We start from the raw sequence: 56,864 nt of genomic DNA, 5'->3' as shown, positions 1-56,864 counted from the left end.
CGCCGGGCGGCTCAGCCCTGCCCAGACCCAGCGGCACTGGCGCACCGTGGTGGAGGCGGGCGTGGACCTGCTGGTCATCCGCGGCTCGGTGGTCTCGGCGGAGCACGTCTCCGGGGCGGCGGAGCCGCTCAACCTCAAGCGCTTCATCTACGAGCTCGACGTCCCCGTGGTCGTGGGCGGGGTGACCACCTACACCGCTGCCCTCCACCTCATGCGCACCGGTGCCGCTGGGGTGCTTGTGGGCCAGGGTGGCGGAGCCTCCTCCTCGGTGCGCCAGGTCCTGGGTCTGCACATGCCTATGGCCACCGCCGTGGCCGACGTTGCCGGTGCCCGGCGTGACTACCTGGACGAGTCCGGGGGCCGCTACGTCCACGTCATCGCTGACGGGTCGGTGGGTGACTCCGGTGACGTCGTCAAGGCCATCGCCTGCGGGGCGGACGCGGTCATGCTCGGTGCGGCCCTGGCTCGTGCCCAGGAGGCCCCGGGTGGGGGCTACCACTGGGGCGCTGAGGCGCGTCACCAGCGCCTGCCACGCGGTTTCCGCAGCTACGTGGGTACCGTGGGCACCATGGCGGAGATCCTCAACGGCCCCTCTGACCGGGCCGACGGGACCCTCAACATCATGGGCGCCCTGCGCCGGACCCTGGCCACCACCGGCTACTCCGACGTCAAGGAGCTCCAGCGAGTCGAGGTGGTCCTGGCTCCTTACGAGGCCTCCTGAGCGGCGACCCACCGGGCCACGGCTGAGCGCAGGTTCTGCGACCCCTCGGCGAGCGCCCGCTCTATGGCGGTGCCCTCCGGGGTGATCTGTACCAGGTCATGCACGCCCTGCCCCAGGAGCGTAGCCGCGTCAGCCTGTACCCGCCCGGCGAAGACCGCTACCGGCACCCCGGCGGCCGCAGCCACCCTGATCACACCCGCTGCTGTCTTGCCGCTCAGTGTCTGGCTGTCCACCGAGCCCTCGCCGGTAAGGACGGCAGCGGCTCCCTCCACGGCCTCAGCCAGCCCGCTAGCCTCCATGACCAGGTCCACGCCCGGGCGCGTCTGAGCAGACAGGAAGGTCATGAGCGCCCAGCCCAGCCCGCCTGCGGCGCCGGCTCCGGGCCGTTGCGCCACCTCCGTCCCGCTGACACCCTCAGGTGTGGTGGCCAGGCTCGCCAGCCGGGACAACAGGCTGTCCAGGACCAGCACCTGGCTGTCCGTGGCTCCTTTCTGGGGGCCGAACACCGCGCTGGCGCCCTGGGGGCCGAGCAGAGGTGAGGTGACGTCGCAGGCAGCCTGGACCCGCACATCTGCCAGCCTCGGGTCCAGTCCGCTGGTGTCGACTGCGGCGACCTTGACCAGCTCGGCAGGTACAGGGGCCAGTGCTGCTGACTGCTCGTCAAGGAAGCGCACGCCCAGCGCCGCCAGCATGCCCGCCCCGGCGTCGTTCGTGGCCGAGCCACCCAGGCCGATAATGACCTCCCGGGCTCCCTGGTCCAGGGCCGCCAGGACCAGCTCGCCTACACCGAGGGAGCTGGAGCCCATGACGTCGCGGTGGCACGGGGGAATCTGCTCCAGGCCCACGGCTGTGGCTACGTCGAGCAGGGCCGTCGTGCCAGCAAGGTAGACAAAGCCCTGCACGGGTGCGCCGAGGGCGTCGTGCACGGGCACCTCCACCCTGCGCGCTCCCAGGGCAGCGGACAGCGTCCGCGCGAACCCCTCCCCGCCGTCAGCCATGGGACGCAGGAGACAGGTGGCCTGCGGGTCAGCCTGACGCACTCCCTCCGCCATCGCCTCGGCGGCCTGGAGCGCGGTCATGGACTCCTTGAAGGAGTCGGGGGCAAGGACGTAGGTGACCATGCCCCAGGATCTCATACTGGCCCTGGTCGGGGGGCGCCCCGGTGGCCGGGCACGCTCCGCCACAGGCGGGCGAGACGCACGACGGGGGTGTCCCCCGGGCTAGGAGGGCACCCCCGTCAGGTAGTGACAGTGACGTCGTGTCGCCTGTTCAGGTCTCAGGCGTCGAGGTCGGTCTCCAGAAGAGCCTTGAGCTCGTCGAGCGCGGCCTGCGCGCCGTCGGCGTCGGAGGAGAGGGTGACGACATCCCCGAAGCCGGCACCCAGGGTCATGACACCGAGAATAGAGGAGGCGTCTACGGCGGCCCCGCCCTCCTTGGCGATAGAGACAGGAACGCCCTTCTCGGCGACAGCCTTGACGAAGGTGGCGGCGGGACGGGCGTGAAGACCGACCTTGGAAGCGATAGTGGCGGTGACCTGGGCCATGTGGATCTCCTTTGAGATGACGGTGTCTGTACGGCAGGTGCGCCAGAGGCTCACCTTTGCGCCGCGCTATGCAACGAGCTTGCAGCACGATGACTGCCGCAAGCCCTGACCCTACCGGACAGTGGCGGTGACGCGCACGCGTTTAGGCTGTTGTGGTGAGCCGCTGCGACGTATACCCGGCCACCAGGGCTAAGAACGCGTGCCGAGGGTCTAGGCCGGGGAGCCGGGCCTGCTGTCCGGTCCTGGGCTTTCTAGCTCTTTGTGCCCTGGTCCCGGGGCGACGGCGCCTGGACCGGCCTGAGAAACCACCACAGACCCATTCCTGCGGCAATAGCCAGTAGCGCCAGGCCCGACCACAGGTTCGCGTTGACGCCTCCGCTGCGGGCGAGGTCGGCGGGGTCGTGGGCAAGCCCGGCGCACAGCAGCAGGAAGATGCTGATGAGGCCCAGGGCCGCGGCGACGACTGCGCGGATATCTGACAATGAGCGCTTGTTCATAAGGTTACTCCGATGTCGGTGTCGGGAGGTTGAGTAGGAGGAGCGGGCTCAGCAGGACCGGCGCGGCGCGTGCGGGGCTGAGGCCCCAGCCCGCCTGCGGGTCGTGCAGTAGTCGCACAGCAACGGCGGGTGTCAGTGGAACACGCTGTTGAGCAGGATGACCATGGCGCCGGCCAGAACGCCCAGCGGGAGCGGCCTGCGGTACCACGGCAGCTCGTGCAGGTGGGGGTCGGTGCGTTCGCTGCGTGGCGTCAGCGCGTAGACGAAGCCCTTGAGCTCAGCGTCGGGCTTGGGCTGAGTCACCAGGGAGACCCCGACCGTGACGGCAACATCGACGACGAAGGCGATACCTGCCGCCAGGAAGGCCCCGCCCTGGCCCGGCATGGACAGGACGTCGGTCCACAGCATGACGTTGACGGCCAGGGCCGCCAGCGTCCCGGCTACGAGCCCGCTCCAGCCTGCTGCAGGTGTGGCGCGCTTCCAGAACATACCAATGATGAAGGTGGCGAAGAGAGGGGCGTTGAACATGGAGAACAACGTCTGGAGGTAGTCCATGAGGTTGGAGTAGTTCGACGCGATGAGCGCGGTGAAGATTGCGATGACAGCGGCAGCCAGCGTCGAGCGCCTGCCCATTGCCAGGTAGTGGGCGTCGTCCCCGTCCTTCTTGATGTAGCGCTGGTAGAGGTCGACACCCCACACGGTATTGAAGGCCGAGATGTTGGCGGCCATCCCCGCCATGAAGGATGCGAGCAGGCCGGTGATCGCCAGACCGAGCAGCCCGTTGGGCAGGACGTCACGCATGAGGTACAGGATCGAGTCGTTGTAGTCGTAGGCCTGACTGGCTCCTGCCTTGAGGTCGCGGACCTCGGAGACCAGGACGCCGGCGACCATCCCTGGCACAATCACCAGGAAGGGGATGAGCATCTTCACGAAGGTCCCGATGATCGGGGTGGACTGGGCCGCCGAGATCGAGTCGGAGGCCATGGCGCGCTGGACCTCCACGAAGTTTGTCGTCCAGTAGCCGAAGGACAGGACGAAACCGAGTCCGAAGACCAGCCCGACCACGGACAGGATGTCGGAGTCAAAGCCTGAGATGGCGTTTCCAGGCCAGGAGTGCAGCTGCAGGGCGGGGTCGGTTCCTGCTGCCGTGGCGTCGGCGGTGATCCGCTCAGTCAGTCCCTGCCAGCCGCCGACACGGCGCAGGCCGATGACGGTCAGCGGAAGCAGGGCCGCGACGATGACAAAGAACTGGAGCACCTCGTTGTAGATCGCGGCTGACAGGCCACCCATCGTGATGTAGGCGTAGACGATGACTGCGGCGATGACCAGGGCCGACCACAGGGGCCAGCCCAGCAGCCAGTTGACGATGTTGCCCAGCAGGTAGAGGTTGATCCCGGCAATGAGCAGCTGGGCCAGGGCGAAGCTCAGCGAGTTGACCAGGTGTGCCTCGACACCGAAGCGCTTGAGCATGAACTCCGGGACCGAGCGGACCTTGGACCCGTAGTAGAAGGGCATCATCACCAGGCCCAGGAAGATCATAGCCGGGATGGCGCCGATCCAGAAGTAGTGGAAGGTCGGCATTCCGTACTGGGCGCCGTTGGCAGACATCCCCATGATCTCCACCGCGCCGAGGTTGGCTGACACGAAGGCGATCCCGGTGACCCAGGCGGGCAGGGACCGGCCCGAGGTCAGGAAGCCGTCTGCCGTGGAGGCCTGGGCGCGGACCATGAGGCCCACACCGATGACGAAGGCAAAGTAGATGACAATAGGGACGTAGTCATACCAGGCTGCGTCGATAAGTGTGGTGGAGGCGGGCAGCGTTGCGGGAACTGCTGCGAGGGGTGGAGCGGAGGACATCGGTGTACCTCGGGTAAGGGGGTAGGGTCAAGGAACGAGCAGGTGCTCACCGCACAGGGTAGCGCTCCACGCCCGGACAGGTGCCCGCTTGGTGCCGCGTCGCGATAGCCTGGTGCAGGCGGGCAGGGACCGGGGTGCCGGTAGGGTGGCCCGTATGATGATCACTGCTGCGGCGGACGGCTCCGCCCTGGGTAACCCCGGTCCGGCAGGCTGGGCGTGGTACGTGGACGAGGACTGCTGGGCGGCGGGCGGCTGGCAGACCGCGACCAACAACCGTGGGGAGCTGACTGCCGTCCTAGAGCTCCTGCATGCGACGCGGGAGGCGGGTCTGGCGGGCGAGGACCTCCTGGTCCTGTGTGACTCCCAGTACGTCATCAACTCGGTGACGAAATGGCGGCACGGCTGGAAGAAGCGGGGGTGGCGCAAGGCGGACGGAAAGCCGGTCCTCAACGCGGACCTCATGCGTGAGCTGGACCAGGCCCTGGCAGGACGCTCCGTACGTTTTGAGTGGGTGCGTGGGCACGTGGGCCACACGATGAACGAGGCGGCGGACACGAGGGCGCGGGCCGCAGCCACCGCCTACCAGCAGGGCGTGGTGGTGCCCACGGGTCCTGGCTGGACGCGCGGTAGTGAGGTCGTCCATGCTGCTGAGAAGGAGGCCTCCACCGGTGGCGGCGTGGACGTCCACGGTGACCTGTCCGCAGGGCCAGGTGGATCCTCCCAGGAGGCTGCGACACTGTTCTGAGCGTCCTGCCTGCCCCTGTGCGCCCTGTCCCGGGCTGCGCTCCTTCCCCGGGGGGTGTGTCGGGTGGTCGGGGCCAGGCGCAGGGGCCGCGTTCTGGTCGTGCGGGGCGAGCCAGGGCTCAGAGGAGGGTCAGGGCCTGGCGGGCGATGGCCAGCTCCTCGTTGGTGGGAACTACCAGCACTGTCACGGGCGACTGCGGTGCGGAGACGACGCGGGCCTGTGGGGAAGGGGCCTCGTTGAGGGCGTCCTCAAGCCTGATGCCCAGGAAGCCCAGGCGCTCGCACAGCTCGCGGCGCAGGCGGGCGTCGTTCTCCCCGATCCCGGCGGTGAAGGTCAGGGCGTCCAGGCCGCCCATGACGGCGGTGTAGGCTCCTACGTACTTGGTCAGCCGGTGGAGGTAGATGTCCATGGCGTCACGGGCCTCGCGCTCCCCGTCGCCCACACGCCTCCACACCTCACGCATGTCGTTGTCTCCGGTCAACCCCTTCATACCGGAGCCGCGGTTGAACAGGTTGTCGATCTCCTCGACCGTCATACCGGCCACTCGGGCCAGGTGGAACACGGCTGCAGGGTCGATGTCGCCTGTGCGCCCACCCATGACCAGGCCCTCCAGGGGGGTCAGCCCCATGGAGGTCTCCACGGCGCGACCTGCCACCACCGCCGAGGCCGAGGCCCCGTTGCCCAGGTGCAGAACCACCTGGCGCAGGTCCTCGCGTCCCAGGAGCCGGGAGACCTGCTCGGAGACGTACTGGTGGCTGGTGCCGTGGGCGCCGTAGCGGCGGATCGAGTAGCGGTCGGCGACCTCCCGGTCCAGGGCGTAGCGGGCGGCCTCCTCAGGCAGGTCCTGGAAGAACGCGGTGTCGAAGACCGCCACGTGGGGGACGTCCGCCAGCAGCCTGCGAGCGACCTCAATACCCTTGAGGTGGGCGGGGTTGTGCAGAGGCCCCAGCGGCACCAGCTCCTCAATGAGGGCGACGACCTCGTCGTCGATGAGGGTCGGGCCGCTGAAGTGGCGCCCCCCTTGGACCACCCGGTGGCCCACGGCGACGACGTGCGCCTCAGCCAGGCTGGGACCCTTGTCCTCGAAGAGGTGCAGGACCTCGGCCAGGCCGGTGCCGTGGTCGGGAACAGGCTGGTCGAGCTCGGTGCGCTGGCCAGCCACCCTGTGGACGATGGCGCCAGCCTCCTCCCCGATGCGCTCCACCAGACCGGAGGCCAGGGAGCTGCCCGAGTCGGGGTCCACCAGCTGGTACTTGATAGAGGAGGAGCCGGAGTTGATGACGAGGACGGTCCGCTGGGTCACGAGGAGCCTTTCGGTGTGCGTGGCGGGCAGGGGCAGGTCTCGGTGGCTGTCGTGACGGGGCAGCGTCGCAGCGACTGGTCGGCGGAGACCGGACTGTCCTGGACTGTCACTGGACTGCTCCGCCCCGCCCTCTGGACGCTAGCCCTGGGCCTGGACAGCGGTGATGGCCACAGTATTGATGATGTCCTCCACCAGGGCGCCGCGCGACAGGTCGTTGACCGGCTTGTTGAGGCCCTGGAGGACGGGGCCGATGGCGATGGCGCCGCTGGAGCGCTGCACGGCTTTGTAGCCGATGTTGCCGCTGGAGAGGTCGGGGAAGATGAAGACGTTGGCGTGGCCTGCCACCTGGGAGTCCGGTGCCTTCTTGGCGGCGACAGTAGGGTCGATAGCGGCGTCGTACTGGATGGGGCCGTCCACGGCAAGGTCGGGGGCCTTGGACCGGACCAGCTCGGTGGCCTCGCGCACCTTGTCTACGTCCGCTCCCTGTCCGGAGGTGCCGGTGGAGAAGGACAGCATCGCGACCCGAGGGTCTACCCCGAAGCGGCGTGCCGTGGCGGCGGAGGAGACGGCGATGTCAGCCAGCTGCTCGGCGGTGGGGTCCGGGTTGACCGCACAGTCGCCGTAGACGAGGACCCGGTCCTGAAGCAGCATGAGGAAGACCGAGGAGACGATGGAGGTCCCGGGCATGGTCTTGATGATCTGGAAGGAGGGGACGATGGTGTGGGCGGTGGTGTGGGCCGCTCCGGAGACCATGCCGTCGGCGTCGCCCAGGTGGACCATCATCGTCCCGAAGTAGGACACGTCCTGGATCTTCTCGTGAGCCTGCTCCAGGGTGACCCCCTTCTTGGCGCGCAGGCGGGCGAACTCCCTGGCGTAGGTGTCGAGCCGCTCAGGATCACTGGTGGAGACCACGCGTGCCGCCGTGATGTCCAGGCCCAGTTCGGCGGCACGGGAGCGGACCGTGGTCTCCTCGCCCAGGAGGGTCAGGTCAGCGATGCCACGACGCAGGATCGCGTCCGCGGCGCGCAGCACCCGGTCGTCGTCGGGCTCGGGCAGGACGATCATCCTGCGGTCGGCCCGGCTGCGTTCCACCAGCTCGGCTTGGAACATGACGGGGGTGACGACATTGGAGGGCTCCACCTCCAGGGCGGACATGAGAGCCTCGACGTCAGCCTCCTGCTCAAAGATGGTCACGGCCACGTCCAGCTTGCGGTCTGAGCCGTGGGCCAGCAGGCCGGTCAGGGAACTGGTGACCGAGGCGGCGGCAAAGGTGTCCAGCGGGGAGGTCATGACCGGGATAGGCAGGCCCAGACCCTCCAGGAGACGCAGAGCGTGGGGGTTGACGTCGAAACCCCCGTTGAAGACCAGACCGGAGAGCTTGGGAAAGCTGGAGGAGGCCTGGGCGGCCAGCAGGGAGATGACCAGCGCCGAGCGGTCTGCGGGTACGATGGCCAGTTGCCCCTCGCGCAGACGCTCTAGGACGTGGGAGACGTCCATGGCGCACACAAGGAAGGACTCGGCCTCACGGGCCAGCAGCGTCGCGTCCCCGGAGATGAGGGTGCCGTCCACCGCCTCCATGACCTCCCGGACCGAGGGGGCCGCCAGCAGCGGTACCTCCGGGAGGGTGGTGGAGACCAGCCCGGAGTGCTCCCTGAGGGCGGTGGCCACGGCCTGACGCGTGTCCGGGCGGCACTTGTTGGCCACGACGGCCACAGTGCGGGCGTGGTTGTCGGCGATCTCGGCAACGGAGACCTCCACGTTGCCCATGACATCCTCGGGGCCGTTGTGGCCGGAGACCACCAGCAGGACGGGCACCCCGAGGTTGGCAGCCACGCGGGCGTTGAGGGACAGCTCGGGATTACCTGCCAGGTCGGTGAAGTCGGAGCCGTCGATGATGACGACGTCGTGGCTGCGGGCGATGCCGCGGTAGGCGGCCACGATCTGGGACAGGGACTCCTCAGGGGCGGCGTGGAACTCCTCCCACGTGGTGCCCACGCACTGGGCGGCAGGTACGGTCGAGCCGGCGCGGGCCAGGAGCAGGTCGAGGAAGGCGTCACTGTCTCTGCTCTCGACGAAGGGGCGGAAGACCCCGACCCTGGCGACGACCTTGGTCAGGGAGGCGACCAGGCCGAGCGCCACTGTGGACTTCCCGGTCCCGGCGTTAGGTGAGGCGATGTAGATGCTGCGCGCCACGTTGAGTCCTTCGTGTCTCGTTGTGCGGGGCCGGGCCGTTCCGGCTGCACCAGTGTCCATCGAGTGCTCCGACCAGTACCTTCAGCGTCCTAGCGTGTCCCGGGATCCGGGGTGCTTGTGGGTGACCTGCCTGCACGGTCCCGGCTGCTGCCGTGCCTGCCTGCCTCCGGTGGGTCGTCGAGCCGCTCGCTCTTGCGGGCGAGCTCGACGATCGCGCCGATGCTTGCCAGCGCGGAGTCGCTCAGGCCGTGGACGCGCAGCGCGATCGTGCGCTCCGCAGGAGTCAGCTCGGTGGCGGAGGAGGGCTCCGTGTCGCCCTCGCTGAGGAAGTAGGACACGGGTACGTCAAAGGCGTCAGCCAGAGCACGCAGGTGCTGCAGGCGAGGGTTGCGCGCCTGGCCTGTGCGCAGCTGCTGGAGGTAGCTGACGGACATCGTGGAGATCCCCCGCCGGTCCATCCTGTGCACGACCTCCTGAAGCGTGACAGGACGACCGTGAGGACCTGCGGTCTGTGCGAACAAGCGCTCCAGCCGTTGCGCGATGGTCACGAGCCTGGCTCTCCTTAGTGGTCAGGTGGTGGTCAGGGCGGCCGAGCGGAGATCCGTCGGTTCCTCGGCGGCAGGGTGATGCCATCCTAACGGATGATCTCTTTCCAGGACGAGGTAGTGGCGTGTCTGTCTGCGCGGTCGTCTCCCCGATTGTCTCTGCGGCCTGGGTCGGCGTCTGCTCGGAGGGCTCTCGGAGCTGTACGGCTGGGACCGGGCGGTTCCGGACTAGGCGGCGGAGGGCAGGAGCAGGTGGGCGTTCAGCATGACGGCGACAGCCAGTGCCGTGCCCAGGGCGATCTCGCCAGGCGTGTGGTGGCGCAGCCGCAGGCAGGCGAAGGCGACCGCTGGCAGCAGGGGCAGGAGCGCGAGCAGCCACCAGGGGAAGAGGACCACCGTCGCGGCAAGGACGAGACCCGTGAGGTAGAACGCGTGCATCGACACCTTGGTGCCCAGGAGCGTCATGGCCCCGGTCAGTGCGAGTCCTGCCGCCATAGCGAGAAGGATCCAGATGGGGAGAGGCGGTGCGCCAGCGCCCCGCGCCACAGCGGTGCCGCACAGCACGGAGCCCGCGCACACGAGGAGCACCCGCCAGTAGTGCTCCCGCCGGGTGACGTGGCGGTCGGTGAGATGGTTGCGGCGTACGGCGACGTGGATGGTGGACACGGGCACCGCGGCGCAGAAGCCGCTGAGGAGGACCGCCCACCCCAAGCCGGCCAGGGGCTGAGGGGGCCCGAGACACCGCACAGGATGCAGATCAGGGACACGGACACGGCCGGGGAGAGCACGTCGCTGAGTACTCGGGCAACCCGCGTGGCCCGGTCCTCAGACCTAGGAGTCTCCTGTGGCGTCTCACGGGGAGACTCCGGCCTCCCGGCCTCGGCCCCGGTTCCGGCCTTCCGGCCGGGGCTCCTGCGGCAGCCGTCACTACGGGCCGACTCCGTGGCGCCTGGTGGCATCGACGGCGATACGTATCTCGTAGAGGCTGGCCAGGGAGCCTGACGCCGGGGTGGAGGGTCGTTGTCGTCGTCCACAGGGGTCGGACGACGGCGCTGGTCAGGCGTAGCGAGAGGTTCTTGCGTGCTCGTGAGACGAGGCGGTGGACAACACCCGAGGTCAGCCCGACCAGGAAGAGGACGACCACGGCGACCAGGAGGTAGCTCCTGGCCTCGGATCCTCCGAGGACGGGGCGGGCGAGCACGTCCGCGATCGAGGAGCAGATGAAGAGGATCGAGCCGAGGGCGCCGGAGGCGGAGAGGAAGGTGATGACCTCGCAGGGACGTGGTCGGCCACGGGTCTCCTGCCGACGGTGGAGCTCCCTGAGCAGCAGCATCCCTGTCGTCTCGGCCCGTCTCTCCGCGAGGTCGTCGAACATGCTGCGCAGGTGGGTGCCGCTGGTGTCGGTCCTGACATCGTCGTGGAGGATGTGGGCGTACTCGTGGAGAAGCGTCCGCTCCCGGTTCAGGGGCGACAGGTCGACGTCGTGGAAGACGTGGGCAGTCGTGCCGACCACGACTGTCATGCCGCTGATCTCGTGGTGTCGTATCCCCTCAGGAATGGGGGGCGATGGTGATCTCCAGGCCGCGGGCAGCAGCGATGGCGCCGCCGAGGGCCTCGACAGTAGGCTCAGGTGGCACGTGAAGCCGTCAGGCACGTGATCAGTCGGCACAGGGGGCTCCTGCAGGTGGTGGGACCGGGCGGAGAGGGCGGTAGCGACCGTAGCGGCGAAGGGCCGACCCGTGACTAACAGTGACGGAGAAATTATCGTGACGGATAGGGGGGCGGGTAGGGGTGTGCCCCGATGTGCGTCCTGTCACCAGGCTTGTCGGCGGGGTCCTCACAGCAGCAGCGGCAGGGCGGACACGACGGTCAGGATGATGACCAGGGGCTCGAAGACGTGCTGGTCCATGCGCTCGGCAAGCCTGCGTCCCGCGAGGGCCACGGCCACGACGACGGGGGCGGTGACTGCGGCCAGGGACACGGTTGTGGCGTTGACCAGGCCGATGGACACGGAGAACGGCAGCTTGACCAGGTTGACCACGAAGAAGAACCACGCCGTCGTTCCCAGGAAGGCTTTGACCGGGTAGCGGCAGGCCAGGAAGTACATGGAGGTGACTGGTCCGCCCGCGTTGGCGACCATGGTGGTGAACCCAGCCAGGCTGCCGTAGACCAGGCGGGCGGTGGCTGAGTCAGCGGCGCCACGGGTGCTCAGAGACGCCGCAGCACGCTGGCGGTAGCGCTGCACCAGGGTCACGGCGATGAGGAGCAGCAGGACGGCACCGATGACGCGGCGGGTGGAGCTGTCAGTGGCCAGGCGCAGGAAGACCGCTCCGGCAGTCACGCCCGCCAGGACAGCGGGTACTAGGCGCAGAAGCATGCGCACGTCCGCGTCCCTGCGATAGCTCCACACCGCGACAAGGTCGCCGGTCATGAGCATGAGCAGCATCGCCCCGGTGGACTCCCTGGCGGGCAGGAGCGCGGCGCACAGGGCGACAGCAATGGCGGCCGTACCGGGCAGTACGGTCTTGGCGACTCCGGCCAGCGCGGCTGCCAGGACGAGCGCGGCCCAGGACAGGGGGCTGAGGTCGGGCAGAGGTAGCGCTGGCAGCGGCACGGCGGAGAGGGCAAGGGCTGGCACGGACACGATGCTAAAGGTGCATGGTCCCGGTCGTCCCTGGCGTCAAGAACGTCATAGGACAACAAGGCATCGTGTTGTCCTATGACGTTCTTGGTGTCCGGGCCGGGTGTCCGGGCGTGGGCTCGCGGCGGATTTGTCCCACGCCAGACACCTCACAGCCGGGAGGCGGCCTCCAGGAGGTTCCTTGCCGAGATCTGGAGGCCCTCGACGTTGCCGTACTCGGCGTCCTCGTGCTCGATGTTGACGTTCATCTGCGGGTCCACCTCGGCGATGGCTGCCAGGAACTGCGCCCAGTAGTCGGCGTCGTGTCCCAGTCCGAAGGCGACGAAGCGCCAGGCTGGGTCGCTGGGCCAGGCGTTGCACCAGTAGCCGTAGGCGGTGGGTACCTTGCCCTCGGCGTCAGCAGGCACGTGACCGAAGTCCGTGTCCAGCACACCACGGTAGGCGGCCCCGGGGAACACCTTGGTGTCCTTGGCGTGGACGTGGCCTACGAGGCTGCCTAGCCTCTTGGTGGCGACGATGGGGTCCATCTGCTGCCAGAACAGGTGGGAGGGGTCCATGTTGACCTTGATGTTGGTGGCCCCGGTCTCCTCGACCAGCCGCTCGAAGGCGGGGACGTTGAAGACCAGGTTGCGTGGGTGGAGCTCCAGGCAGACCTGGACGTCGTTGTCGCGGGCCAGGGCGTCGACCTCCTTGAAGAAGGGGACTACCACGCTCCACTGGTAGTCGAGAATCTCCATGTCGACGCCGTTCCACGGGTTGACCACCCAGGTGGGGTACTTGGCCGTGGGGTCGGTGCCGGGCGTGCCCGACATGGTGACGATCTCCTTGACCCCGAGCAGTCCCGCCAGCTCGATGGTCTGGCGCACGTCGTGGGCGTGCTTGAGGCCCTCGTGAGGAAGCGGTGAGGTCGGGTTGCCGGAGGTGTTGAGGCCCGAGAGCCTCATGCCCCGCTCCTCGAAGATCCCCAGGTACTCCTCACGGGCGGCCTGGGAGGCCAGGAGCGCGTCGACAGGGCAGTGTGGGGAGGGGATGAACCCTCCGGCGTTGACCTCCGCTCCGGTCAGGCCGGCCTCCTTGAGGGTGTCGAGGGCGGCGCCCAGCGGGCGGTCGTGCAGGCAGGCGGTGTAGGCGCCGTAGTTGAGTGCCATGTGGCTGTTCTCCTTGTTGGTGCTTGCTTTGCTGGCTGTCTTGCCGGTGCTGTCTTGCCGGTGGTCGGTGCTGTCGGCCCGACGACCGACAGCGGGGGCGTGATGGCTGCCGACGTGCACGGAGGTGGCACGTAGAGCCCGTCAGCCGACTGGTCGTGGCGGTGAGTCGTGGCGGCTAGTCGTAGTCTCAGCCCACGTCGGAGACGTCGATCGCGGCACCGCCCTGCTCGGCCGAGCGGGCCACGGCGTCGGCGATGAGCATCTCCCGGTAGCCGTCGGCGAAGGTGGCGCACGGCGGCAGGGCGCCCTTGTCAGGGTCGGTGACTCCGGCGACCTGCTGGAGGAAGGCGTGGGCCTGGTAGGTGAACTGCTCGATCTGGGTCAACCCCACACCCCCGACGGCCATGGAGGAGCCGCGGGCGAAGTAGGGGAAGTCGGGGTTGACCAGCACGCGTCGGGCGCCGCCCAGGCCGGCGGGGGAGTTGACGTCGTCGACCTTGATCTCGCCGGTGCGCGACAGGTCCCAGGAGGCCCGTCCCTTGGTGCCCAGCACGTCCACCATAAGGGAGTTGGGCAGCCCCCAGGCCACGCGGGAGCAGGAGAAGGTGCCCACGGCCCCGCTGGCGAAGTGGGCGGTGAAAGTGGTGACGTCGTCGTTCTCCACCGGCTCATAGATGATGCTCTCGGAGTCCTCGGTGTCCAGGGCGGTGCCGCGGGTGACGTGCCCCTTGGCGACAGGGCGCTCCTTGATGGAGGTCATCATGGCAGCCCCAGAGACGGAGACCAGAGGTCCGCAGATCAGCTCGGCGGTGTCGATGAGGTGGCTGCCGACGTCGCCCAGGGCGCCGGTGCCCATGGCGCCCTTGTAGCGCCAGGCCATGGGGGTGGCCGGGTCCGCGCCGTAGTCGCACCAGTAGCGTCCGTCGAAGTGGTTGACCTCGCCCAGATGGCCCTGGGCGACGAGCTTGGCCAGCTCGGCGACGGCGGCGTTGCGGCGGAAGGTGAAGCCGACGGCGGTGACCACCCCGGCCTCTTTCTCCGCCTGTGCCATGGCCTTGGCGGAGTCGAGGGTGTCGGCCAGGGGCTTCTCACACAGGACGTGCTTGCCCGCCCTGATCATAGCCTCGGCTATCTCGCGGTGCGCGGCGTTGCCCACCACGATGGACACGATGTCGATGTTGGGGTCCTCGGCCACCTGGCGCCAGTCGTCCACGGCACGCTCGTAGCCGTAGCGTTCGGCGGCGTCCTGGGCGAAGGGAAGGTAGGCGTCGGCGATGGTGGCCAGGTGGACCTGGGGCAGGCCCAGGTCGAAGACGGTGCCGACCTGGCGCCAGGCGTTGGCGTGGGTGGTGCCGGCCATGCCGGCACCGATGACGGCGACGGAGAGGGGCGTGGTGCTCATGAGTAGACCTTCTGTCTTCGTTGACTGGTGCGAGCAGGGTGTTCACGCGCGTGAACACGTGTCTCCAGTATGTGGGGGGAGCGGTGGGGTGTCAAGGGTAATGAGCGGGTTAGTCAGGACAAAGAGAGTCGGAGGGGGTGAGGTGTGGCGGCTCCGGGCCTGCTGGGCGCTGGCTCGCTCCTGGCTTGTCGGCGCTGGACAGTTGCCGGTACCTCCGGGCCCGCCGGACGGTGGCTACAGGGGGAGCGCCTAGCTGCACACGACGTTGGGTACCTCCGGGCTTGCCGGACGGTGGCTGTGCGTGGGGCCGGGTCTGGGGCCAGCCTGGAACGGCTCCCGGGGCTGGGTGTGGGGCCTGCCGTAGGCGGACGTCTCCGCGTTGGTGGTGATCCCGGTGGGTCTAGATGCACCCGGGCCCGGATGCACGGACGTCTCCGCGTGGTGGTGATCCCCGGAGCCTGCGTGTGCGGAAAAGGGTGGCGTGGCGCTGCTGCGGTGCCCCAATGCACGCTCAGGTCCTCGGTCCTTCACTCAAAGTGGCGGAACACCAACGTTTCTGCGATCGGGAAGATAACGGCGGACGGCTCCCATGTGCGTCGAGCCCCCGAATGCACATGGGAGGCGCGCGGATGCCGAGGGACCCGCTAACAAGACTTCACACGTTTACTGTCTTACCGTGTCGCTGGAGTAGTGGCGAGTGAGTCAAGAACCGTGGCGAGAGCAGCGTCAGAGGAGCCCTCGTGCACCAGGCAGCACTGCCAGTCAGTCATCGCCGTCCCAGCCTGCGGGGTTCTCCAGGAAGGTGGCGGCCTCGCCCCGAGATACCGGTCGGGCGGCCTCACCCTGCTGCCAGTCCTGTGCGCGCCAGGTACCCGGCAGCGGGTGAAACCCGACGCCTCACCGTAGGCTCCCGCCAGGCCCTGGCAGCGTCTTCCCGACGGCGCACAGGATGTCCTCGTCGGATTCGAGGCTGTCGCGTACCTGGTCCATGACGGGGGCTGCCGCTCCGTCCTCTTGCTGCACTCCTGCCTATGCTCCTGTGACGCAGCTACGCGCGGGTTCCTGCGATCTACCACCTGTCTCAGGCACGCCTGCCCAGTGAGGAGGTGCGTTCCACCAGCGTGGGCGCCAGGACTACGGAGCGTGCGGCGTCGTTCCTGGCGGTGTCAGCACGCTGGCTCACCAGCTCCACGGCCTGAGCGGCCATGCGCTCGTCGGACTGGCTGACGCTGGTCAGGGAGAACTCCTCGCGCTCAGCCAGGTAGGTGTTGTCGTAGGAGACCAGGAGCACGCGGGCACCCCTGTCCCGGGCGGCCTCGCGCAGCACCGGGACCGCGTCGATGGCGAAGCCGTCGTTGTGCATGACCAGGCCCAGTGGCCCTGAGCCGTTCCCCTGGTCGCTCAGGGCGGCGCGCACCGCGGGGCCGGCGTCGCGCCCGCACTCGTAGACACTCATGGTGGCTCCCACCTGGCTTCGGGTGCTGGCGACTGCCTGGGACAGCGCCTGCTCGCGCTCCCTGCGGGAGGCCTCGTCGGTGGTGCTGGGGCCGATGTAGGCGATGGTCCGCGCGCCCCGTCCCACCAGGTGGTCGACGACGAGCCGGGCGGCGGCGGGCTCGTCGATGTGGACGGCGTCGACCTTTCCGCCCGGGCTCCTGCGGCCTACCAGGCAGGTGGGGACCTCCTCGGCGATGGCCAGGAGGTCCTCGTCGGGCAGCCACGGAGAGACCAGGACGATGCCCGCCACCCGGACCCCCAGCAGCGACTCGATGGCCTGGTGCAGCACCGTGGGCTGCTCGGAGCCGACGGTGATGAACAGGGTCATCCCGCGGGCCGACGCCGCCTCCCCCAGGCAGCGGGCCAGGCGCTCGAAGAAGGCGTTGCGCAGGTTGGGCAGCACCACGCCGATGATGCTGGAGCGGCGCCGCGCCAGCGAGGACGCGGCCACGTTGACGCGGTACCCGAGGTCGGCGGCGACCCGGTGGATGCGCTCGCGCGTGTCAGGGGCGACTTTGGGGGAGCCGCTCAGCGCCAGGGAGACCAGACTGCGCGAGACCCCGGCGGCACGGGCGACGTCGCTCTGGGTGACTACCTGTCCGTTAGCGCTCACGGGCGCTCCTCCTGTGCTGGTGCTCCTGCGGTGGTGTCGCTGGCTGGGTGGTGCGTGGCTGCGGCGGCGCCCCAAGGCCCTGGTCAGGTGCAGGTTACAGGTCCGGCCTGCCCTGCCGGGCTGGGATGGTCCGCTCGCAACCAGGCAGGCTGGCCGTACGACCCTCTCCGGGCAACAAAAATTCATAGGAGACACGGGGCCGCGTTGTCCTATGAGTTTTTGGTGCCTGGGTGCCTGCGGTGCCTGTTGCCTCGCTTGGCTGTCAGGGGCCACACTGGGGTGGGCGGGTGCTCGTGCCAGTCTGCGGCGCTCCGGTGCAGGGACGGGCCGCCAGTGACAGGAACCCGGAGGTGCGGAGATGCAAGCACGGACACATGCAGGGACGGCTGCAGGCGCGACCAAGGAGCTGGCAGAGCGGCCTCGGGGAGGACGGATGCGGCTGCGAGCACAGTCATGGGGACGGTCCTCATGAGGGCGATCCGGCAGGCGGGTCCGCACCTGGGGCGCGACGACGTCCTGCGACTGAGCCGGTGGTGGGCCATCCGTGCGACCCCGGGGGCAGGGCCGCACGGCACCCTGCAACTGCACGGTACCCTGCGGCTCGGGCGGCGGACTGGTCTGCGTGCGGTCCTGCTGGCAGCTGGCGTCGCGGTCACGGCCGCTTGTGCCGGCTCCTCCTCGGGGGCTGCCAGTGGTGTGCCCTCTGCTGGCGCGACCGGCTCCAGCGGCCCAGGGCGCTCAGGCTCCACCAGCGTCCCTGCGCCCACAGGCGGTGCAGAGGGTGAGGCTCGGCTCATAGGCTCTCGTGACGACCTGTCCTCCCTTCAGCCTCAGGCCTGGGAGTCGTGGCGTCTGGTGGACCCCACCACGGTCGAGGTGGTCTTTATCGGTGGCAGCACGAACTGCTACGGGGTCCACGTCGACGTCGTGGAGACCGACCAGGACGTCACCATCAACCTGAGCACGGGCAGCCTGCCCGGCGTCGACGCGTGTACGGACGAGGCGGTGCTGCTGGCGACCCACGTGACCCTCAGAGAGGAGCTCGGCGACCGCGAGGTCCGCCAGGACGCTGAGTCGTAGGGATCTGGGCGGCTTGGGGCAGGCGGTCCGTCCGCCCGCTACCCAGGCAACAGAAACGTCATAGGACACCATGGCACCGTGCTGTCCTATGACGTTTCTGTTGCTTGGCGGCGGCGCGGGTGGGCTTGCCCCACCGCTGCCAGGCAGGCTCAGCCCGCCAGGAGCGTGCCCTCGATGTAGGCGCGGGCCTTGCGGGCGTACTCCAGGGGATTGGCCAGGGCCGGGTCCTGCTCGGCCTCCACGAGGATCCAGTCGGAGTAGCCGTGGTCCACCAGGAAGGAGTACGGCTCGGTGAAGTCGATGGTGCCGTCACCGGGGACGGTGAACATGCCAGCCAGGAAGGAGTCCAGGAAGGAGCGCTGTGCGGCGCGCGACTCCTCCATCTTGTCGGGTCGCACATCCTTGAAGTGGACGTGCTTGACGCGGTCGATGGTGGCGCGCAGCAGCCCCATGACGTCACCGTCGCCTACGAAGGCGTGTCCGGTGTCGAACAGGAGGGAGACCTTCGAGGGGTCAGTCAGCTCCATGAGGCGGATGGTCTCGTCCTTGGTCTGGACAACCGTGCCCAGGTGGTGGTGGTAGACCAGCTCCAGGCCGTGGGCGTGAGCCACCTCGCCCAGCCGGTTCAGCCCTGCGGCCAGGATAGGCCACTCCTCCTCGGTCAGCACCGGCTTGTTGGTGAAGATACAGACGTCGCGCTGCCCCTGGACGGAGCCGGTCTGCTCCGAGACCACCACGCGGGTGGCCCCCAGGTACTCCAGGTAGGAGCAGGTCGCCTCAAAGTCGGGCACGATAGCGTCCACGCCGTCACGCAGGATGAAGGAGGAGAACCACTGGGCGGCGATCTTGAGGCCCCTGGCCTCCACGGCAGCCTTGACCTCTTCCTTGGGTGGGAAGAACCCGGCGCACTCGGTGCCCGCGTAGCCGGTGTCGGCCAGGTCCAGCAGCATGTCCTCCAGGGTGTTGAAGGCGCCGACCTCGGGGATGTCGTCGTTGCGCCAGCTGATGGGGTGCATGCCCCAGGTGATGCCGTGCGGGTCCTTGATGGCGGTGTCGGGGTCGAGGCGGAAGGCCATGTGCGTCTCCTTGGGTGGTGGAACAGTTCCGGTTGGTGAGGGGTGGGTTGATGTGGTTTCAGTGTCGGGGCGGGGTGCCGGGATGCGGTGGCCGTGCGTGACGCCGGAGCCCCGCTGAGGGGCTGGGGGCCGTGTGGCAGCGCCAGGGTCCTGCTTGGTGAGACTGGCCGGAGCCCGGTGGTCAGCGGTTGAAGGTGGTGGGGCCGGTGACACGAGGCACGTCGTGCCACTGGCCGTCAGCGGCCGAGGCGACGACCGCCTCGTCAACCTCTGCGGCGCACCAGGCGTCCGCGGCTGAGGGGGCGAGCTGCTCGCCACGCAGGATCGACTCGATGAACTGGGAGGCCTCGATCACCTTCATGTCGTCAAAGCCCATGGAGGTCCCGATAGCGGGCTGGAAGCGCTGCCACTGGCCCCAATTCGGCCCGGCCATCGCCCGGGTGTATCCGTGGGTGGCGCCGCCGTCGGCTACGGGGCAGACCTGGAGCTCGTTGAAGCGCTCAAAGTTCCACCGGGCCGATCCCTGAGTGCCGTAGACCTCGACGACGTACTCGGCTCGCGGGCCGACGCTGACCCGGGAGGACTCCATGGTCCCGACCGCGCCGCCCTCGAAGCGCATCAGCATGGCCACGTAGTCCTCGTTGCTCACGGGTCCGGTCTCCTCCCCGATCTCAAAGCCGGAGTGCCCGACTCCCGCCTTGGTGGGGACGGGGCGTTCGGTGATGAAGGTGTCGGTCAGGGCGGATACAGAGCTGATCCGGCCCACGAGGTACTGGGCCAGGTCGGCCCCGTGGCTCATGAGGTCGGGTACGACCCCGGCGCCGGCCTTCTCGCGGGAGGAGCGCCAGGTCAAGGGGCTGAGCGGGGAGGAGCCGTAGTCGGCGATGAACCATACGCGTACGTTGGTGATACGTCCCAGGTCGCCGTTGCGCACCAGGGTGCGCAGGTACTCGATCGCCGGGGTATGGCGGTAGTTGAAGCCGACGGCGGTGACCAGTCCCGCGTCCTGGACGGCCTGGGCGATCGAGCGCGACTGGGCGGCATTGACGCCCATCGGCTTCTCGATCCAGAAGGGCTTTCCCGCCTCGACGGCGGCCAGCGCCATCTCCTGGTGCAGGTAGTTGGGAGCGCAGATGGAGACCGCCTCGACCTCGGGGTCGGCCAGGAGCTCGCGGTAGTCGGCGTAGGCACGGTGGAACCCGAGGTCGTCTACGGCGGCCTCACGGATCTCCTCCACCGGGTCGGCGGCGGCAACCAGCCGGGGGGCGACCCCCAGCTCAGGGAAGTGCTCGGAGACGGAGCGGTAGCTGCGGGCGTGGAGACGGCCCATCCAGCCCAGTGAGACGACGCCGACGCCCAGGCTCTTCTTGGTGGCCATGCATGATCCTTTCCGACGACCTTGTCGGGACGGTGTGGTACCTCAGCGGTACCGCGAGTGTCGAGACGATGAGACTGCAGCCAGGCGCATCGGCACGGCACCCGGTCAGTGGTACCGCCACGATGCGCCCTGGTGAAGGGGCACGCCAGTGCCGACCCCGTACTGACCTGCGCGGGTGCGTCCCGGCGATGCTGCGTCTCTGACGTTATCAGAGGGTCATTTGTCTTGACAAGCGGGTGTGTCGTACGTTCGAGGAGGTGGTTCTGTCAGGTCACCATCCTGGTCCTGGTGATGTGGGTGTGTCGTGTGCACGAGGAGGTGGTCCGCCTTGAGGACGTGACGCTCTGCCTCGCGCGGAGTGCTCCCAGCCAGCTGTCCCTAGCCAGGTAGCCTGGGAGGCCCCGGTCCTCGCACCAGTCCTTCGCTCCTGCCAGCACGGCAGGCCCGCAGCTCACCGGCCTCCACCCAGGTCGCCAGCCCCTCGCTCCTGTGGGACACGGTCTCGCTGTGGTACCGATCGTGCGAGAAAGCCCTCTTCTCATGCGGTTCGTCAAGTTCTCAGGGGCGAGCTCCTCGTTTGCTTGTGAGTGGTTCTCACTCAGCGGGACTCGTGCGAGGCGGGGAGGTAGTGGTCACGATGGGCTGGAGAGCGTCGGCAAAGGCGTGAGCCTCACCAGCCGACCTGGAACCGGGCGAGTAAGCTAGGCTCACGCCATTCCACGACACCTGCGTGCTCTCCATCGTGATCTCTATCCGGGCGAAATCTGGGCCAGCCAGGCTCGCGCCACTGCACCCCACCTGGAACGGCGACAGCACCTAACTACTCCGTGGGCACACCGGGGCCTCGGCTAGGATGGCAGGAGTCGTCAGCCGCAGGTAGCGGCGGTCAGCGGCAGGCGGCAGCAGGCAATAGCGGGCGGGAGGAGGTGCCCATGCGTCGAGGACGGGACGGTCGGGCCACGATCGCTACCGTGGCTGCACGTGCGGGTCGTTCCATCTCCACGGTCTCAGCGGCCCTCAACGGCGGGCCGGGAGTGGCGGCGGCGACCCGGGCGGAGATCCTCCGGGTGGCCGAGGAGCTTGGCTACGAGGCGGACCCGCGAGCGCGTATGCTGCGGCGCCACCACACGGGTCTTGTCGGTGCCAGCTTTGCCGTGGGACAGGCCTTCCAGGGGCTGGTGGTGGACGGGCTCTACCGGGCCTGCTCCGGCCTGGGGCACTCCCTGGTGCTGGCCGCCTCGACCCCGCACCGCGACGTCGTCAAGGGCCTGCGCGGCCTGCGCTCAGAACGCTGCGAGGGCCTGGTGCTTGTTGACCCCGGCGTGCCCGGCTCCTCACTGGTCCAGGCGGTCGGTCGGACCCCGACGGTCGTCATGTGTACCACCACGGACCTGACCGGTGCCGACGAGGTCGTCTCCCGTGACGACCTCGGTGTGGGCTTCCTGGTGGACCACCTGGTGCGCTCGGGGCGCCGACGCATTGTCTATGTGGACGGGGCGGGAGAGACCGCCGCCAGAGGCCGTTCCCAGGCCTACGCCGCCGCCATGGCTCGCAGCGGCCTGGGTGAGCAGGTCCAGGTCCTGCCCGGCGGCGCCACCGAGGAGGACGGTGCCAGGGCGGCGCACGCCCTCCTAGGCAAGGGGCGGCTTCCCGAGGCTCTTATGTGCTTCAACGACCACTGCGCTGTCGGGGCGCTCATGGAGCTACGCCGTCACGGCGTCAGGGTGCCCCAAGAGGTAGCAGTCACCGGCTACGACGGTATCCCGGTCACAGGTGCCTCCTCCTTCTCCCTGACCACGGTGCGCCAGGACGCGACGCTGCTGGCTGAGGTGGCCATCAGCGCGCTGCTGGCGCGCGTCCACCCCGAGCAGTCGCTCCAGGTGCCGCCCACGGTACTGCGCGAGGAGCGTGCCCGGGGAGGGAGCACCTACCGTGTCACCCCGGACCTGATCGTGCGCGACACGACAGCGCCTACAGACCACAGCCCCCGCCTGCGGGCGTGATCCCGGGGCGGGGGCTGTGGCTGTGGTCTGAGACGGGGCAGGCTAGCCCAGCCGTACCGGCTGCCCGGTCGTGGCTGACTCCGTGGCAGCCTCGGCCAGGCGCAGGGCCTCCACGGCGTCGGCGACGGAGGTCGGAGGGGTCGTGCCTGCCTCGACCGCCTCGATGAAGGCCGACAGCTCCAGGCGGTAGGCGTCGGCGTAGCGCTCCAGGAAGAAGTCCAGGTAGGGCTCCTGGGCGTCAGTCACCTCCGCGTTGGACAGGCGCACGGTAGTGGCGCGGATGTTCTCCGCGAACAGGGTGCCCTCACGTCCGGAGGCCTCCAGGCGCTGGTCGTAGCCGGAGGCGCAGTGGCGGTTGTTGATGATGGTGGCTACGGCTCCGGAGGCGGCCCTGAGGGTCACGACCGCAGCGTCGAAGTCCCCCGCCTGCGCGACCTCCTGGTCCAGGTGCTGGCCCACGGCGTGGACCTCGACGATGTCACCCAGGAAGAACCGGGCGGTGTCAAAGTCGTGGATGGTCATGTCGCGGAAGATCCCCCCGGAGACCTTGATGTAGTCCACCGGCGGGGCGGCCGGGTCACGGCTGATGATCGTCAGCTGCTCCAGGGCTCCGATCCGGCCCTCCTGCACGGCGGCGCGGGCGGCGGCGAAGCTGGGGTCGAAGCGGCGGTTGAACCCGAACATGACCGGGACGGTGACGGCGTCCAGCTCGGTGCGGGCCGCGTCAACGTCCTTCATGTCCAGGGCGATGGGCTTCTCGCACAGCACGGCCTTGCCGGCCTTGGCGGCGGCTAGGAGGTGGGGGATGTGCAGGGGTGTGGGAGAGCCGATGATGACGGCGTCGACCTGGGGGTCGGCAAAGACCTCCTCCACGTCCTGGCAGGATCGGGCTCCGTAGGTCCCGGCCAGCGTGGCAGCGGCGTCCTGCACGGGGTCGCAGACCAGGGCCAGCCTGGCCTGAGGGTGGGAGGCGATGGTCCTGGCGTGGACCTGGCCGATACGGCCGGCGCCGATAACGGCGATACTGAGCATCCTTGCTCCTTGTGTCGTGACTGTGGTGTAAATGTTGTGAGTGTTGCAAGTCGTGGGATGGCGGGCCCGCGACATGCGGGGGCGGCTGCAGCCGCCCCCGGCGCGGGGCTGCTCAGGGCTGAGGCATGATGACGTCGCGGACCAGGGAGTCCAGGTCGGCGTCGGCCTGCAGGAAGCCTCGCAGGGTGCGTACGGTGGCGCCGTAGGTGTCAAACTCCTCCGGTGTCATGCCGTCGGGCTCGTAGGCGCGCACGAAGTCGGGGATGCCCATGAGCGTCCTCATGATCTCCGGGGCCACGGGCACGTCGATGCGGGGCTCGACCTTGTAGCCGGAGTCGTTGATGAGCTGCTGCCAGGCAAAGGGCGGGGAGATCACGATGTCGCCGCCGAGGAGCTCAGACCAGTGCATGACGTTGCGGAAGGCGGCGGACAGGGGGCGGGCGCGCAGGCCGCGCTCGCGGAACTCCTGGTAGGTCCGCTTGAAGGCGGCGATTCCGGCCCACTCCAGGTGCCCGGGGTCAAGGAACAGCTTGTCGCGCTTGGCGACGATCTTGATCCAGTCGTCCAGACGACCCACCATGAGGGTCACGACCGGGCCCATGGTGGAGACGTCCTTGCCCTCGGCCTCGCGGCGCCTGAGACCCCGCTCGATGGCCTCGCCGGTAGCCACGGCCTGAGGGACGGAGAAGGACACGGTGACGTTGACGGAGACCCCGCGGTAGGTTGCCTCCTCGATAGCCTTGATGCCCACTGAGGTGGCCGGGATCTTGACGATGATGTTCTTGGCCAGGTTGGAGAACTCCTCGGCCTGGTCAGCCAGCGCGGTAGCGCTGCGTGCCAGGCGGGGGTCGGTCTGCATGGACAGGCGCCCGTTGCGCCCGTTGTGCTCCTCGAAGGCCGGCTCCAGCAGCTGGGCGGCCTGCAGGCTCAGCTCGCGAACCACCTGCCAGCCGATCTGGGCCTCGGTGGCCTCGGGCATCTCCTCGGCGAGCTCGGCGATGCGGGGCAGCCACACGTCCTTGCGCTGGTTGATGCAGGTGTAGGCGATGGTGGGGTTGCAGGTGGCGCCGACGCCACCGAAGGCGATTGACTGCCGCAGCTCGTCAGGGTCGGCGGAGTCGTTCCACAGCGCTGTGGGTGTGCTGCGTACGGCGTCAAGGAGCGGTCCGGGGGTGTAGTCGATACTCATCTGTGTGTGCTCTCTGGTCGGGGTGGTCTGCGGTCAGCGTCCTTGCGGCCGCGGGCCGATGGCACTATTGAAGAAGATGACGGGGAATCTGTCAACGATTTGTCCGGACATAGGTGGTGTCGGGCTGGTTTCTGCCACCTCCGGACGCCGGGGCTCGGGCGGCTCGGGGCCGTGGCCTCAGGGGGTGGGTCCCGGGGCCAGGGTGCTGTCGTGCGGGGGTGCTCCGGTCTGCCCGGGCCTCACCCCGTGAACAGGGTGGTCTCGAAGGAGTAGCGAGAGGCCCTGTAGATGTGGTCGCCAAACTCGACGACCCGGCCGGTATGGTCGTAGGTGGTCCTGGTCGCGGTCAGCAGCGCTGCCCGCCTGCGCTCGTGGAGGAGGTCGGCCTCCTTCGTGGTGGCGTTGCGGGCACCGATGACCTGTCGGGCCGTGGTGGGGACGATCCCGCTGGTGCGCAGGAGCTCGTAGAGGCCGGCGGTCTCCAGGTCCTCGCGCGCCGGGGCGACTGAGGCCGGCAGGAGGTTGTGCATGATGGCGACGGGCTCGTCGTCGGCGGCCCGGATGCGTGTGAAGGTCACTACGGGCTGGCCCTCCCGGGTCTCCAGCCTGTCCGCCTCCTCGGGGGAGGCAGGGTGCTCGTCGTAGTCGAGGAGCGTGGTGGAGGGGGTGTGCCCGGCTGCCGTCAGGTCTGCCAGGAGGCTGGTCAGCTCCATCGGCCGGTGGACGTGGGGCGGGGCGACGACGGTGCCCACGCCGCGGCGCCGGGTGAGCAGCCCTCGGTCTACCAGGTGCTGGAGAGCCTGGCGGGCGGTCGGCCGGGAGACCTGCAGGCGCCGCGCCATGGACAGCTCGTCCTCCAGCCGAGTCCCGGGGGGCAGGGTGCCCTCGAGGATGAGGGCTGCCAGGGGCTCGGAGATCTGGGCGTGCAGGGGGGTGCGTATTGTGCGGTCGATGGTGACGTCAAGGGCGAAGGTGGCGTCGGCGTGAGGCTCGGCGGGCATCTCGGCGGGCGTGGCGTGTGCGGTAGGCGTGGTAGGCATGGAGCACCTTGTGGCGGTCGGTCGTGTTGGGCGCAGCTCGGTAGCCGACGGTGCCAGCATACGGAATATGAGCGGGGCACGGATGTCTGGTGGTGTCAGCGCCTGCCGCCGCCCTGTGACGTCCCTGGGAGGCTGCCCCCAAAATGTTCTGACAAATGCTTGACCTGAGGGGGTGGGGTGGGGCAGGCTTCGTCATGTGGCCGGGCCGTCCCGGGCACAGGCGATCCGCCCCGATGACGTGGAAGAGGACGTGATGACCGCACAAGCAGCGACGACCGGAGCGGCCGGGCAGGTACCTGGGGTCGAGGTCCTGACCATCGGGCGCTGCGGGATCGACATCTACCCGCTCCAGGTGGGTGTGGGCCTGGAGGAGGTGGAGTCCTTCGGCAAGTTCCTGGGGGGCAGTCCCACCAACGTGGCCGTGGCTGCGGCCCGCTACGGCCACGACTCAGCCGTGGTCACCGGGGTGGGGGCTGACCCCTTCGGCCGCTTTGTCCGTGCTGAGATGCGCCGCCTGGGCGTGTCTGACGACTACGTGGTCACCAAGGCCGACTACAACACCCCCGTCACCTTCTGCGAGATCTTCCCCCCGGACAGCTTCCCCCTCTACTTCTACCGCGAGCCCTCGGCTCCGGACCTAGAGCTGGAGGTGGAGGACGTGCCTCTCCACGCGGTCCGGGAGGCGCCGGTCTTCTGGGTCTCCGCCACGGGGCTGAGCAAGGACCCCTCCCGCCGTGCTCACCACACGGCCCTTGACGCCAGGGGCGACGCCAGGGGGCGCCAGGCCGTGACGGTGATCGACCTGGACTACCGTGCGATGTTCTGGGAGAGCCGCGAGGCCGCCCACCGCGAGGTCTCGGCGGTCCTTCCCAAGGTTACGGTGGCTATCGGGAACCGGGAGGAGTGCGAGGTCGCTGTGGGGGAGCGCGATCCCGAGCGCGCTGCCGACGCCCTCCTGGAGGCAGGCGTCGAGCTCGCGATCGTCAAGCAGGGCCTGGAGGGCACCCTGGCCAGGACCCGTGACGAGCGGGTGGAGATGCCGGTGACGCGGGTAGAGACCAAGAACGGTCTGGGAGCGGGGGACGCCTTCGGCGGTGCCGTCTGCCACGGCCTGCTGGAGGGGTGGTCGCTGGAGAAGACGGTCTTCGCCGCCTCCACAGCCGGGGCGATCGTCTCCTCCCGCCTGGAGTGCTCCACGGCGATGCCTACCGAGCCCGAGCTGCTTGACATGATGCGGCGCAACCGCGGGGTCTGTGCCCCTGATCTGGACCTGTGAGGTGATGGTGATGGAACAGCGCGCATCCGCAGCCAGGGGAGGCGGACCAGGTGATACGGGCGCGACTCTGGGGACGGGAGCACCTGCAGTGGTCCCCGGCTCCACGTCGCGAACCCCCCTCACGGACGCGGTTGTGGAGGTCCGTGCCACCAGACCTGATCTTGTCTCCCAGGTCCTGCGACACCGCCCCCGGCCCAGCCTGGAGCAGGTCCGCTCGCTCATGGTGATCGCCTGTGACCACCCCGCTCGTGGCGCGTTGGGTGCCGGGACCGAGCCCATGGCCATGGCCTCGCGCGAGGACCTCCTGGCACGCTGCGTGGAGGCGCTGTCCCGGCCGGGGGTCAACGGCTTCCTGGGAACGCCTGACGTCGTGGAGGACCTGGCGCTCCTGGGCGCCCTGGACGGCAAGATGGTGTGGGGGTCGATGAACCGGGTGGGTCTGCAGGGAGCCTCCTTCGAGGTGGACGACCGGTTTAGCGGCTACGACGCCGCTGGTATCGAGGCCTCCGGGCTGGACGGGGGGAAGATGCTCACCCGTATCTGCTACACCGACCCCGCCAGCGCCTCGCTCCTGGAGGCCTGCGCCCGTGCGGTCAGCTCCCTGGCCGAGCGCGGCCTGACTGCCATGGTGGAGCCCTTTGTCTCCCACTGGCAGGAGGGCCGCCTGGTCAACGACCTGAGCCCGGAGGCGGTGATCCGCTCCGTCTGCGTCGCCCAGGCCCTGGGGAGGACCTCCGCCTACACCTGGCTCAAGCTGCCCTGCGTCACGGAGATGGAGCGGGTCATGGAGTCCACGACCCTGCCCAGCCTCATCCTGGGAGGGGAGGTGTCCCGGGACCCGGAGGCCGCCATGGCCTCGTGGGCGCGGGCACTGGCCCTGCCCAACGTCAGGGGGCTGGTCATCGGCCGGTCCCTGCTCTACCCGCCTGGCGACGACGTCGCGGCCGCCGTCGACGGCGCTGTCGCGCTCCTGTGAGACTGCGTGCCTGCCGTGCCGCCCACCGCAGGGGCTCTAGCCCCTGCCATCAGTGCAGTGCCCGGCCTCCTGGGCCTGGTGCCGTCCCGCCCGGTTCCCCCGGGGCGGGCCTGGCAGCACCTGCCCCGGCCACCGCGCCCGCACGTCACGTCCATATCGCATCCGATAATTGCATCCGATAGCCGTACCCAGTAGACCGAGCCCAGGCTCTCTTCAAGCTCTCAGCCGGACACGACACGTGAGGACACTCCTAATGACTCAGCAGCCCCAGCACTCCCACCCCGACCAGCCAGAGCGGTCAGGCCAGTCACAGTACGTCATCAGGGCAGGCGGGCTCGCCCACGACGCCTACGAGCTCGACCTGAGCGCCGAGCGTGCCGGGTGGGAGTGGTCCTCCCTGCGGGTCCTGGCCCTGGAGCCGGGGCAGGGCGTGGACGTCCCCGGCGGCGAGCACGAGTTCCTGGTGCTGCCGCTGAGCGGCGGGTGCACCGTGGAGGTTGAGGGGGAGGCTGCAGGCCAGACCCTGGAGGTGACCGGGCGCGACTCGGTGTTCACCGATATCACCGACTACGTCTACGTCCCTCGCCGTACCGACGTGCGCCTGACCAGCGCTCAGGGCGCGCGGATCGCGTTGCCAGGTGCCCGGGCTACCACGGACAAGCCGCTGCGGTACTGTCCCCGTGAGGAGGTCGGTACCGGACTGCGAGGCGCAGGCCCCTCCTCCCGCCAGGTGAGCAACTACGCCCTGGGCAACGAGGTGGAGACCTCCCACCTGCTGGCCTGCGAGGTGCTGACCCCTGGAGGGAACTGGTCCTCCTACCCTCCCCACAAGCACGACGAGCACACCGAGGTGGAGCGGGTCCTGGAGGAGATCTACTACTACCAGGTGCGTGAGGGGGCAGACGGCGCCCAGGGCTTCGCCCTCCAGCGGATCTACCCCTCTCCCGGCCACGACATCGACGTGTGCACCGAGGTGCGTGACGGCGACGTCGTCGTCATGCCCTACGGCTACCACGGCCCGTCGGTGGCCGCCCCCGGCTACGACCTGTACTACCTCAACGTCATGGCCGGCCCGGCGGAGGACTCGGTGTGGCTCATGACCGACGACCCCCACCACACCTGGGTGCGCCAGACCTGGCAGACCCAGGAGGTCGACCCCCGTCTGCCCATGACCCCGATGAACTGACAGCCACTCACTGACCACCAGCAACGAACAGGAAGAAGACACACGTGAGCAACGAGGCCTACGCTGGCACGGTCCGCCTGACCGTGGCCCAGGCGACCATTCGGTTCCTGACTAACCAGTACTCCGAGCGCGACGGCGTGGAGCACCGCCTCATCGAGGGCGCCTTCGGCATCTTCGGCCACGGTAACGTGGCTGGGATCGGCCAGGCACTGCTGCAGAACGAGGTCGACCCCGCCGAGGGCGAGGACGAGATGCCCTACATCATGCCGCGCAACGAGCAGGGCGCCGTGCACGCGGCTGCGGCCTTCGCCAAGACCCGGGACAGGATGTCCACCTACATGGTCACGGCCTCCATCGGCCCGGGCTCCCTCAACATGGTCACCGGTGCCGCCCTGGCCACCACCAACCGCCTGCCGGTCCTCCTCCTCCCCTCCGACCAGTTCGCCACCCGGGTGCCTGACCCCGTGCTCCAGCAGCTGGAGGACCCCACCACCCTGGACCTCACCGTCAACGATGCCTTCCGGCCCGTGTCGCGGTTCTTCGACCGCGTCAACCGGCCCGAGCAGCTCATCCCCTCCCTGTTGAACGCCATGCGGGTCCTCACCGACCCCGCCGAGACCGGCGCCGTGGTCATCGCCATGCCCCAGGACGTCCAGGCCGAGGCCCACGACTGGCCGGTCGAGCTGTTCCGCAAGCGGGTGTGGCACGTGCGTCGCCCCGTCCCCGAGCCGGCCGCCCTGGAGCGCGCCGTGGCCGCTATCAAGGCGGCCAGGCGTCCCATGGTCGTCGCCGGGGGCGGCGTCATCTACTCCCAGGCTAGTGAGGAGCTGCGTGCCTTCGCCTCGGCCACGGGGATCCCCGTGGCCGACACCCAGGCGGGCAAGGGCGCCATCAACTTTGACCACCCCTGCGCCATCGGGGGAGTGGGATCCACCGGGGGTGACTCCGGCAACCACATCGCCGACAAGGCTGACCTGGTTATCGGCATCGGCACGCGGTACTCGGACTTCACCACGGCGTCGAAGACGCAGTTCAAGAACCCGGAGGTGCGCTTCGTCAACATCAACGTGCGCGCCTTTGACGCCGCTAAGCAGAGTGCGGAGATGGTGGTGGCTGACGCCCGGGAGGCGCTGACCGCCCTGACCACCGCCCTGGAGGGCTACCGCGTGTCCGAGGACTACTCTGCCGAGGTCACCGCCGAGCGCGAGGGCTGGCTGGCCCGTACCCAGGAGTGCTACCACCGAGGGCACGGCCCCTTGCCCGCCCAGACCGAGGTCTTCGGCGCCCTCAACGAGCTCATGGGAGAGGAGGACATCGTCATCAACGCCGCCGGCTCCATGCCCGGCGACCTCCAGGCCCTGTGGCAGGCCAGGACCCCGGTCCAGTACCACGTCGAGTACGCCTTCTCCTGCATGGGCTACGAGGTCCCGGCCGCCCTGGGGGTCAAGCTCGCCCGGCCCCAGAGCGAGGTGGTCTCCATCGTCGGTGACGGCACCTACCAGATGCTGCCCATGGAGCTGGCTACCGTGGTCCAGGAGAACATCAAGGTCATCTACGTTCTGCTACAGAACTACGGCTTCGCCTCCATCGGCTCCCTGTCGGAGTCCCGCGGCTCTCAGCGCTTCGGCACCAGGTACCGCCAGCGCGGCCAGGGTGGCCACCTTCAGGACGAGCAGAAGGTCGTCGGGGTGGATATCGCCGCCAACGCCGAGTCCTGGGGGCTCACGGTCTACCGGGTCTCCACGATCAAGGAGTTCAGGCAGGCCTACGCCCAGGCCCGCGCCGAGGACCGTGCCTGCATGATCCACATCGAGACCGACCTCTACGGCCCTAACCCGCCCGGCTCCTCCTGGTGGGACGTCCCGGTGTCGGGGGTCTCCCGCTTGGAGTCCACCCAGAAGGCCTATGAGGACTACGTCCAGGACCGCAGGCCGCAGCGCCACTACCTGTGATATTGTCCGGACAATAGGACACGAAGTGTGAGACGGACCAAGGTCCTCAAAGAGGGCGTAGTGTCATGTCCGTCCGCCCTGGGGTCGGGCGACCTGCCCGGCCCCGGGCACCTCCAGGCCCCGGAGGACCCCGGGGTCACCCAAGACTCAAAGGAGAGATAATGACAGTCAAGCACTGGGTCTCCGGCGGCCCGTGGACCGGATCGGGAACTGAGACGCTGCCGATTGAGAACCCGGCCACCGGCGAGGTCATTGATGAGCTGGTGCTGGCCTCGCAGGAGGACCTCGACCACGTGGTCGAGGTCGCCCGCAAGGCCCAGAAGGAGTGGGCGCGCGCCTCCCTGGCCAAGCGTGTAGACGTCATGTTCCGGATGCGCGAGCTGGTCAACCAGCACGCGGACGAGCTGGCCGAGCTCATCGTGCGTGAGGGCGGCAAGACTCACGGTGACGCCCTGGGGGAGATCGCCCGCGGCCGGGAGACCATTGACTTTGCCTGCGGGATCAACGCTGCCCTCAAGGGAGAGTTCACCGACCAGGCGGCCACCGGGGTCGATGTCCACACCCTGCGCCAGCCGGTGGGGGTCGTCGCGGGGATCTGCCCGTTCAACTTCCCCGTCATGGTGCCCATGTGGATGCACCCCATCGCCCTGGCCACCGGTAACGCCTTCATCCTCAAGGTGGCCTCGCTGGTGCCCTCAGCCTCCCTGAAGATTGCCGAGCTCTACAAGGAGGCGGGCCTGCCTGACGGCCTGTTCAACGTGGTGGCGGGCAACCGCACCATCGTCACCCGGGTGCTGGAGCACCCCGGCATCGACGCCATCTCATTCGTGGGCTCCTCGCCGGTGGCCCACATCGTCCAGGACACGGGCGTGTCCCACGGCAAGCGCGTCCAGGCCCTGGGCGGGGCGAACAACCACGCCATCGTCATGCCTGACGCCAACATGGAGTTCGCCGCCCAGCACGTCTCCGCCGGTGCCTTCGGGGCGGCGGGGCAGCGCTGCATGGCCCTGCCGGTGGTCGTGGCCGTGGGTGACGCCGCTGAGCGCCTGATCCCGCTGGTCAAGGAGCGTGCCCAGGCGATCGTCACCGGGCCGGGCACGGACAAGGCCTCCGAGATGGGGCCGGTCATCACCCGCAAGGACCTGCAGCGTATCGAGGGCTGGATCGCCCGGGCCGAGGAGGGCGGCGCTGACGTGGTGCTCGACGGGCGCGGCTACCGTCCCGAGGGTGAGGACTACCAGGACGGCTTCTGGCTGGGCCCCACGATCGTGGACAGGGTGCCCACCGAGCAGTCCCTCTACTGTGAGGAGACCTTCGGCCCGGTGCTCGTGGTGGTGCGGGCCGAGACCTACGAGGAGGCCATCGAGCTGGTCAACTCCTCGGAGTTCGGCAACGGCGCGGCCATCTTCACCTCTGACGGGGACGCTGCGCGTCAGTTCGTGGTTGACGTGGAGGCTGGCATGGTCGGGGTCAACGTGCCCATCCCAGTGCCGGTGGCCTACTACTCCTTCGGCGGGTGGAAGGAGTCGCTCCTGGGCGACCACCACATCCACGGCCCAGAGGGTGTGCGCTTCTACACCCGGGGCAAGGTGGTCACCTCCCGGTGGGCGCGCCGCGGCGAGAAGGTCGGCTACGTGGGGATGAACTTCCCGACCAACGGCTGACACTGGCACCGCACTGATACTGCGCTGGCCTGCCTGGGGCTCACCGGGACGGGCCGTGTTCTCAGAATGTAGCGAATCCTCACAACGTACCTGCACGTCACTACGTTGTGAGGATTCGCTACGTCTGGCCGCCTGGCGGCCATCGCCGGAAGGCCGGGCTGAAGGTGACGGGGTGTCTGGCGGCCGGGTCGGGCGGTACGCGTTCCGACAGGCATGTCCTGACAAATCTCTGGACTTCTGGGCGTGAGTGAGGTAGCCTCGATCATGCGTCCGAAACGATTCGGTCGACACCGTGACTGAGGAGAGACAAAGATGTCCAAGACGTCCAAGGCCGTCAACACCACCAACCCCAAGTACTCCAAGCTGACCATCGGCGTGTGCCCGGACCAGTGGGGCGTCTGGTTCCCCGACGACCCCAAGCAGATGGACCCCCGCCAGGCCTGGGAGGAGATGGCAGAGGCTGGCTTCGAGGTGATCGAGACCGGCCCCTACGGCTACTTCCCCACCGACCCCAAGGAGCTCCAGAAGTGGTGCGACGACTACGGCATGCGGGTCGTGGCTGGCACCGGCTGGGGCATCCTCCACAAGGAGGAGGCCTGGCAGACCACACTCAGTACCTTCCGGGCCATCGCCGAGACCCATGCCGCCGTGGGTGCGGAGTACATCGTCCACCTGCCCCCGCTCTACCGCGACGACAAGACCTGGGAGTGGACTGACGACCGCGTGCTCTCCGACGACGCCTGGAAGCTCTATGTCGAGCACGCCAACGCCCTGGGGCAGATGCTCCTGGACGAGTACGACCTCAAGATGGTTCTCCACCCCCACGGGGACTCCCACATCGAGACTCCCGAGGAGATCGCCCGCATCTTTGACGCCACCGACCCCAGGTACGTCAACCTCTGCCTGGACTCCGGGCACGTGGTCTACGGTGGCGGCGACCCGGTCGAGCTGTGCCGCAAGTACCCCGAGCGCATCACCTACGTCCACATCAAGGCCTTCGACGAGGCCATCACCAAGGAGGCCCACGAGAAGGACTGGCCCTTCGGTGAGGCGGTCACCAAGGGCGCCTCGGTGTGCCCGCCTGCGGGCCTGCCAGAGATGCACGAGTTCGTCGACGCCCTGGCTGACCTGGACAAGCCCATCTACTGCATCTGCGAGCAGGACTGCTACCCCTGTGACCCGTCCTTCCCCAAGCCCAACGCCATCAACATGCGCACCTACCTGGCCGAGTGCGGCCTGGGGCTGGCCTGAGCGCCCGGCGGGCTGCTGCGCTGGCTCATACTGGCTGTGGGCAGCCCAGTCTCGGTGCTGAGCCGTACCAGCCGTAGCGGGCCAGGTGCCAGCACGGCTGCGTCATAGAAGCCGCTTCATGGAAATACTGACTGACACTACTCAACGAGGAGACACTGATGACTGTCCGTATCGGACTGATCGGCGCCGGCGGCATGGGCCGCGCCCACGTCGAGCGCATTGAGAACGAGCTGGCTGGCGGGCGCGTCGTCGCCGTGGCCGACCTCAACCTGGATGCTGCCAAGGAGGTCGCCGAGCCTCTGGGTGCCACGGCCTACGGCAGCGGTGCCGAGCTCATCGCCGACCCTGACGTCGACGCCGTGCTCGTGGCGACCTTCGGCAAGGTCCACGCCCCTGACGTCATCGCCGCCGTCGAGGCGGGCAAGTACGTCCTGTGCGAGAAGCCGCTGGCCACCACACCGCAGGACTGCATCGCGATCATGGAGGCGGAGCAGAAGGTCGGCAAGAAGCTCGTCACGGTGGGCTTCATGCGCCGCTTCGACCCCGGCTACCAGGAGATGCGCGCCACCCTGGCCAGCGGGGAGCTCGGTTACGCCACCCTGGTGCACTGCCGCCACCGCAACCCCTCGGTGCCCGAGGGCTACGTCACCCGCAACATGATCGACGACACCGCTATCCACGAGATCGACACCTGCCGCTACCTGCTGGACGAGGAGATCGTCTCGGTGCGCGTGGACGCACCGCGCTCCACCAGCCGCCGCTTCGACCACCTGCGGGACCCGCTGGTCCTGGTGGCCAGGACGGAGTCCGGCGTGCTCATCGACGACGAGGTCAACGTCAACATCCAGTTCGGCTACTCCATCGAGTGCGAGCTCGTCATGGAGGCCGGCACCATCCGCCTAGGGGACCAGAACACCACGGTCACCCGTGACTCCCACGGCAACCGCAACCCCATCTGCCGCAGTCACGTCGACCGCTTCCACACGGCCTTCAACCAGGAGGTCCAGCAGTGGATCCGGGCGGTGGAGCGTGACGAGCACACCGGGTCGACCTCCTGGGACGGCTACGCCGCCACCTGCGTGGTGGACGCCGCCCTGGAGTCCCTGGAGAGCGACGGCCGGGAGGTCACGGTCTCCACCATCGACAAGCCCGCTTTCTACGCCTGAGCCGCGCTGACAGACGCCCGTAGCGTGGTGCGACGCTACCGACCGACGCCGTCGCACCGGAGAGGAGACCACCTGTGGTTGATATCGCTCTTGACCCCAACATGTACTACCGCACCATGCCCACCGTCCGCACGCTGTACAAGGCGGCCGAGCTGGGCTTTGAGCACGTGGAGCTGTCGCCCAACGCGGACTTCCACCTGTGGCACCACCGCCCGGCCGCTGACGACGCCTTTGTCGCCGAGCTGAACAGGGCTCAGAAGGAGACGGGGGTACGGGTGCGCACCCTTAACCCGGTCTTCAACTGGTCCTCACCGGTGGAGGAGGAGCGCGCTGCCCAGGTCTCCAACTGGCGCCGCCTGCTGGAGCTGGCGGACCAGCTAGACGTGCGTGAGATCACCTCGGAGTTCTCCGGGGACCGCAACCAGGCCCGCCGCAGCGAGGAGCAGTGGTTCCGCTCCATCGAGGAGCTGGCGCCGCACTTCGAGCGCTACGGCATCCGCCTCAATATGGAGGCCCACCCCTACGACTTCGTTGAGCTGCACGACCCGGCCCTGCGTCTGGTGCGTGCTGTCAACAAGGACTGGATCGGCTACGAGTTCTGCTGCCCGCATGCTTTCCACCTGTCCGACGGTGCCGGTGACGTGGAGCGGATGATCCGCACCGCCCACGAGGCCGGCAAGCTGCGTGAGGTCCACGTCGCCGACGGCTTCAACCACCGTGCCAACGACGGCAACCGCTACATCGTCAACCCGCCCGGCGCCGACGTCACCGTGCACCAGCACAACGAGGTAGGCAACGGCGAGGTCGACTGGGACTCGGTGTTCTCCACCCTGAGGGACATCGCTTTTGACGGGGTGCTCTCCGTGTGCGTCTTCGGCTGGCACGAGCACGCCGACGACATCAACCGGCGCGTCCTGGCCCGCCTCAAGGACGAGCTCGGCGCCTGAGACGCGGCTGGGTGGATCCCTGACCTGTGCTGCGGCCTCACGGGACGCCCGTGAGGCCGCAGCCGTTCATTCTTCCCGGGGCACCGCCTGTCCCCGACAGGGGAGGTGTGTCGAGACCGTATCCTGCCGCTTATGACGTACACGGTGAGCCGGTCATGACCTCGCCCGCGCCGCGCAGCCCCTTGCGGCTGCGCCTGTACACGTGGGTGGCAGGTGCGCTCCTGGGCTCCCTGGAGGGAGCGCTCGCGGTTGCTGTCGCAGGTGCTGGCCGTGCTGCCGCTCGCGCAGGCTGCGGCCCCGGGGCCGGTCTGGGCGGTGCGACGGGGGAGGGGCCGGGCGGGGTCGGTGGAGCAGGGGGGCTGGGTGGTGTGGGCGGGCTGGCAGCAGCTGTGCCCGTTGCCCTGGTCCTGTGCGCCGCTACCGTGGCGGGTGCGCTGTGCGGTCCACTGTTGAGCCGCCTGCTCGGAAGGAGAATGGCTGGTGCGGGGGCTGGCGCCCTGGTCGTGACTGGGGCAGCGCTGGCAGCGGTCCTGCCTTGCGGCGCGGGCGCCGTCGGTGCTGGTTCTGCCGGTGCCACGGCAGCCGGACTGGTCGGACCTGCTCTTGCGGGGACCGGGGCGGGTCTCCTTCTCCTGGTGGTTCCTCAGGTCTGCCACGAGCTGTCTCTTCCCGGTCACAGGCGCCTCATGCCTCAGGCAATGGCACTCGTCCCGGCGGGTGCCGCGCTGGACGTGGTGGGGGCCGTACTGGGGGCGCGGTGGCAGCAGGAACCGGTGCGCGCAGCGTGGCTGGGTGTCCTCGTGCTGAGTTGCGTGCACCTAGGGATGGCTCTGAGCCTGCCCGAGAGCCCGGTCTGGCTGGCGGGCCGGGGCCGGGACGTCCGGGCTTTCGAGGCACTGCGGCGCCTGCACGGCAACCTGGAGGCCGCTGTCGCCGTCGACTGGGCCCGCCACGAGGCAGGCATGGCCCGCGAGCAGCAGCGGCTGACCGCCGCCGACCTCAGGATTCCCCAGATTCGCCAGGCCACCGTGACTAGCGTGGTGCTCGTGGTGGCGCAGGAGGCGCCCCTGGGTGCCGCCGCGCTCGTCCTGGCGCCGACGGTGGCGGGCCACCTGGGGGGAGGCACGATCACGGTCGTGGCCGCCTGCGTGGGCTGGAGCGCGATGAGCGTCCTGGCGCTGCTCCTGGGGCGGGTGGAGACCCTGGAGCAGCGACGCTTCCTGCGGGTGGTGCTGGGCAGCGTGGTCGCGGTGGTGGCTGCCACGGTGCTGGTGACCACCACTAGCGCTGGTGGCGGGGGGCCGTCAGGCGCGGACCTGTCAGGAGGGGCGCTGGCCGGGACCGTCGCCGCCTGCCTCGTCGCTTTGGTGGGCGGCCAGTACGTCCTGGTGCTGCCCGCATGCCAGGGTGCAGTAGATCCGCGGATTCCGCCGTGGCTGGTGGATACCCAGCGTCGGCTGGTGGCGGTGGGACAGTCCCTGGCCCGCGCCGGGGCGATTGTCGCCCCGCTGATGGTCTACCAGCGCTGGGGCCTGGACGTGCTGGGCTGGGTGCTGTTCACCCTGACCGTGGTCGCGCTGGCGGTGGTGCTGGTCCGGATGCCGCGCGCGCTCAGGGCTGCCTGACCTGTGGGACTCCCAGGGTCTCGCGTGCCTGGCGCATCTGCTCCGCCTCCTCCTGGGAGAACTTGAACTCTTTCTCGCTCCAGTCCCACATGGTCTGGACGAGCGGCCGGAAGCTCTCTCCACGACGGGTCAGGCGGTACTCCACCCTGGGTGGGACCTCGCCGTGGTCGATACGCTCAAGAAAGTCGTCCTCGACCAGCTCTTTTAGCTGCTTGAACAGCGTGGAGTCCGATATGCCGTGCAGGCAGCGCCGTAGCTGTCCAAAGTGCCTGACGTCCGCCAGGGCGACGTAGAAGAGGATCTCAATCTTCCACTTCCCGCCGATAACCTTTTGAAGGGACGTGATTGCAGGGCACCACGTGATCTTGGGGGCCTCTGGCATTGACGCTACCTCTCGTCGTGGGTACTGCAGAAAAAGACAGTACTAGGAAGTCGTGGCCGCGCTCGCTACGGTAGTCATGCCGCAGGACATGAGCAAGTCTGAGGCCGGTGGCCGCACGCGCGGTCCCGTGAGGGCCGACGGCACACGACCTGCGCTCGGCTGGCACAGCCCGTACACGCGGCCGAGCGCAGGAACTCCACCGGCAGCAGAGCTACTACGAGGAGGAAGCACATGAAGGTGACCTACTGGTCCGACTACGCCTGCCCGTACTGCTACATTGGCAGGACGCGCCTGGGCAGGGCGATTGACGGCCTCGGGCTGGCCGACGAGGTCGAGTTCGAGATGAAGTCCTTTGAGCTCTACCCTGACGCCCCCTACGAGGTCCAGGGCGCCACGGTGGACAGGTTTGCCCGGAAGTACCACCTCACCACCAAGGCGGCCCGTCAGCGCGTCGAGGCGATCAGCCGCCTGGGGCGCGCCGAGGGAATCGACTTCAACTACGCCACGACGCTTAACACCAACATGCTCGACGCCCACAGGCTGACCAAGCTCGCCCACGACCTGGGCGTCACGGGATTTGAGGAGCTGTGCTTCCACGCGTACTTCGTCGACAACGAGGTCATGGCCGACCACGACGTCCTGCGGCGCCTGGCAGCGGAGGCTGGTCTGCCCTCCCGGGAGGTAGAGCGGGTGCTGGCGGGCAGGGACTACGCCGACGCCGTGCGCGCCGACGAGCGCGAGGCCCACGAGATGGGTGTCAGTGCCGTGCCGTACTTCGTGGTGGACGACACCTACGTCATCACTGGCAGTCGGCCCACCGAGGAGATGGCGCGCGTGCTTTACCAGGCCAGCGCCGAGACCCTGGGCAGGCAGGACGACTCCGTCGGCGGTGCCTGCGGGCCCCAGGGGTGCGCGCTGCCGTGAGCGTGAGCGTCCACCCGCTGCGGGCGCAGGGCGTGTTCGCTACCTACGGGTACTTTGTGGTGGAGGAGGAGACCGGCCGCGCCGTCCTGGTCGACCCTGGCGCGCAGGCGCAGCTGTTCCTGGCAGCCGTGGCTGAGCACGGGTGGACCGTGGAGGTCATCGCGCTCACTCACGGCCACTTTGACCATGTCGGCGCGGTGGAGGAGCTGCGCGACGCGCTGGGCGTGCCCGCTGTGGCCCACGTGGAGTCCCAGAGGTACCTGGCTGACACCTACCTCAACCTCTCTGCCCGGCACGGGCTGGATGTGCGTGTGCGCGACGTCGGGACGTTTGACGACGGGGAGCACGTCGCGCTGGCAGCGGCCCCGGGTGCGGCGCCCGGCGTGGAGCTGGAGGTCCTGCACGTGCCCGGGCACACCGACGACTCCTGCGCCTTCTACTGCGAGCAGGCTGGGGTGGTGCTCGTGGGTGACACGGTCTACGAGGGGGGTCCCGGGCTGACCATCTTCCCCACAGGCGATGCGCGCAGGCTGCGGGAGAGCCTGGAGACCAGGCTCCTGGGGCTGCCTGGCCAGACGGTGCTGCTGTCAGGCCACTCGGCTCCTACCACGGTGGCCCGACTGCGGCGGGCCCTGGGCCTGGGGTGATGCCGGGGCGACGGTGAGCGAGGCTCCAGCCAGGACCGCCTGGGACCTGCGCCCTGGTGTTTGTCAGGACAAACATCGTAGGCTAGGTGATGGCGGGAGCCGGGACGGCTGACGGGTGCGACGCGGCTGCGTGACGGCATACGGCACACAGTTCAAGGCGCTTGCTGCCCCTGACTACCTGGCACCTGGGCCCTCCGGCGGGGCCTGGGGCTCCGTGGCCAGCTCGCCGCCTCGAGCGCTCACTTACTGAGAGGTAACCAGCAATGACCACCACGACGAGCAACGACGCCGTCCAGGCGCCCGGCACCACTCTGGGGGCCGCTCCAGGCGCGGTCCCCGACACGATGCAGGCTGCGGTTCTGCGCGAGGCCGGCAAGGGCCTACAGGTCGAGACGCTGCGGACTCCTCGCCCGAGGGCGGGCGAGGTCCTTGTCAGGGTCGCGGCCTGTGGGCTGTGCCACTCCGACCTCCACGTCATGGGGGGTGCGATCTCCTTCCCGCTGCCCGCGGTCCTTGGGCACGAGGTCTCCGGGACGATTGTCGAGATGGGTCCGGGCGCCGAGCACACCGGGCTGGAGGTCGGCCAGCAGGTCGCGGGCGGCTTCCTCATGCCCTGTGGCCAGTGCGAGGCCTGTGCCTCTGGCCGTGACGAGCTGTGCGGCCCCTTCTTTGAGCTCAACCGCCTCAAGGGCGTTCTCTATGACGGCACCACCCGGCTGGCCGCACTCGACGGCGAGCCGGTGTCCATGTACTCCATGGGTGGTCTGGCCCAGTACTGCGTCATCCCCGCCACGTCGGTGGCGCCTGTGCCTGCGGACATTGACATGGTCCCGGCGGCTATCCTTGGCTGCGCGGCGCTGACCGCCTACGGTGCGGTGCGTCGTGGCGCGGACCTGCGTTACGGGGAGACCGTGGCCGTCGTGGCCACCGGCGGCGTGGGCACCAACATCGTCCAGGTAGCCCGGGCCTTCGGTGCCAGCCAGGTGATCGCTATCGACGTCTCTGACGACAAGCTCGCCCCCATGCCTGGCTACGGGGCCACCGCCGTGGTCAACTCCGTCACCCAGGACGCCCGCGAGGAGGTGCTTCGTCTCACCAGGGGCAAGGGTGTGGACGTGTCCTTCGAGGCTCTAGGAATTCCGGCGACGTGGACCACCGCCCTGGACGTGCTGGCCGACGGCGGCCGCATGGTTCCGATTGGCCTGGGAGCAGGGGTCCAGACCGCCGAGGTGGAGATCAACCGGACCGTGCGCCGCTCCCAGTCGATCCTGGGCTCCTACGGGGCGCGGACCCGTCAGGACCTGCCTGCAGTGGTGGACCTGGCTGCCAGAGGGGTCATCAACTACAAGGACGTGGTCTCCCGCCGCTTCCCGCTGGAGCAGGTGGGGGCTGGCTACGAGGCGCTCCACAACCGGGAGGTCCAGGGGCGCGCCGTGGTCGACATGTCCTTGTAGCGGGTCTGGCGGGCCCGCAGCGCTGGCTGCGCGGGCTTCGTCGGCCGCGCAGCCTCACATGAGGCTGATCAGGCGCCTCAGCGGGACAGGGTGCTGATACCGGTGTAGACGCAGGATCCAGCAGCCACGACACCCAGCAGGGCGGCAGCGAACATGACTGCGGGCACGCCGGTCACGGCGCCGATGACGGCCATGGTGGCGATACCCAGCATGACGGCGACCATGGCCACCAGGAAGGTGGTGCGGTCCAGCTCGGCGTGCCGGGTCTCCTGCTGCGCCTGCGTGCTCACGCGCTCCGAAGCGGTCGTGGCAGTGGTGGTCTCGACAGTAGCGGTCATGGTGGTTTCCTCTCCGTGGTTGGTGCTCCGGGCCTGTGATGACCTTGTGGTCCGGGGCGTCTTGAGGGGTGCCGTGCAGGTCCACCTGACCTTGTGGGTCGTGCGTCCCTGCACGACCCTGTGCAGCCGGTAGCCCGGCTGGTCGGTCCAGGCCAGGCATGTAGCCCGGACCGGCTGAGTGGCTTGCGCCGGAAGGAACACTACGGACCTGCGTCCCCGTATGTCCAGACAAACGAGGGTGAGGTGCGTTGCGTCGCCGAGGTGTGGGACGCACGCCTGTGACGAAGCGTGGGAGCGTCGGGGACGTGGACGGGAGCTCGGGGACGGTAGGAGGACTGCGGCGCGCGGGCAGGTGCCGAGGCGTGGACAGGCGCCGGGGGCGCGGACGGGTATGCTGCCGTGGTGACGACACCTCAGAACAGCCCCGGTACCGTCGCTGGTTCCGTCGGCCCCGTGCTCGTGGTGGACTTCGGTGCCCAGTACGCCCAGCTGATTGCTCGCCGGGTCCGTGAGGCCTCGGTCTACTCCGAGATCGTGCCCCACACCATGCCTGTAGAGGAGGTGCTGGCTCGGCGGCCCGCCGCCGTCATCCTCTCCGGAGGGCCGTCCTCGGTCTACGCGTCCGGCGCTCCCAGGGTCGACGTGGCGCTCCTTGAGGCAGGGGTGCCGGTGCTCGGCATCTGCTACGGTTTCCAGGCCATGGCCCAGGCCCTGGGGGGGCGGGTGGGGCGCACCGGTACGCGCGAGTACGGGCACACCACGGCGCGCGTGGATCCTGGCAGCCAGCTGCTCGCCGGGACCCCTGCCGAGCAGGTGGTGTGGATGAGCCACGGCGACGCCGTGCAGGCAGCCCCTCCCGGCTTTGTAGTGTCCGCCTCCACTGACCAGACCCCGGTGGCTGCCTTCGAGGACGTCCAGCGCCGTCTTTACGGGGTCCAGTGGCACCCGGAGGTGCTTCACACCGACCACGGCCAGGCGGTCCTGGAACGCTTCCTCCACACGGAGGCCGGCGTTCCTGCCACCTGGACGCCCGGCAGCATCATCGACGAGCAGGTCGAGCGCATCCGTGCCCAGGTGGGTGAGGGCTACGTCATCTGCGGGCTGAGCGGAGGCGTGGACTCCTCGGTGGCTGCGGCCCTGGTCCACCGGGCTGTCGGTGACCGTCTCACCTGCATCTTCGTGGACCACGGGCTGCTGCGCTCCGGTGAGCGCGAGCAGGTGGAGAGGGACTACGCCCAGGGCATGGGTATCCGGGTCGTCACCGTGGACGAGACGCAGCGCTTCCTGTCCGCCCTGACCGGGGTGAGTGATCCGGAGGCCAAGCGCAAGATCATCGGTAGGGAGTTTATCCGCTCCTTCGAGGCGGCTCAGCGCCGCGTGATGGAGGAGGTCGGTGCCGCAGGCGGACAGATCCGCTTCCTGGTGCAGGGCACTCTCTACCCCGATGTCGTGGAGTCTGGCGGTGGCGAAGGCGCAGCCAGTATCAAGAGCCACCACAACGTGGGCGGACTGCCTGAGGACCTGGACTTCGAGCTGGTCGAGCCGCTGCGCACGCTGTTCAAGGACGAGGTTCGTGCCGTGGGCCGTGAGCTGGGGGTGCCCGAGCAAATTGTGGCCCGCCAGCCCTTCCCCGGGCCGGGTCTGGGCATCCGGGTCATCGGGGAGGTAACGGCGGAGAGGCTGCGTGTCCTGCGCGCGGCTGACGCTATTGCCCGGGAGGAGCTGAGCGCGGCGGGCCTGGATCCCGAGATCTGGCAGTGCCCGGTGGTACTGCTGGCCGATGTGCGCAGCGTGGGGGTCCAGGGTGACGGACGCACCTACGGCCACCCTGTCGTGCTGCGGCCGGTCACCAGCGAGGACGCCATGACTGCGGACTGGACCCGGCTGCCCTACGACGTCCTGGCGCGCATCTCCAACCGGATCACCAACTCGGTCCCCGAGGTCAACCGGGTGGTGCTCGACGTCACCAGCAAGCCCCCGGGCACCATTGAGTGGGAGTGAGCCGCTGCCCTACGGCTCGCTGCCCAGGTCGCCCAGGAGGTGGTGAATAATCGCGGGGACGCGCCCGGTGACGGCAAGCCAGAAGAGGTCGTCATACTAGGCTGCCGAAGGGGTTTTTGGTATAGCGCCATGCACCTCCTCGTGTGCGGCGAGCCACCACAGTCCGCCGCACACGATAGTCGCACACGTGATGAAGGCCGTCAGCACGGGGCTGCTGGAGAGCGTTCCACTGCTAGCCAGCCTTACGGTAAAGAAGACGCACCCAGTGTAGAGCGCAGCGACGGCAGCCGTGCGAAAATAGGTCCTCCAGTTGAAGGGCTTGTTCCTGCCGTAGAAGGTGACGGTGGTGTAGGCGCCCAGTGGGATGAAAAGAAGAAGGGACGTCGCCAGACCAGCGTTATAGCCGAGGCTGGGAACATACGCCAGGTGTGACAGGCCGTTGACGGCAGCGAACAGTGGCATGGCTCCGCATAGGGCGGGACGCCTGCGAGAGAGCACCGCCAGCGCCGGACCGACGAGCCACACCAGGGTGATGTTGCAGCCAAGATAGGCGCCCTCCGTGACTCCGTCCATGCCAGCGCGCTCCATGAGGTGGACAAAGGCGAATGGCTCGCCAGTGACAGACACGCCGTATTCCTCAAAATTGTGGACCATGTACTCAATGGCTCCCAGCCAGGCGATGAAGACGGGATCCTTCCACCTGCTCCTCGTCGTGTCGGAGCGGAACAGGTTGGTCGTGAACGCGATGGCAGTGAGCACGATCCCGGCTCCGAGGCCCATCCACGGCCAGGAGTGCATAAACAGGCTATAGTCGTCTGTCGGGATCACGGTGGTCTCCCTCCTTGTGCCACCGAGGCCTTCTACCTTCCGGAGGTGGTTTGACCCTAGCACGCACGTCGCGTCCCTTAAATGGAAGGTGAATCCCAGTTTGTCCGGTTTGTCGTGTGCTGGCTGTGGCAGATTGTCCGACTCTGCGGGAGGAGGTTCGGGCTGACGGAAGGGTTCATTACCGGGAGCCGGGTCGGTGCGTAAATGCCTCGCTGCCCTCTCGCGGATCGGCGGCCTCGCCGGGAAGGTAAGGTGTGTGGAGGGCTCGTGAACAATCACGCTCATGGCCAGGGGCCGTCTACAAGATCCTCTCCCGCGTGCGCCCGGTGCCCCGCACCGGGGCTCCTGCACGGCGCACTACGAGGCGATCCTGAACAGCCTGCAACCGAGCCAGGCCAGGGCGAGCGGAAGGAACACGGCCACGACATCGCCAGTCAGGACCGCGACCGGGCCCAGCGGTGCCAGCGCGTAGACCCTGAAGAAGATGACGTGGGCCAGGATACCTGCTCCGAGTGTCACTGCCAGGCCCGCGCGCGACATGACGTGCTCTCTGAGGCACAGGACGACCATCCACACCGTGCCGGGAATGAAGAGGAGGGTGCCCGTAACCACGCCGGGGTTCTGGGACGGGTCGAGGCCTCCGGTGATGTGCGTGATCCCGTTGAACAGCATGAACCCAAACAGGGAGAACCCGACGACAGGGTTTCTTCGTGCCAGGAGGGCGGCGAGAGGGGCCACGAACCACGCGAGGAGAATATTGACCACGGGGAAGTGGGCCGCAGGGAGGTTCGTCAGGTCGAAGGGGAGCACCCCGCTCGTGGTGACAAAGCGCACTAGGTCGTACTGCCCGTCGGTGATGTGGAAGGAGTACTCCTCGAACTGGTGGGCCGTATAGGTGACTACCGGGAACCAGGCGAACCATGCCGGGTCCCTCCACCGGCTGATGCTGGTGGAGCTGCGCAGCACGTTAGTGCCACACATAAGAACCAGCACCGTGAGACAGATGCCCAGCCCCATCCAGGGCCAGGAGTACCAGAACTGGGTCGCCATTGGAGCCTGCCTTTCTCGTGAGCCGCGGTGTTCCCTGACCGCTTCCCGGGCTTTTTCGGCCTCTGAGTTCTCAGAGGCGAGTTGACCCTAGCGCCTGCGCTGCTGAGGCTAAATGGAAGGTCACGGCCGGTTCTTCCGGTTCCTCGTGCGGCGTCATCGGCTGTGGTGGTTCCTGCCTGCTGGGGAGAGGAGCCGGGGCTGGTTGCTGGCGGCGGGGCTGCGTGGTCCTGCTACTGGTAGCCTGTCCATGTGGCCTAAGGCAGGCACAGGGGGTGTGGGACGTGGCGCGACCGAGGGCGGACCTGGGTGAGGACTCTGCGAGGAACCGGATCAAGGACGCGTTCTGGGGAATTCTGTCGCAGCGCCCGTACGCTGACGTGACGATCAAGCGTCTTGCCCGCGAGGCCCGGGTCAACCACAAGACGATCTACTACCACTACGCAAACGTGGACGACCTGGCCGAGCAATTATTCCGCGAGAACCAGGCTGAGGCCGATGTCTCCCTGCTGGTTGGGCGGCTCATCCTGGATGAGGATGAGGAGGTGTCGGTACTCCTTTCCAGCCCGCAGGTCCGGGCCTCGTTGCGTCGGGGGTGGCTCTACGCCAGAGGTGACTCCCCGTATCTGTTGAGCATCTTCAGGAGGCACGTCATGCGAGCCTGGCTGGACTACGCGGGTGTCTCGCGCGAGGAGCTGTCGGAGGAGGAGCTGTTCGACATCGACTTTGTTGTGCACGGACTGACGGCCTCGATCGGCAACTCGCTCGCGTCAGGGAAAACTGAGGCGCTGGCCGGGCTGGCGCATCGTGAGCTCGGGAGGGCTGTGCGCGCGGTGATGCGCCGAGCCCTCGTCGAGCGGCACGACCAGTAGGCTCACGCCTCGTGGGGCGCGGCGCCGACGCCCCGCTGGGGACGCTGGTAGCAGACGCTGGTCGGGGCGGTGCTGGTAGTGGGGTCGGGATGGTCGGGGAGGTTGCGCGCGCTCGGCTGCCGTGTGAGACGATCTCGAGATGCTGAACCGATACGCCACCGGCCTGACCCTGCGTCGCGGGGCGGAGGTCGCCGCGCTGTACCACCGTGCCTTCCCGCCCAGCGAGAGGGTCCCCCTACCGCTGCTGTGCCTGGCTTCCCTGCGCCGCGGCGTGGACCTGGAGGTCTATGAGGAGGGCAGCGCGCCTGCCGGGAGTACCGGTCCTGCTGCGGGCGGGGTGCCTGCCTGGGGTGGTCTCCGTGGGCCTCGCAGCGGCTTTGCCGGCTTCACCTACACCGTCCAGACCTCGGAGGTAGTCTTCCTGCTGTTCCTGGCTGTTGACGAGGCGCTCCAGGGTCGCGGCTACGGCTCGCAGATCCTCGGCGACGTGCTGGAGCGCGCCGGGAGGCGACCCGTAGTCCTGGAGATCGAGCCGCTGGACCCCGGCGCGAGCAATATCGGCCAGCGGTACCGCCGCCTGGCGTTCTACCAGCGCCACGGCCTGCGCCTGACCGGCTACGACGTCGTGGAGGGGGCCCAGCGCTACTCGGTGCTGTCCAGCTCCCTGCCGTTCCACGTACCAGCACTGGGCCGGGCCCTGCGCAGCCTAGCGCCCCGGCCGCTGCGCCTTCCGGGCCTGGAGCGCACCAGGTTCTGGCCAGAGCAGGTCGATTCCGACTCTGGGGGACCTACCGGGACCGGGGATCCCGGCAGCCTCGCGGGTGCCACTGCCGCGGGGCCGACCGGTGCGGCACAGGGGCCGCGCTCATGACGCAGTCGACCCAGTGGGCGAAGGGCTATACCGCCCGGCCGCTTGCCCTGACCGTGGCGGGCCAGCGCGTGGGCGGCCTGGTCTACGTACCGGGCTCTGCGACCGCTGCCAGCCCGGCGCCGCTGGTGGTGTGCTGCCACGGCATGGACGGCTCTCACCTGCGGGTGGCACCCGTAGCCCAGCGCCTGGCGGCGCAGGGGGCGGTGGCGGTGTGCTTCGACTTCCGCGGCGGCGGGGGCGCTGCCAGCCAGGGGGAGGCCACGGACATGTCGGTCCTCACCGAGCTGGCTGACCTGGAGGAGGTCCTGGCTCAGGTCGGCCGGTGGGACGTTGTTGATGCCACACGGATCGCCCTGTTCGGGCTGAGTTTGGGTGGGGCAGTGGCCGCGTTGGCAGCAGCCCGCCACGCTTCCCAGGTAGCCGCTTTGGCCCTGTGGTACCCCGCGCTGGGCCTGGCGGAGGACCTGCGCTCGCGGTTCCCGACCCTGGCGGCAGTTCCGCAGCGCTACGAGCACCGGGGCACCCTCCTGGGGCGCGCCTACGCGGCCGACGCCTGGGACCTCGACATCTACGCCGAGATCACCGCCTACCGCAGGCCGGTGCTCATCATCCACGGTGACCAGGACCGCTCTGTCCCCCTGACCTCCTCCCAGCGGGCGCTGCGAGCCTTCCCCGACGCCGAGCTGGTCACCGTGCCCGGGGCGGGGCACGGTTTCGGCGACGAGCGGTGGGAGCGGGCGGTGGGGCACACTGTTGAGTTCCTGCGGTGGAACGCGGTCCTGGACTAACGCGGTCCTGGACTAACGCGGTCTGGACTCCTGAGCCGTGCCTGGGCGCAAGGGCCTTGTCACCCGTCATGAGTCTGGGAGCCCTGCTGCCTCGACGTGCTGTCACCGAGTCGGCACTCTACCGTGTGGCCGTGGCCCATCGGCAGTGGCCTGAGGTCTTCACCGCCCGTACGGCAGGCTCGGCTGAACGACTGACATGATCGTCTGACCGGCGGGGTAAGGTGGTCAGACGATCGACGGAGGCGTCATACTTTCGACGGTAAGATCGACATCTCTGTTGACTGGAAGCGTTCATGGATGTAGCGTGTGCGTCACGTACGATATCGTATCGTGAGCGTACAAAGGAGTCGCATCATGAGCCTAAGAGCCCTAGTTGCAATGAGGCGCCAGAGTCGGCGTGTCGGCGCTGCCTGTCTTGCCGCAGCAGTATTCTTTTCGATGTCGGCCAGTGCATGGTCGTCAGAACAGTTTCCAGATGCCAGTTCGGAGGATCCAGCTGCAGTTGCGGAAGCGATTTCAAGCATCAGGGATCGTGACGCGGCGTGGGTTGGGGAGCCGATCAACCCGGAGGGCGTTGGGCAGACGGCCCTGAGTGGCGGTACGGTCGATGTACCTTCCAGTGGCGGTGAAGGAGTCACTTTTACGGATGCAGAGGGAGAGTCGGTAAGAATCGGGCTCCCAGAAGTTGCGGAGTCGCAGGAGGCTGAGGTCCTTGATGGTGGCACGGTGGTGTTTCCCGGCGAAGAGAGCGCAAGCGCCGTCATTGTGACCGACCACGGCGCCCAGATGCTAACAGAGATAGCCGATGGCGCCGCCCCAACGCGGTACTCCTACGAGATCGATCTTCAGGACGACCAGCATCTTGAGCTTGTTGACGACGGGGCGGTTGTCGTCGATGGTGATGGCAGTGTCACTCTCGCTGCAGGCTCGGCGTGGGCGACGGACGCCGAGGGGAGAAGCGTCCCGACCTGGTACGAGACTGACGGGAGTACGCTGGTCCAAGTTGTTGACCACGCGTCTGCTGAGGACGTTTCCTACCCGGTTGTGGCCGATCCTATTTGGCTGGCGCCATGGATGATAAAATGTCTTGTGGGCATCGGGCTGGCGGGCCCGCAGATCAGTGCAATCGCCTCAATGGGAAACCCGGCATCAATCCTTGCTGCGTTTGGTCGAGGGGCGTTTGCCTGCGTGGTTGGAAGGTAAAACGTGATGCTGTTTATGCGTCCATCGGAGAAGGTGGTCTCCGCTAGAATTCGAGCAATTGACGCAAAAATCGCTGCGCACCCCTTGGGGTCGGAGAGGGTGTGCGAGGCTCACCGTCTCATTGAGGAGTACGGGCACGATCGGGGCCGCGTCAGCAGTGGGCTGGCCCAGAGAGGTCTACCGAGCCTGCGGGAGCTTGGCTCGCTCCAGGTGAGGCACACGTTGAGCTGGTGGTGGCTTCACCGGAGACGAAACAGGCTGGCTTGGCGCCTGGCGCGCCTGCGCAGATAGGGTCGTGCGGCGCCCCGTTCTTTTCGGTGCTGCTTCTTTAGGGCGCCGTTGTTCTCGTAGAGTTCTACGAGAGCAGCGGTCGCCACCGCACAGGTGCGTGTGCCAGCCCTCCGGGCACCCGGCTGCTGGAGGAACCTGAGACTTCTTGCCAGAGCCGTGGTATGCACCGCCTACGGTGGATCTCCTCGGTACCGGGGCGGATGGGACCCGCACGGCTCAGAGCGGCCCGGCTGGCCGGGTGTGCTGCCCAGCCGTGCACTGGCGTGGTGGCCTCGGGGTGACTTGTGCCGGTGGGGGTTGTGAGGGCAGGATGTCTGGAAATCCTGGCTCATGTGTGGTGAATCATATTGTTCTGGTGGTGGGGTGCTTTCTGGGCAGTTCCGCCTCAGCGTGAGCCGCGCGAGGTGGGCTGGCGCAGATCATACTCAGGTGGAGGTTGTCGAGGAAAGCGGGAGCGGTACCAGCCTGGCTCGCGTGAGGTGCGTGCGCCTAGCTCACACGGTTCCGTCTTAGCAGGACACTCTCCACCCGTACGCAAGTCGCGCCAGGTAGGATTACGCGGTTCCACCCCACCTGGAACTGCTACAACGGGTATATGCGCCCGGATGCCCGACGGAGGGGCTGCCCGGTCGCCAGGTACGCCGACGACCCAGCCGCTCGACATTGCTCGACCTCGTTCGATGTCGCTCGACAGCGTGGTCGCCTGTCTACCCGGCAGACGGGTTCAGCCGGTGGCGCCAAGGGGGTCAACTGGCTCAGTCAGCGTGGAGCCGGTGATGAGCCCGGGTGGGGGTGGTTCCTGGATAAGAGCTGCCTGTGGCTCAGCCCTCGTGGAGACCCAGGGTGGGGCGCTCAGCGGTCAGTTCCTGGGCGTAGGCTGCGGCGCGCTCCTCCAGGGTCTGCGGGCTCATCCCGTTGGTGCCGGTGGTGACGAAGGGGGTGAGGAACCGGGTGCCGATGAGGTTGCTGGTGGCCTGGAAGGGGCGCAGCAGCTCGGTGACCGAGTAGTGGAACTTGCCCTCAGGCGTGTAGCTCGCGGCGTCTGCGCCGGGGGAGACCGCTACCAGGAGCTCCTTTCCGTGCAGGGCGGTGCCTGTGGACCCGTATGCCCATCCGTGGGCCAGCACCTCGTCCTCCCACTTCTTGAGCAGGGACGGGCTGGAGTACCAGTACATGGGGAACTGCCACACGATGCGGTCGGTGCCCAGGAGCACCTCCTGCTCGGCAGCGACGTCGAGGTGCTCGTCAGGATAGAGGCCGTACATGTCCCGGACGGTGACGCCCTCGACGTCCCTGGCCGCGCGCGCCAGGCGCGCGTTGACGACGGAGACGCCCAGGTGGGGGTGGAAGAGGAAGACGGTGGTTCTCAACTGCTGCTCCTTGAGGTGCTGGTGGGTTGTAGTGCGGAGCGCACGGGAGGTGCGGGGCAGGACGTCGGGCGGTCTGCGGCTGGCCGGGTACCCCGCCAGCCGCGTCATGGAGATGCCCCTGGTTGCGACAGCCGGGAACTAGTGTAGTGACCAGGACCGGCGGGACCGACACCACCAAGGAGGAACCATGCCCGAGCTCAAGGCAGGAACAGAGGCGACGGACAGGAAGGTCGCCGTCTTCATCGCACCCGGACTGGAGGAGGTTGAGGCGCTGGCCGTGGTGGACCTGCTCTTCCGCGCTGGCATCCCTACCGACATGGTCGCGGTGTCCCAGGAGCGGGCCGTGACCTCCTCCCACAACATCGTCCTGACCTGTGACCGGCTCCTGGCCGAGACCGACCTCGCCGACTACGACATGCTTGTCCTTCCCGGTGGTATCCCCGGTACCCCCAACCTCCGCGCCTGCCAGCCTCTCATGGATGAGGTCACGGCTCGCGTGCAGGCGGGCCGTCCGGTCGCGGCTATCTGCGCTGCTCCCTCGATCCTGGCCGAGCTGGGGCTGCTGGAGGGGCGTGAGGCGACCTCCAACCCTGGTTTCACCGGTGTCCTGGCCGAGCACGGCGCCAGGGTCAGTCAGGACAGCGTGGTCGTGGACGGCAGTATCATTACCTCCCGGGGTATGGCCACGGCGGTGGACTTTGGCTTGGAGATCGTGCGCCACTACCTGGGTGACGATGTCGTGGCCGACCTTAAGACCAAGGTTGTCTACCAGGGCTGAGGTCTCAGCGGTGCTGGCACCTGCCAGGGGGCTGTGTCCGCGCTGCTGGGCATCTTCAGGTCCTGCGCGGCAGCATGGCTGCGGGCGGTCGGCTGAGTCTGGCCGCCCGCCCGCTCGCCTGTCCGGTAAAGATGTGCAGGCTGGGGGTCAGCCCTGACCGGTGCGACGGGGCACAAGTGCCAGGATCACCAGCATGACCCCGATGCCCCCGAGGCACACGATCGCCGTGGTCGTCGGATCCAGGCTCACGCCCAGCCCGGTCGCGACCAGCAGGCTACCTACTAGGAGCAGGACGGCGCCCCACAGAAGAGTTGAGCCCTGGACCCTCCCCGGGGAGCGGCTCGTTGTCTCCAGCGTGGTGGTGCCCGCGCTCCAGACCGTGTCCGTAGACTCCGAGGACTCCGAGCTGCTGCTTGCTGCTCCCACAGGGGCAGTCGTGCCAGAGCCCATGCCCGCGTCTGCGGCTTGTGTCGGCTCCGTTGCCGCCTCCGTGGCACTTGGCGAGCCGGACGTGTCCGGAGTGCTGGTTGCGCGGGGTGGCTCGGACGGCGTTGTTGGACCGCCGGGTGATGAGGCGCTGTTGGTGCTGCTCATGGCGTCTTCCTGTCTGTCTGTGTTTCTGGCCGTGGTCGGCGTGAGGAGCGTGCGGCATCCTGCACTGTGCCTGGTGCTCACGGCGTAGCGGTGGCGGACGGGGCGGAGGAGGCCGTGTCGGAGGCCTGTGTCGAGGCGCTGTCGCCAGGAGAGGGGTCGGTGCCGGGTGAGTCGGAGGTGGTAGGACTCGGCGAGGCCGCAGGGTCCTCTCCGTCCTCTTCCGACCGGCTCCCCGCTCCCGCAGCGAGCTGTCGGGTGAGGCAGTCGTCGTAGGCGGCTCGCTGCTGATCTCCAAGACCCGATAGGTCGGTCCAGCTCGCGTAGTCGTCCCAGTTGTCCCAGTCGTCCTGGTCCTCCCGCTGCTCCTGGATGGACGCCAGGCACTCGCGGGCAGTGTCCGAGGAGACCGCCGGGTGGTCCATTCCGGGCACAGGAAGGCTGGTGCGCGGGCTGGAGCCCCCCGCCGGGTACCAGCGGTAGATGATCCAGACGTCCTCCTGCGCGTTGCCGGACCAGGTGACCTCCTCCGGTCCCGCGATGATGTTGACCGACCCGATGTCAGTACTGGCGTCCACGGTGATGATGGGTGCCTCGCGCTCAGTGTCAGCAGCCGCAGCCGAGGACACGGTGGCCTCCTGCTCCAGTCCGCTGACGTGGTACTCGGACTGGGCGACCCGCTTTCCGCCGGTGGTGTAGCGCCCCGCTCCCTCCTCGCCGTCGGTAGTGCTCACGGTGGACCCGTTCAGCTCCCAGTTCCCGGTCATCTCCACGTTGACGCCGCCCACGTCGACCCGGGCATGGATCCTGACCGCCTGGTCCTCGCGGGTGAGGACCGACAGGTTACCGACGTCGACACGGGCTGAGATCGTGGCGAGGGACTCACCGGCGTCGGTCGGCATGTCCCGCAGGTCCAGGATGAGGCGGCCGATCCCCAGGTCGCGGCTGACGATGCTGCTCCCACCCGCAGACGCGGACAGCTCCTCCCAGGTGACCACGGTCCTGGTCCCGGCTCCGTGGAGTATCTGCGGCCAGGTCGCCCTCATGGCTGACGTCGGTGTCAGCATGCCCAGCACCAGGCCCGGGAGCACGACCAGGAGGACCGGCCATCCCAGGGCCGTCATCCAACCGCCACGGCGACAGCGCAGTCCGCTGACCAGGACCCCGGCACCCAGCAGTCCTACGACGCAGCCTGCCAGAAGCATCTGGGACTGGAGAAGGCCGATGCGCTCCGTGCTGGCAGCGAACCAGATGGCGGCGGTGCAGATGAGGGCGAGCCCCAGCACCGTCAGGGAGACTCCTCTGCCCGGCCCGGGGCGCTGGGGTCGGGGCCCCGGGGTGGCAGTCCTGTGGCCAACGGGTGCTGACGGCGGGTGGGGCACGCTGCCCGCGCCGAGCGGGTAGGGCGCGGTACGGCTAGGGTGGTAGCCGCCGTAGGACTGGTGCATGCCGCCCGGGTAGCCCGGGCCGGGGTAGGGCCTTGCGGACGGGGCTGACCCCGGGGCTGTCCAGGTTCCGGGTGCGCAGGACGGACCTGTCGGGGGCGTGGCGCTCACGGAGGACGGGGCACCCGCTGATGCTGGAGCGCCACTGGGATGCAGGTAGTCTCCAGGGGCGACGGGGCGCGCAGCGCCTGAGGAGGCGGCTGGAGACGGAGCCCCCACTCCCGTAGGAGGCTGGGATGCCTTCCCCGCCCGCTGCCCAGACAGGTAGCGGATGCCGCCGACGAGGACCAGGGCCAGCAGCGCTACCCAGAACAGGGACCACAGGGTCCAGCCGAGGCCTGGCACGTCCCACAGCCCGATGTACCATCCGGGCAGGAGCCCGTGGTCCAGCAGGCTCATGCCGACCAGGACCGAGCCTACTGCTCCCGCCAGTCCTGCCTCAAAACGGCCCGCCAGGGCCTCCTCCACGTGGATGCGCCCGTCGCTCTCCTCGGGCAGCAGTGCCCAGCCCAGCCCGTAGGCAAGGAGACCGATACCGGTAAAGACGGAGACGACAACCCACAGGCACCGTACGAGGGTGGGGTCGATCCCCAACCTGCGAGCGACGCCGCCCGCGACACCGCCGACCCACCGGTCCTGCGGGCGTACCATCCCCGTCCTGCGCACCGAGCCGAAGAACCCTCTGTCGGTGCCCTGCTCCGGGGCGTAGGAGGCCCCGCCAGAGGCCTCCTGAGGTCCCTCGTGAGGTCCCGCGGGGCCGTGCGGGGCCGCAGGGTCCTGGGGGCCGGTCTCGTGGGGGCTGGTCTCGTGAGGGTCGGTGTCGTCGTTGCTTGTAGGCTTGTTGCCGTTGACAGGGTTGACAGGGTTATCGGCGTTCACAGGCTTATCGTCACCGAAGGGTGCCGTCCCACGCGATCCGGGGACGCCCTGAGTGTCCCCCGAGCCGACCCCTGGGTCACCCGGGCTTTCGCCCGTCGTCGTGGCTCAGGGGGCAGGGACGTGCCACGATGAGACCGTGACCCTCCGGCCTCCTCCCGCCCCCGAGCCAGCCGGTGCGGCTCCTGAGGCTCCTCCGGTGCCCGTACCCGGCAGGCCCGCCCAGCGGCTCCCCCTGCGCCGCCCGCCCAGGGGCCTCAGGCTGCTCGCCTCCCGCTCGTCAGCCGCCTCCCAGGGCTCCGTGCCAGGACGCCCCCGTGTCTCCCGCCTGCTGGCTGGAGTGTGCTCCGGGGTCGCAGCTCACCTGGGGGTGCCTTCCTGGTTGGTGCGCACGGGGTTCCTGGCGCTGGGTATGATCGGTGGAGCGGGCCTTCTCCTCTACGTCCTGCTGTGGGGCACGGTCCCTGCCGGGGACCCGTGGGCACAGGAGGACGGGCGGCTTTCCCCGGCGCGTGCCCGCCTGGCTACCAGGACCGTCGCCAGAAGACCCGGGAGGACCGCCTCCAGCGGCCTCCAGGGAGTCATCGACGGCAGCTCCTTCATCCTGGCCGCCGTGCTGCTCGCGGCCTGGCGCCTGGACCTGCTGGAGCGGGCGGGCAGCCTGGTCATCATCCTCATCGTCGTCGCCGGGGTCGCCTTGGCCTGGTCCCAGGGCGAGGCCGTTCTCGCCCCCGGGCGCAGCGCAGGCGCCGTCCTCAGGCTCCTGGGCGGCACCGCCCTGGCTGCCGTCGGCGTCCTGGCCTGGGTCGCCAGCGACAGCCCTCCCGGCGAGATCCTCTCCGGGGCGCTGGCGGGGGGCGCCGTCATCGCCGGGGTCGGTGCGGTCCTGGTTCCCCTGTGGCTGAGGACAGCCCGTGCGCTCACCGAGACCCGTGAGGCCGAGGCCCGTGAGGCCGAGCGGGCCGACATCGCCGCACACCTCCACGACTCGGTGCTGCAGACGCTGACCCTCATCCGCAGGCGGGCGGCGGAGCCGGAGACGGTGGCCCGGCTGGCGCGGTCCCAGGAGCGCGAGCTGCGTGCGTGGCTCTACACGGACCGTCCCGAGCCCGGCACCTCCGTGTCTGACGCCTTCAGGGACCTGGCGGGGGAGATCGAGGACCGCTACGGCGTGGCCGTGGACCTCGTCTGCGTGGGCGACCGTGTACCGGACCGCGACACCGAGGTCGTGGTGGCAGCATCCCGCGAGGCCCTGTCCAACGCCGTGCGCCACGGTGCCCCGCCGGTGTCGCTCTACCTGGAGGCGGGTCCCGAGCGCCTGGAGGTGTTCGTGCGGGACCGGGGACCCGGCTTTGACCCCGAGGACGTAGCGCCGGACCGCCACGGGGTGCGTGAGTCCATCGTCGCCCGCATGGAGCGTCACGGCGGCAGCGCACGTGTGCGCAGGCTGGAGACGGGTACGGAGGTTGCCCTGTTCCTGCCTGCGCCCTCCGCCCAGGACGCCTAGCATGTGAGCACCAGCCACCGGCATGTGCGCGTGCCACCACAGCCTGCGAGGAGCACTGACAGTGTCCGTCCCCCTGCCGTCCGCCGCCCCGCCACCCGTCCCGGAGACGTCCTCGTACCTGCGTGTCCTTGTCGTCGACGACCACGCCCTGGTACGTGCAGGAGTGCGCGCCGAGCTGACTGCTCACGCGCCGGACCTAGAGGTCGTGGCTGAGGCCAGCGACGTCGAGGGGGCTGTCGCAGCGGTGCACGCCCTGACACCTGATGTGGTCCTGCTCGACGTGCACCTTCCCGGGGGAGACGGTGGGGGAGGAGCTGAGGTCGTGGCCGCCTGCCGTGACGTGAAGACGAGCCGCTTCCTGGCGCTGTCGGTCTCTGACGCGGCGGAGGACGTCGTCGCCGTCATCCGCGCCGGCGCCCGGGGCTACGTCACCAAGGCCATCTCCCCGCAGGACCTGGCCCAGGCGGTACGCCGCGTCGCCGCCGGGGACGCCGCCTTCTCACCCCGCCTGGCCGGCTTCGTCCTGGACGCCTTCGGGACCGGGGCGGGGGAGGTCGCGGTGGCTGACTCCGAGCTGGACCGCCTGTCCGCTCGTGAGCGTGAGGTCATGCGCCTGATTGCCCGCGGCTACACCTACAAGGAGTGCGCCTCTGAGCTCTTCATCTCTGTCAAGACCGTGGAGACCCACGTCTCCTCGGTCCTGCGCAAGCTCCAGCTGTCCAACCGCAACGAGCTGACCCGCTGGGCTGCGGCGCGTCGCCTGGTGTGACGCACCTTGCTGCCGACAGGAGCTGATCGTGCGAGGATGCGCACCGTGAGCCAGCAGCACGAGACCGCAGCAGCGGCAGGAGCACGAGGGGCGGCTGCTGAGCACGTGCGCGGTGGCGGCCTCGTGGCCCTGCCGACCGACACCGTCTACGGGCTAGGATGCAGGGCCGCTGACACCCAGGCCGTAGGTCGGCTTCTGGCGGCCAAGGGACGTGACCGTCGTAAGCCGCCTCCCGTTCTTGTCGCCGATGCCGCCGAGCTGGACAGCCTGGTGTCCTCGCTGCCCCCCCTCGCCCGAGCCCTCACGCAGGCCTTCTGGCCCGGAGGGCTGACCCTG

General features: G+C 68.7%; 51 protein-coding genes (2 of these 51 cut by a window edge). 26 read left to right on the top strand and 25 right to left on the bottom strand.

Annotation, left to right across the window (positions count from 1 at the left end; all coding sequences use genetic code 11):
* Window positions 1–721 carry the 3' portion of a GuaB3 family IMP dehydrogenase-related protein gene (locus D4740_RS08845; RefSeq protein WP_119836571.1) on the top strand. Its footprint begins 404 nt before the window's first position, so the window shows 721 of its 1,125 coding nt (coding positions 405–1,125); its start codon lies off the left edge, out of view; its stop codon occupies window positions 719–721.
* On the opposite strand, the gene D4740_RS08840 is transcribed toward D4740_RS08845, so the two are convergent.
* From D4740_RS08840 to D4740_RS08825, 4 genes are all read right to left on the bottom strand, one after another.
* The gene (locus D4740_RS08840) at window positions 706–1,842 is read right to left on the bottom strand and encodes a glycerate kinase (RefSeq protein ID WP_119836570.1); all 1,137 of its coding nucleotides are present in this window, start codon (window positions 1,840–1,842) and stop codon (window positions 706–708) included. The genes D4740_RS08845 and D4740_RS08840 overlap by 16 nt on opposite strands.
* A gap of 155 nt (window positions 1,843–1,997) precedes the next feature.
* Complete coding sequence (locus D4740_RS08835; RefSeq protein ID WP_119836569.1) at window positions 1,998–2,264, bottom strand: HPr family phosphocarrier protein; 267 nt, start codon at window positions 2,262–2,264, stop codon at window positions 1,998–2,000.
* A 251-nt stretch (window positions 2,265–2,515) separates the two neighbouring features.
* Window positions 2,516–2,761, bottom strand: coding sequence for a hypothetical protein (locus tag D4740_RS08830; protein ID WP_119836568.1), 246 nt, complete (start codon window positions 2,759–2,761; stop codon window positions 2,516–2,518).
* 132 nt (window positions 2,762–2,893) lie between these two features.
* Complete coding sequence (locus D4740_RS08825; RefSeq protein ID WP_119836567.1) at window positions 2,894–4,618, bottom strand: sodium:solute symporter family protein; 1,725 nt, start codon at window positions 4,616–4,618, stop codon at window positions 2,894–2,896.
* 154 nt (window positions 4,619–4,772) lie between these two features.
* On the opposite strand from D4740_RS08825, the gene D4740_RS08820 reads away from it, so the two are divergent.
* Window positions 4,773–5,363, top strand: coding sequence for a ribonuclease H (locus tag D4740_RS08820; protein WP_119836684.1), 591 nt, complete (start codon window positions 4,773–4,775; stop codon window positions 5,361–5,363).
* Window positions 5,364–5,481: 118 nt separating this feature from the next.
* Here D4740_RS08820 and D4740_RS08815 read toward each other — a convergent pair whose 3' ends face one another.
* From D4740_RS08815 to D4740_RS08775, 9 genes are all read right to left on the bottom strand, one after another.
* The gene (locus tag D4740_RS08815) at window positions 5,482–6,666 is read right to left on the bottom strand and encodes an acetate/propionate family kinase (protein ID WP_119836566.1); all 1,185 of its coding nucleotides are present in this window, start codon (window positions 6,664–6,666) and stop codon (window positions 5,482–5,484) included.
* Between the two features lie 138 nt (window positions 6,667–6,804).
* On the bottom strand, window positions 6,805–8,859 hold the full coding sequence (gene pta, locus D4740_RS08810) for a phosphate acetyltransferase (protein WP_119836565.1): 2,055 nt from the start codon (window positions 8,857–8,859) through the stop codon (window positions 6,805–6,807).
* A gap of 89 nt (window positions 8,860–8,948) precedes the next feature.
* Window positions 8,949–9,407 (bottom strand): hypothetical protein, encoded by a 459-nt coding sequence (locus tag D4740_RS08805; RefSeq protein WP_119836564.1) that lies wholly within the window; start codon window positions 9,405–9,407, stop codon window positions 8,949–8,951.
* A gap of 225 nt (window positions 9,408–9,632) precedes the next feature.
* Entirely contained in the window at window positions 9,633–10,070 is a 438-nt protein-coding gene (locus D4740_RS08800) for a hypothetical protein (RefSeq protein ID WP_119836563.1), read from the bottom strand.
* A 91-nt stretch (window positions 10,071–10,161) separates the two neighbouring features.
* Window positions 10,162–10,926, bottom strand: coding sequence for a hypothetical protein (locus tag D4740_RS08795; protein WP_119836562.1), 765 nt, complete (start codon window positions 10,924–10,926; stop codon window positions 10,162–10,164).
* Between the two features lie 315 nt (window positions 10,927–11,241).
* The gene (locus D4740_RS08790; RefSeq protein WP_205570140.1) at window positions 11,242–11,997 is read right to left on the bottom strand and encodes a sulfite exporter TauE/SafE family protein; all 756 of its coding nucleotides are present in this window, start codon (window positions 11,995–11,997) and stop codon (window positions 11,242–11,244) included.
* Window positions 11,998–12,194: 197 nt separating this feature from the next.
* Entirely contained in the window at window positions 12,195–13,193 is a 999-nt protein-coding gene (locus tag D4740_RS08785; protein ID WP_119836561.1) for a sugar phosphate isomerase/epimerase, read from the bottom strand.
* A gap of 187 nt (window positions 13,194–13,380) precedes the next feature.
* Window positions 13,381–14,595, bottom strand: coding sequence for a Gfo/Idh/MocA family protein (locus D4740_RS08780; RefSeq protein WP_119836560.1), 1,215 nt, complete (start codon window positions 14,593–14,595; stop codon window positions 13,381–13,383).
* A 1,081-nt stretch (window positions 14,596–15,676) separates the two neighbouring features.
* On the bottom strand, window positions 15,677–16,705 hold the full coding sequence (locus tag D4740_RS08775; RefSeq protein WP_243106702.1) for a LacI family DNA-binding transcriptional regulator: 1,029 nt from the start codon (window positions 16,703–16,705) through the stop codon (window positions 15,677–15,679).
* Window positions 16,706–17,173: 468 nt separating this feature from the next.
* Here D4740_RS08775 and D4740_RS13025 point away from each other — a divergent pair, with 468 nt between their 5' ends.
* Window positions 17,174–17,785: a hypothetical protein gene (locus D4740_RS13025; protein WP_259390762.1), complete on the top strand. Its 612-nt coding sequence runs from the start codon at window positions 17,174–17,176 to the stop codon at window positions 17,783–17,785.
* Between the two features lie 149 nt (window positions 17,786–17,934).
* Here the strand turns inward: D4740_RS13025 and iolE are convergent, their stop codons facing one another.
* Window positions 17,935–18,861, bottom strand: a complete 927-nt coding sequence (gene iolE, locus D4740_RS08765) for a myo-inosose-2 dehydratase (protein ID WP_119836558.1) — start codon at window positions 18,859–18,861, stop codon at window positions 17,935–17,937.
* Window positions 18,862–19,042: 181 nt separating this feature from the next.
* Entirely contained in the window at window positions 19,043–20,239 is a 1,197-nt protein-coding gene (locus D4740_RS08760) for a Gfo/Idh/MocA family protein (RefSeq protein WP_119836557.1), read from the bottom strand.
* A 932-nt stretch (window positions 20,240–21,171) separates the two neighbouring features.
* Between D4740_RS08760 and D4740_RS08745 the strand changes: the two genes are divergently transcribed.
* Window positions 21,172–22,242 carry a LacI family DNA-binding transcriptional regulator gene (locus D4740_RS08745; RefSeq protein WP_310732077.1) on the top strand — a complete coding sequence of 357 codons (1,071 nt, stop codon included), beginning with the start codon at window positions 21,172–21,174 and terminating at the stop codon, window positions 22,240–22,242.
* A gap of 42 nt (window positions 22,243–22,284) precedes the next feature.
* Here D4740_RS08745 and iolG read toward each other — a convergent pair whose 3' ends face one another.
* The 3 genes from iolG to D4740_RS08730 form a co-directional block, all read right to left on the bottom strand.
* Window positions 22,285–23,274 (bottom strand): inositol 2-dehydrogenase, encoded by a 990-nt coding sequence (gene iolG, locus D4740_RS08740; RefSeq protein WP_119836553.1) that lies wholly within the window; start codon window positions 23,272–23,274, stop codon window positions 22,285–22,287.
* 112 nt (window positions 23,275–23,386) lie between these two features.
* Window positions 23,387–24,463, bottom strand: coding sequence for a transaldolase family protein (locus D4740_RS08735; protein ID WP_119836552.1), 1,077 nt, complete (start codon window positions 24,461–24,463; stop codon window positions 23,387–23,389).
* Between the two features lie 239 nt (window positions 24,464–24,702).
* Window positions 24,703–25,464 carry a GntR family transcriptional regulator gene (locus tag D4740_RS08730; RefSeq protein ID WP_119836681.1) on the bottom strand — a complete coding sequence of 254 codons (762 nt, stop codon included), beginning with the start codon at window positions 25,462–25,464 and terminating at the stop codon, window positions 24,703–24,705.
* A 292-nt stretch (window positions 25,465–25,756) separates the two neighbouring features.
* Between D4740_RS08730 and iolC the strand changes: the two genes are divergently transcribed.
* From iolC to D4740_RS08685, 9 genes are all read left to right on the top strand, one after another.
* A complete protein-coding gene (gene iolC / locus D4740_RS08725) occupies window positions 25,757–26,779 on the top strand; it encodes a 5-dehydro-2-deoxygluconokinase (protein WP_119836551.1) in 1,023 nt (340 codons plus the stop codon).
* A 10-nt stretch (window positions 26,780–26,789) separates the two neighbouring features.
* Complete coding sequence (locus tag D4740_RS08720) at window positions 26,790–27,755, top strand: deoxyribose-phosphate aldolase (RefSeq protein ID WP_259390761.1); 966 nt, start codon at window positions 26,790–26,792, stop codon at window positions 27,753–27,755.
* Between the two features lie 253 nt (window positions 27,756–28,008).
* Complete coding sequence (iolB, locus tag D4740_RS08715) at window positions 28,009–28,941, top strand: 5-deoxy-glucuronate isomerase (RefSeq protein ID WP_119836549.1); 933 nt, start codon at window positions 28,009–28,011, stop codon at window positions 28,939–28,941.
* Between the two features lie 44 nt (window positions 28,942–28,985).
* A complete protein-coding gene (iolD, locus tag D4740_RS08710; RefSeq protein WP_119836548.1) occupies window positions 28,986–30,893 on the top strand; it encodes a 3D-(3,5/4)-trihydroxycyclohexane-1,2-dione acylhydrolase (decyclizing) in 1,908 nt (635 codons plus the stop codon).
* Window positions 30,894–31,054: 161 nt separating this feature from the next.
* Complete coding sequence (locus tag D4740_RS08705) at window positions 31,055–32,557, top strand: CoA-acylating methylmalonate-semialdehyde dehydrogenase (protein WP_119836547.1); 1,503 nt, start codon at window positions 31,055–31,057, stop codon at window positions 32,555–32,557.
* Window positions 32,558–32,869: 312 nt separating this feature from the next.
* The gene (locus D4740_RS08700) at window positions 32,870–33,808 is read left to right on the top strand and encodes a sugar phosphate isomerase/epimerase (protein ID WP_119836546.1); all 939 of its coding nucleotides are present in this window, start codon (window positions 32,870–32,872) and stop codon (window positions 33,806–33,808) included.
* 158 nt (window positions 33,809–33,966) lie between these two features.
* Window positions 33,967–34,974, top strand: coding sequence for a Gfo/Idh/MocA family protein (locus D4740_RS08695; protein ID WP_119836545.1), 1,008 nt, complete (start codon window positions 33,967–33,969; stop codon window positions 34,972–34,974).
* Between the two features lie 74 nt (window positions 34,975–35,048).
* Window positions 35,049–35,921, top strand: a complete 873-nt coding sequence (locus tag D4740_RS08690; protein ID WP_119836544.1) for a sugar phosphate isomerase/epimerase — start codon at window positions 35,049–35,051, stop codon at window positions 35,919–35,921.
* A 155-nt stretch (window positions 35,922–36,076) separates the two neighbouring features.
* A complete protein-coding gene (locus D4740_RS08685; protein ID WP_119836543.1) occupies window positions 36,077–37,546 on the top strand; it encodes an MFS transporter in 1,470 nt (489 codons plus the stop codon).
* Here D4740_RS08685 and D4740_RS08680 read toward each other — a convergent pair.
* Window positions 37,533–37,928, bottom strand: coding sequence for a helix-turn-helix domain-containing protein (locus D4740_RS08680; protein WP_119836542.1), 396 nt, complete (start codon window positions 37,926–37,928; stop codon window positions 37,533–37,535). The genes D4740_RS08685 and D4740_RS08680 overlap by 14 nt on opposite strands.
* A 231-nt stretch (window positions 37,929–38,159) precedes the next feature.
* Between D4740_RS08680 and D4740_RS08675 the strand changes: the two genes are divergently transcribed.
* From D4740_RS08675 to D4740_RS08665, 3 genes are all read left to right on the top strand, one after another.
* The gene (locus tag D4740_RS08675) at window positions 38,160–38,852 is read left to right on the top strand and encodes a DsbA family oxidoreductase (RefSeq protein ID WP_119836541.1); all 693 of its coding nucleotides are present in this window, start codon (window positions 38,160–38,162) and stop codon (window positions 38,850–38,852) included.
* Window positions 38,849–39,499, top strand: coding sequence for an MBL fold metallo-hydrolase (locus D4740_RS08670; RefSeq protein ID WP_162933913.1), 651 nt, complete (start codon window positions 38,849–38,851; stop codon window positions 39,497–39,499). The genes D4740_RS08675 and D4740_RS08670 overlap by 4 nt, the downstream gene beginning before the upstream one ends.
* Window positions 39,500–39,762: 263 nt before the next feature.
* On the top strand, window positions 39,763–40,953 hold the full coding sequence (locus D4740_RS08665; RefSeq protein WP_119836539.1) for a zinc-binding dehydrogenase: 1,191 nt from the start codon (window positions 39,763–39,765) through the stop codon (window positions 40,951–40,953).
* Between the two features lie 77 nt (window positions 40,954–41,030).
* Here the strand turns inward: D4740_RS08665 and D4740_RS12745 are convergent, their stop codons facing one another.
* Window positions 41,031–41,291: a hypothetical protein gene (locus D4740_RS12745; RefSeq protein WP_147392885.1), complete on the bottom strand. Its 261-nt coding sequence runs from the start codon at window positions 41,289–41,291 to the stop codon at window positions 41,031–41,033.
* A 402-nt stretch (window positions 41,292–41,693) separates the two neighbouring features.
* Between D4740_RS12745 and guaA the strand changes: the two genes are divergently transcribed.
* Window positions 41,694–43,292, top strand: coding sequence for a glutamine-hydrolyzing GMP synthase (guaA, locus tag D4740_RS08655; protein WP_119836680.1), 1,599 nt, complete (start codon window positions 41,694–41,696; stop codon window positions 43,290–43,292).
* A 96-nt stretch (window positions 43,293–43,388) separates the two neighbouring features.
* Here the strand turns inward: guaA and D4740_RS08650 are convergent, their stop codons facing one another.
* Together D4740_RS08650 and D4740_RS08645 are read right to left on the bottom strand one after the other, a co-directional pair.
* Window positions 43,389–44,120, bottom strand: coding sequence for an HXXEE domain-containing protein (locus D4740_RS08650; RefSeq protein WP_182911379.1), 732 nt, complete (start codon window positions 44,118–44,120; stop codon window positions 43,389–43,391).
* 357 nt (window positions 44,121–44,477) lie between these two features.
* Complete coding sequence (locus D4740_RS08645) at window positions 44,478–45,170, bottom strand: HXXEE domain-containing protein (protein WP_119836536.1); 693 nt, start codon at window positions 45,168–45,170, stop codon at window positions 44,478–44,480.
* A 281-nt stretch (window positions 45,171–45,451) separates the two neighbouring features.
* Here D4740_RS08645 and D4740_RS08640 point away from each other — a divergent pair, with 281 nt between their 5' ends.
* The 5 genes from D4740_RS08640 to D4740_RS12740 all read left to right on the top strand — a co-directional run bounded on the left by D4740_RS08640 (window position 45,452) and on the right by D4740_RS12740 (window position 48,901).
* Window positions 45,452–46,039 carry a TetR/AcrR family transcriptional regulator gene (locus D4740_RS08640; protein ID WP_182911378.1) on the top strand — a complete coding sequence of 196 codons (588 nt, stop codon included), beginning with the start codon at window positions 45,452–45,454 and terminating at the stop codon, window positions 46,037–46,039.
* A gap of 139 nt (window positions 46,040–46,178) precedes the next feature.
* Window positions 46,179–46,910 (top strand): N-acetyltransferase, encoded by a 732-nt coding sequence (locus D4740_RS08635; protein WP_119836534.1) that lies wholly within the window; start codon window positions 46,179–46,181, stop codon window positions 46,908–46,910.
* The gene (locus D4740_RS08630) at window positions 46,907–47,698 is read left to right on the top strand and encodes a S9 family peptidase (RefSeq protein WP_119836533.1); all 792 of its coding nucleotides are present in this window, start codon (window positions 46,907–46,909) and stop codon (window positions 47,696–47,698) included. Before D4740_RS08635 ends, D4740_RS08630 begins: the two co-directional genes overlap by 4 nt.
* A 68-nt stretch (window positions 47,699–47,766) precedes the next feature.
* Complete coding sequence (locus D4740_RS13340; protein WP_259390760.1) at window positions 47,767–47,898, top strand: hypothetical protein; 132 nt, start codon at window positions 47,767–47,769, stop codon at window positions 47,896–47,898.
* A gap of 154 nt (window positions 47,899–48,052) precedes the next feature.
* A complete protein-coding gene (locus tag D4740_RS12740) occupies window positions 48,053–48,901 on the top strand; it encodes a hypothetical protein (RefSeq protein WP_147392884.1) in 849 nt (282 codons plus the stop codon).
* Window positions 48,902–50,013: 1,112 nt separating this feature from the next.
* Here the strand turns inward: D4740_RS12740 and D4740_RS08615 are convergent.
* Window positions 50,014–50,562, bottom strand: coding sequence for an NAD(P)H-dependent oxidoreductase (locus D4740_RS08615; protein ID WP_162933909.1), 549 nt, complete (start codon window positions 50,560–50,562; stop codon window positions 50,014–50,016).
* 187 nt (window positions 50,563–50,749) lie between these two features.
* Between D4740_RS08615 and D4740_RS08610 the strand changes: the two genes are divergently transcribed.
* A complete protein-coding gene (locus D4740_RS08610; protein WP_119836530.1) occupies window positions 50,750–51,340 on the top strand; it encodes a DJ-1 family glyoxalase III in 591 nt (196 codons plus the stop codon).
* Window positions 51,341–51,487: 147 nt separating this feature from the next.
* Here D4740_RS08610 and D4740_RS08605 read toward each other — a convergent pair whose 3' ends face one another.
* Window positions 51,488–51,934: a hypothetical protein gene (locus D4740_RS08605; RefSeq protein WP_147392883.1), complete on the bottom strand. Its 447-nt coding sequence runs from the start codon at window positions 51,932–51,934 to the stop codon at window positions 51,488–51,490.
* Window positions 51,935–52,011: 77 nt separating this feature from the next.
* The gene (locus D4740_RS08600; protein WP_119836528.1) at window positions 52,012–54,255 is read right to left on the bottom strand and encodes a PspC domain-containing protein; all 2,244 of its coding nucleotides are present in this window, start codon (window positions 54,253–54,255) and stop codon (window positions 52,012–52,014) included.
* 136 nt (window positions 54,256–54,391) lie between these two features.
* On the opposite strand from D4740_RS08600, the gene D4740_RS08595 reads away from it, so the two are divergent.
* The 3 genes from D4740_RS08595 to D4740_RS08585 form a co-directional block, all read left to right on the top strand.
* Window positions 54,392–55,759, top strand: a complete 1,368-nt coding sequence (locus tag D4740_RS08595; protein WP_119836527.1) for an ATP-binding protein — start codon at window positions 54,392–54,394, stop codon at window positions 55,757–55,759.
* Between the two features lie 61 nt (window positions 55,760–55,820).
* Complete coding sequence (locus D4740_RS08590) at window positions 55,821–56,528, top strand: response regulator transcription factor (RefSeq protein ID WP_243106698.1); 708 nt, start codon at window positions 55,821–55,823, stop codon at window positions 56,526–56,528.
* A gap of 36 nt (window positions 56,529–56,564) precedes the next feature.
* On the top strand, window positions 56,565–56,864 hold the 5' end (the start) of the coding sequence (locus tag D4740_RS08585; RefSeq protein ID WP_119836526.1) for an L-threonylcarbamoyladenylate synthase. 507 nt of this gene lie beyond the right edge of the window; 300 of the gene's 807 nt are visible here — the first part of the coding sequence; its start codon is at window positions 56,565–56,567; its stop codon lies beyond the right edge, outside the window.

Source organism: Actinomyces sp. 2119 (assembly GCF_003591215.1).
Taxonomy (GTDB): domain Bacteria; phylum Actinomycetota; class Actinomycetes; order Actinomycetales; family Actinomycetaceae; genus Actinomyces; species Actinomyces lilanjuaniae.
This window is presented reverse-complemented; position numbering and strand designations above follow the sequence as displayed.

Excerpts from the sequence above, each read along its gene's own strand:
- D4740_RS08695 (WP_119836545.1), top strand. The coding sequence starts at position 33,967 with ATGACTGTCCGTATCGGACTGATCGGCGCCGGCGGCATGGGCCGCGCC.
- D4740_RS08730 (WP_119836681.1), bottom strand. The coding sequence starts at position 25,464 with ATGCCCGCCGAGCCTCACGCCGACGCCACCTTCGCCCTTGACGTCACC.
- D4740_RS08835 (WP_119836569.1), bottom strand. The coding sequence starts at position 2,264 with ATGGCCCAGGTCACCGCCACTATCGCTTCCAAGGTCGGTCTTCACGCC.
- D4740_RS08780 (WP_119836560.1), bottom strand. The coding sequence starts at position 14,595 with ATGAGCACCACGCCCCTCTCCGTCGCCGTCATCGGTGCCGGCATGGCC.
- D4740_RS08700 (WP_119836546.1), top strand. The coding sequence starts at position 32,870 with ATGTCCAAGACGTCCAAGGCCGTCAACACCACCAACCCCAAGTACTCC.
- D4740_RS08680 (WP_119836542.1), bottom strand. The coding sequence starts at position 37,928 with ATGCCAGAGGCCCCCAAGATCACGTGGTGCCCTGCAATCACGTCCCTT.
- D4740_RS08645 (WP_119836536.1), bottom strand. The coding sequence starts at position 45,170 with ATGGCGACCCAGTTCTGGTACTCCTGGCCCTGGATGGGGCTGGGCATC.
- D4740_RS08635 (WP_119836534.1), top strand. The coding sequence starts at position 46,179 with ATGCTGAACCGATACGCCACCGGCCTGACCCTGCGTCGCGGGGCGGAG.
- D4740_RS12745 (WP_147392885.1), bottom strand. The coding sequence starts at position 41,291 with ATGACCGCTACTGTCGAGACCACCACTGCCACGACCGCTTCGGAGCGC.
- D4740_RS08825 (WP_119836567.1), bottom strand. The coding sequence starts at position 4,618 with ATGTCCTCCGCTCCACCCCTCGCAGCAGTTCCCGCAACGCTGCCCGCC.
- D4740_RS08735 (WP_119836552.1), bottom strand. The coding sequence starts at position 24,463 with ATGAGTATCGACTACACCCCCGGACCGCTCCTTGACGCCGTACGCAGC.
- D4740_RS12740 (WP_147392884.1), top strand. The coding sequence starts at position 48,053 with ATGAGCCTAAGAGCCCTAGTTGCAATGAGGCGCCAGAGTCGGCGTGTC.
- D4740_RS13340 (WP_259390760.1), top strand. The coding sequence starts at position 47,767 with ATGAGTCTGGGAGCCCTGCTGCCTCGACGTGCTGTCACCGAGTCGGCA.
- iolC (WP_119836551.1), top strand. The coding sequence starts at position 25,757 with ATGACCGCACAAGCAGCGACGACCGGAGCGGCCGGGCAGGTACCTGGG.
- D4740_RS08820 (WP_119836684.1), top strand. The coding sequence starts at position 4,773 with ATGATGATCACTGCTGCGGCGGACGGCTCCGCCCTGGGTAACCCCGGT.
- D4740_RS08720 (WP_259390761.1), top strand. The coding sequence starts at position 26,790 with ATGGAACAGCGCGCATCCGCAGCCAGGGGAGGCGGACCAGGTGATACG.
- D4740_RS08665 (WP_119836539.1), top strand. The coding sequence starts at position 39,763 with ATGACCACCACGACGAGCAACGACGCCGTCCAGGCGCCCGGCACCACT.
- D4740_RS13025 (WP_259390762.1), top strand. The coding sequence starts at position 17,174 with ATGAGGGCGATCCGGCAGGCGGGTCCGCACCTGGGGCGCGACGACGTC.
- D4740_RS08785 (WP_119836561.1), bottom strand. The coding sequence starts at position 13,193 with ATGGCACTCAACTACGGCGCCTACACCGCCTGCCTGCACGACCGCCCG.
- D4740_RS08675 (WP_119836541.1), top strand. The coding sequence starts at position 38,160 with ATGAAGGTGACCTACTGGTCCGACTACGCCTGCCCGTACTGCTACATT.
- D4740_RS08685 (WP_119836543.1), top strand. The coding sequence starts at position 36,077 with ATGACCTCGCCCGCGCCGCGCAGCCCCTTGCGGCTGCGCCTGTACACG.
- D4740_RS08610 (WP_119836530.1), top strand. The coding sequence starts at position 50,750 with ATGCCCGAGCTCAAGGCAGGAACAGAGGCGACGGACAGGAAGGTCGCC.
- D4740_RS08745 (WP_310732077.1), top strand. The coding sequence starts at position 21,172 with ATGCGTCGAGGACGGGACGGTCGGGCCACGATCGCTACCGTGGCTGCA.
- D4740_RS08830 (WP_119836568.1), bottom strand. The coding sequence starts at position 2,761 with ATGAACAAGCGCTCATTGTCAGATATCCGCGCAGTCGTCGCCGCGGCC.
- iolG (WP_119836553.1), bottom strand. The coding sequence starts at position 23,274 with ATGCTCAGTATCGCCGTTATCGGCGCCGGCCGTATCGGCCAGGTCCAC.
- D4740_RS08760 (WP_119836557.1), bottom strand. The coding sequence starts at position 20,239 with ATGGCCACCAAGAAGAGCCTGGGCGTCGGCGTCGTCTCACTGGGCTGG.
- iolE (WP_119836558.1), bottom strand. The coding sequence starts at position 18,861 with ATGGCCTTCCGCCTCGACCCCGACACCGCCATCAAGGACCCGCACGGC.
- D4740_RS08630 (WP_119836533.1), top strand. The coding sequence starts at position 46,907 with ATGACGCAGTCGACCCAGTGGGCGAAGGGCTATACCGCCCGGCCGCTT.
- D4740_RS08605 (WP_147392883.1), bottom strand. The coding sequence starts at position 51,934 with ATGAGCAGCACCAACAGCGCCTCATCACCCGGCGGTCCAACAACGCCG.
- D4740_RS08795 (WP_119836562.1), bottom strand. The coding sequence starts at position 10,926 with ATGACAGTCGTGGTCGGCACGACTGCCCACGTCTTCCACGACGTCGAC.
- iolB (WP_119836549.1), top strand. The coding sequence starts at position 28,009 with ATGACTCAGCAGCCCCAGCACTCCCACCCCGACCAGCCAGAGCGGTCA.
- D4740_RS08705 (WP_119836547.1), top strand. The coding sequence starts at position 31,055 with ATGACAGTCAAGCACTGGGTCTCCGGCGGCCCGTGGACCGGATCGGGA.
- D4740_RS08840 (WP_119836570.1), bottom strand. The coding sequence starts at position 1,842 with ATGGTCACCTACGTCCTTGCCCCCGACTCCTTCAAGGAGTCCATGACC.